Here is a 55,170-nt window from a genome sequence, read left to right on the forward strand (position 1 = left end):
GCTCGGACTGGAAGACCAACCCGGCCACCCAGATCAAGTGGGGCCTGGACTACATGAACTCCCGCTACGGCAGCCCCGTCGGCGCCTGGAACTTCTGGCAGTCCCACCACTGGTACTGAGCCGACCCGGTTCGCCACCACGCCGCCGCCGGCGGCCAACGCACCACAACGCCCGACCGGAGACCCGGCCGGGCGTCTTGGCGTCCGCGGCCCCGAAGGCGCCGGATGACAGGCCGGGGCCCGCGGCCCAGCCGGGCGGCTGGGCGGGCGGGCTGCCGGACGTTCTCCTGCCCCGGCCGACATACAGACGGGCGCGGGTCCGAAAGCGCCGGCCTAGCCGGGGAGACCTGGGAGACGGAAACCCCTGAACAGGTCGTCCACGCCCCGCAGGGCCAGCCCGGCCGGGGCGGCCCGGACCACGAGGTCGCGGACCGCCACCGCGGGCGCGGCCCGCAGAGCCCCCAGGCGGCCGACCCGGCGGGCGCGGACCCGTACGGCGTCGGTCCGGCCCCGCCGGGCGGCGGTGTAGGCGGCGAGGGCGGCCCCGACCGGGGAACCCGAGTGCTGTGGGCCGTCGCCGGCGGGGAGCACGTGGGCCAGGACCACGGCGTCCTCCACGGCCTGGCAGCCGCCCTGGCCGAGGTTGGGGGCCATGGCATGGGCGGCGTCGCCGACCCAGGCGATCCGGCCGTGGTGCAGGCGGGGGAGCGGGGCGGCGAGATCGTAGAGGTCGTTCTGCAGGACGTCGGCTGGGTCGAGCCGCTCGACCCGGTCCAGCAGGCGCGGAATCGGGTCGTGCCACGAGTCGAAGCGCCGACGGAGCTCGGCTCGGGCGTCCGGCGACCGCGTTCCCGCCGGGGCGACCGCGGTGGCGTAGAGGTACAGCCTGCCGTCGGAGAGCGGGGTCACGCCGAACCGCTCACCGCGCCCCCAGGTCTCGCTCATGTCCGCCACCCGCAGGTCCGGGACGTCCACCAGGGCCCGCCAGGCGGTCTCGCCGAGGTAGTGCAGACCGGGATGGCCGGGGAAGAACGCGCGGCGCAACGGGCTGTGGATGCCGTCGGCGGCGACGACCAGGTCAGCGGTCAGGTCCGGCCCGGCGGCCGTACGGACGGTGGGGCGGCCCGTCGCATCCTCCACGGCGGTCACCGCGGTGCCGTAGCGCAGGGCCCCGAGCGGCAGGGCCGCGGCGAGGGCAGAGGTCAACGCCGGACGCGGGACGGCCGTCGGCGGTACGCCGTAGCGGGCCGCCAGGTCCGCGGTGCTGGTCCGGACGAGCCACGCGCCCCCGGGGCGGCGCACGCCCATCGTGACGGGCACGGCGCTGCCCGCGGCATGCGCGGCGTCGACCCCGATTGCGTCGAGGGCGCGCAGCGCGTTGGGGGCGAGTCCGATGCCGGCGCCGGTGGTGGGCGGCTCGGGGGCGCGCTCGCACACGGTGACCTGCCATCCGCGCCGGTGCAGCGCGACGGCGGCCGTGAGCCCGCCGATCCCCGCCCCTACGACGACCGCATGACGCTTCGGCATGGAACACCCCTCCACTGAACCCCCGGCCGACCGATCAACCACGGCACCCGGCCGCGGACCTCCCGTGCCTGGCCGCGCCCCCACCGTACCCGCGGGCCGACGGGCAGCACCGGTCCATGAGGCTCATGCGGGGGTGTGGGTGCTCAGGGGGCTGCGCGCTGGCGGGAGTTGGGTGCGGGGTCGTCGGTGGGAGTTCCCGGCGTGCGTGCTTTGGCGAGACCCGGAGCAACCCCTCCCGGCGGACCTTCCAGCGGGCCATCCGCGTCCCCGTCCCGGGGGTACCCGCCCACCGCCGCCCGGTTCCCCACCGGCGTCCGGTTCCCCGCCGAAGGAGTGGGTAAAATGTCGGAAAAGTGCCGTAAATCCTACTCTCCTTCCCGCGTCAGGAGCGTACGCGATGGCCCCCTGGCTGATCTGGCTGATCGCCGCACTCCTGCTGGGGGCGGCGGAGATCTTCACCCTGACCGCCGCGCTCGGCCTGCTCGCCGGAGCCGCCCTGGTCACCGCCGCCGGCGCGGCGGCCGGGCTTCCCGTGCCGTGGCAGTTCCTGGTGTTCGCCCTCGTTTCGGCGGCCGGAGTGGTGTTCGTCCGCCCGATCGCCCTGCGACGCCTGACCCCGCCTCAAGAGCGCTTCGGCGTGGACGCCCTCGTCGGCGGCTCCGCCTACGTCACCTCCGAGGTGACGGGACTGGGCGGCAGGGTCCGGATCGGCGGTGAGGAGTGGACGGCTTGCGCGTACGACGAATCGATGGTGATCCCGCCCGGCACGACCGTCGACGTCATCGAGATCAAGGGCAGCACGGCGCTCGTCTACCCCCGGGAGTGAACCATGGAAGCATCGGCGTTCCTCATCGTCGGCCTGCTCCTCGCGGTCTTCGCGGTGTTCACCGTCATCCGCGCGGTCCGCATCGTCCCCCAGGCCCGCGCCCGCAACGTCGAACGGCTCGGCCGCTACCACCGCACACTCAAGCCGGGACTCAACGTCGTGATCCCGTACATCGACCGGGTCTACCCGGTGATCGACCTGCGCGAACAAGTCGTCTCCTTCAAGCCCCAACCCGTCATCACGGAGGACAACCTGGTCGTCGAGATCGACACCGTCCTGTACTTCCAGGTCACCGACCCGCGGGCGGCGGCCTACGAGATCGCCAACTTCCTCCAGGCCGTGGAACAGCTGACCGTCACCACACTGCGCAACGTCGTCGGATCCATGGACCTGGAGAAGACGCTGACCTCGCGGGACACCATCAACAACCAGCTCCGCGGTGTCCTCGACGAGGCGACCGGGAAATGGGGCCTGCGGGTCAACCGGGTGGAGATCAAGGCCATCGACCCCCCGCAGTCCATCAAGGACGCGATGGAGAAGCAGATGCGGGCCGAACGGGACAAGCGGGCGGCCGTCCTCGGAGCAGAGGGGCAGCGCCAGTCGCAGATCCTCACCGCGGAGGGAGACAAACAGTCCGCCGTCCTGCGCGCGGAGGGCAACCGCACCGCCGAGATCCTCAAGGCGGAGGGCCAATCGCGGGCGATCGACGAGGTGTTCCAGGCGGTCCACCGCAACGACCCGGACCCGAAACTGCTGGCCTACCAGTACCTCCAGATGCTGCCCCAGCTCGCCCAGAGCCCGGGCAACACGTTCTGGGTGATACCCGGAGAGGTCACCTCCGCCCTCCAGAACGTCACCCGCGCCTTCAGCGAAGTCCTTCCCCAGTCCGCGGCCACGCGGGAAGCCTCGTCGGACGATCTCGCCGTACAGGCCGCGAACGACGCGGCCAAAGCCGCGGAAGCCGCCGCGGAAGCCCTCGCGGACGCAGCGGAGGCCGACGCGTCCGCCGGCCCGCCGCCTCCCCACCTCCCGGCCGGCGCCCCCCACGACGGGCCCGACGCGCCCCCCTCCGCTCCGCGGTGAGGGCGCCCGGGGGAGCAGCCGGTCCGGCGTGCTGACGTCGTTCCGCCGCGCGGATGCGATCACCGGCCCGAAGCAGTGAGCTGGAAGCGGAGAACGGGATCAGGACCACTATCAGTACAGGGATCAGGACCGAGTCCGCGACCGCGACCGGGACCGGGACCGAGTGGAAGGTGGTGAGGGGCGTGGCGCGACCCGTCTGGGCCGGAAACGTGTCGTTCGGGCTGGTCAGCCTGCCTGTCGGCCTGTACACGGCGACCGACAGCCACACGATCCACTTCCATCAGCTCCAGCGCGGCACCTCCGACCGGATCCGGAACCGGCGCGTGAACGAACGCACCGGCGAGGAGGTCGAACTGGACGACATCGTCAAGGGCTACGACGCGGGCGGCGCATACGTCCTGGTCGAGCCGAAGGAACTCGACGAGATCGCCCCCGGCCGCTCGCAGACGCTGGACATCACCGGGTTCGTCGACCTGGACGACATCGAACCGATCTTCTTCGACCGCACCTACTACCTCGGCCCGCGCGGCAAAGGGTACGAGAAGGTGTACAGCCTCCTGGAACAGGCCCTCGCCAAGGCGGGCAAGGCCGGGATCGCCACGTTCGTGATGCGCCAGCACGAGTACCTCGTCGCGCTCAAGGCCGAAGACGGCCTCCTGACCCTCCACACCCTCCACTGGGCGGACGAGATCCGGGACCCGAGGAAAGAGATCGACAGCCTCCCGGGCAGGACGAAGGTCTCGGCCAAGGAGCTGCAGATGGCCGAGAGCCTCATCGAGGCCCTGTCGATGACCTGGGATCCCGGGCAGTTCCACGACACGTTCCAGGAGAAGGTCACGGCCCTGATCGAGGCCAAGCAGGCCGGCGAGACGGTGGAGAAGGCCGAACCGGCCCCGCAGCCGACGGGCGCCGTCGACCTCATGGAAGCGCTGCGCGCCAGCGTCGAACGCACCCGCAACCCCAAGGGCACGAGCGGTGCGAAGGCCACGGCCACCCGCCGCCCACGCGATGCCAACCGCCCACGCGATGCCAGCCGCTCGCGCGCTGCCGGCCCGGGCAGCAACCAGGGCAAGCAGCCGGCCGCCAAGAAGCGCGTCCGTTCCGCGCCCAAGAAGCAGGACCTCACCGCGCTGACCAAGGCCGACCTGTACAAGAAGGCCGCGGCAGCCGATATCCCGGGCCGCTCCCACATGAGCCGCGACGATCTGGTCGACGCCCTGGCCCAGGCTTCGTAACCCCTCGGTGGCCGCGGTGCCAGGCCGCGCGGCGTCGGCCGCCAGGACGGGGGCGGTCAACCGGCTCCCGGAACCCGGCCCGCGAGCGGAGTCCGGCGGCCCCGACGCAGCCGGGCCCCGGACCCCGCCACCGAGCCGGGGGCAGGGCCGGCAGGGCCGGGTCCGGCCGTGACCGCCGAGAAGGGGGAGGCCGAGGACGCGGTCGGGAACGAGCGGACCGCCGCCCCGCCCGCCCGGCCCTTCTCGTCCTCGCCGTCGGGCCCCGGAGGCTGGTGCCCGCGGTCCGGTCCGGCGGACAGGTACTCCCGGAAGACCTCGGCCGAGCGTGGGTTCTCGCTGCACTGCCACACGCCGTGCGGGCAGTAGTCGGTGATGCTGTGGTAGAGCGGCCGGTGCTCGGCGATCCACGCCAACATCCCCTGCATGTAGGCGGGGTTGTCGCCGTTGCGGAAGAGCCCCCATTCGGGGTACGAGATGCGCTTGCGGTGCGCCTTCGCGAAGTCGACCTGCTGCTGGAGCCCGTACGGCTGGGAGACCTGCTCCTCGAAGCTGTGGCCCGGCGGCTGGTCGTAGCTGTCCATGCCGATGATGTCCACCACGTCGTCGCCCGGGTAGCACTTCGTCCACGCGATCGCGTCACCGCCGCGATTGGGGGCGAAATCGAACCGGAACCGCTGCCCCCGTACGGAGCGCACGGCCGCCACGATACGCCGCCAGTACGTCTTCCAGCCGGCGGGGTCGGGACGGCACCGGTGCGTGTAGTTGAAGCCGTTCATCTCCCAGCCGAGCACGAGCACGGCATCCGGCACCCCGAGGCCGACCAGGCGTTCGGCGAGGCGCCGGAAGTGGTGGTCGTACTGCCCGCGGGCGCCGGAGCGGAGCAGCTCGGCGATCCGCGCGTCGGGGACCCCGGCCTCGTTCTGCTGCAGCATGGGCACGTTCAGGACGAACAGCCGGTCGGCTCTCTCCTTGCGCCACCGCGCCCAGCTGCGCAGAGAATCCGGCGCTCCTTCGATGTTCGCCCAGGTGTCGCCGGGCAGGTAGGTGTGCCCGGCGCGCAGCTCGGTCCCGCCGAGCCAGTCCGAGAGGCCGTCCATCCGCTCGACGCCCGGGGAGCCGTAGTGGAGGTACGCACCCACGGCGACCTCGGCCGCGGCGCCGTCGGCCGAGCCCCTGTGCCTCGGCGGGGCAAGGGCGCCTCCGGTGACGAGCAGGCCGGCAGCGGCCGTACTGGCGCAGGCGCCCACGAGCCAGCGGCCTCGACGGGACATGACGCCTCCAGCGGGTTCGGGAACCGATGTCTCAGGCAGCGAGACTAGGCATCCCGTGTGCTTTTCGGCTTGTCCGATCTGCGGGTACTGCGCCATGCGTGGCGGCCGGCCGCTTCCGCTTGACCCGGCCGGGTGAAGCGGCGTGGTCCATGCGCGTGCCGGTGGCCGACGGACCGGCGTGGCGACCTGCCCATCGAGGCCGAGGCCCCGGCCGGGGCCGACGCCGACGCAGAACCCGCCGTACCGGCGGCCTCGCGGAACCGTCCAGCCGTCCGACCCTCAGGCCGAGGCCATCCTGCTTCCGGCGGCGGCGCCTCCCGCTCCGGAGGCCGCCGCTTCGGCTGCGCGGCGGAGCTCCACGCGGCCGGCGGTGGACCATCCGGACGCCTCCCAGTAGGGGTGGGCGCTGATGCGGCAGGAGAGGACGATGAGTTCCCGCCGGAGCTCGGCCGCCCCGTGGCCGGGCCGGTCGGCGAGGTCGGCGAGGCGCCGGTAGGTGGCGGTCCACTGCTGTTGGAGCTGGATCAGGTCGTCGGGGAAGGGGAAGGACTTCATCCACCTATTCAATCAGGTGTTCGAATATATGGGCGAGTCCTTCCCGGGGTGGGGGTGGCGCGTTTCGTGCGTGCGGGAGTGTCGGGCTGCCGCCCGGGCGGGCCGGCTCGATCATGTCGTGCCATGGCACTCGCGAACTGCGCTGGACCGGACACGGGCCTCGCGCCGCCCCCTGGATCTACGGGACGGCCGCGGCGGCGCTGTCACCTGTGGCTCCTGCCGTGCCGCGGCGGCCTCGGGGCCGGCCTACATGTCGCGACGCTTCAGTTTGGCCCAGACCGTTTCCAGGGCCTGGATGTCCTCGTCGTCCAGCCGGTCGTCGAAGACCTCGCGCAGGGTGGCCCGCCGCGTGGCGTCGGCCTCGGCGAAGGTCTGCCGGCCCGCCGTGGTCAGGGCGACGCACACGGAGCGGGCGTCGGTGGGGGAGGGAACGCGCACGGCCAGGCCGCGGTCCTGAAGGGCGTCGACCACGCGGGAGACCTGGCTGCGGCTGAGCAGGGTCCTGGCCCCGAGATCGGAGGCGGGTACGGGTTCGCTCTGGCCCTGGAGCCACAGCATCACCTCGAACCAGGACAGGGGCAGTCCGTGCGTCCGGGACAAAGCCTGGTCGACCCGCGCGGCGAGGGTGGTGCCGGCCCAGATCAGCCCGTAGAAGGCGTGATCGCGGGGGGAGAGTTCGCCCATCGTGAGTTCGGTTCGCGCCATGCGGGCAGCCTACCCGTTTGCGTGTGCACGCACGTAACTATATTGTGTGTGCACACACGTAATGCACCGTCCCGTGTCCTGCCTTCCCCCGCGTCTGGAGACTCCCGTGAGCACGCACACCGCACCCAAGACCGTCCTGATCACCGGCACCTCGTCCGGAATCGGACTCGCCGCCGCCGTCGCGGCGGCCGGCGCCGGCTGGCAGGTGATCGCCACCTTGCGCAATCCCGCCAAGGCCGGGCCGCTGTTGGAGGCCGCCGCCGAGGCCGGGGTGGCCGAGCGCATCCAGGTCAAGCGCCTGGACGTCGTCGACCACGCCTCCGTCGCCACCTGCCTGGAGGAGGTGCTCGCCGAGTACGGGCACCTGGACGCGGTCGTCAACAACGCGGGCGCCGGCCGGGTCGGCACCATCGAGCAGAACGGGCTGGACGAGCTGCGCGACACGATGGAGGTGAACTTCTTCGGCGTCGTGGAGGTCACCCGCGCCGCCCTGCCCCACCTGCGGGCCTCGAAGGGCCGCGTCATCACCGTCACGAGTGTCGGCGGCATGGTCGGACAGCCCTTCAACGAGGGCTACTGCGCTGCCAAGTTCGCGGTCGAGGGCTTCATGGAGTCGCTGGCCCCGGTCGCCGCACGGGTGGGAGTCGGCGTGACCGTGGTGGAACCGGGCGCCGTGGCGAGCGAGTTCGTCGCCAGCGTGGGCGTGGACCTGCCCGCGATGCTGGCCGCCGCCGGGCCCTACGCCCCGGCCCTGCGGGCGTACATTGACCACGTGACCCAGACCTTCACCGAGGCCCAGACCCCGGCCGAGGCGGCCGCGCCGATCATCGAAGCCCTGACCGCCGAGCAGCCCGCCTTCCGGATGCAGACCTCCGACTGGGCCCGTACCTTCGTCGGGCTGAAGACGTCCGACCTGGACGGTTCCGCGGTCCAGAACCTCATGGGGGAGTGGGTCAGCTGACCCGCCGCCCCCGGCCGGCCGCCCTCCCGCCCGCGCGGCGCGACGGGGCTTCTTGCGGCCGGTGGATCACGTAGCGCAGGGAGGGGGCTTTGTTCGACAACGCGGCGGCCACAGGGGTGAAGGCCGGGGTGATCCGTGCCTCCCGTCCCGTTTTGGTGGTTGCACCCGTGGGTTGCGGGCAGGAGGAAGTCCTTGGCGGTGCCGTGTGACCGGCTGGCTTGTGGAGGTTGGAGTGGAGCAACGGGTAGAGGTGGCACCCGACGTCGACGGAGTCCGACTCATCACCTGCACGGGGGACTTCGACCACGACACCCTCGCGCCGCTGCGAGCCGCCGGCGCGGAGGCCGCATCCGATCCCACCGTCCGGTGGATCGCCCTGGACCTCACCGGACTCACCCTCGCCGACTCCTCCATGCTCTCCCAGCTGCTCTTCATGCTGCGCACGGGCCGGCTGGTGCTCGTGAACCGCGTTCCACCGGCGCTTGACTGGATGTTCGATGTCACCGGTGTCCGGGAGCTGTTCCCGGTCGTCGGTGCGGCCGACCTTCGGCGCGCCCTCTGAGGCTGTGACCCTTCCGGTCACAGCATTTGGCGGCGCGGCACGCAGCCCCAGGCAGCGGCGTGCAACAACGACGAAACGCCGTGGCCGCGTTCACACCCGGTCGAACAGGTCCGCGCCGTCGAGGATCGCGAGTTCGGTGCGGGTTGCCTGGCGCTTCCACTCGGGGGCGACCGTGGCGTACGTGGTGACGTCGTGCCAGCAGCCCTGGGTCCGGAACAGCTGGCGCAGCGTCGCCTCGGGGCGGAGGCCGGCGGCGTGCATCACCTGCGGCATGTGGTGGTGGTCGCTGCGGTGGCCGGCCCAGATGCGGTGCAGGCCGAGCCGTCCGAAGCCGTACGCCATCAACAGGCGGCCGGCCTCGTGCCCGTGGCCGCGTACGGGGGCACCGGGCAGCAGGACGAGACTGGTCAGCATCGCATTGCTGCCGTAGTCCTCGACAAGCAGCCCCATCGTGCCGATGAGGGCGTCGTCGTCCAAGGAGCACACGGCGAGGGTGTACTTGCGGCGCGGATGCGTGTGGGGCTGGGCCAGGCTCTGGGCGAATGCCGAGTGGGCCTGGTCCGCGTCCATGCGGTCGATGCCGAGGTAGCGGGTGAGGACCCGGTGGGTCAGGATGCGTTCGAACGCTTCGTGGTCGCCGGCGTGCAGTTCCCGCAACCGCAGGTGCTCGCCGCGGAGTTCGGGAACCCGGGTCACTGCGCGGCTCCGGCGGGGGCGGGCAGGGCGACCGGCGCGCACTGCGGTCCGGCGGGGGGCAGGACAGCCGGGGCCGGCTTGGGGGCGGGAGCGGGAGCCCGCCCGGGGACGAGCCGGTCGAGGTCGAGGTAATGGCGGCCGGAGGGGACGGGCTCGCCGAGCAGGATGCGGCGGGCCGTGTCGGTGACGAGGGCCGCCCCGAGCATGACGCCGCTGGCCAGCTGGGGCCAGCTGGAGAGGGTGCGGCCGATGCGGGGGAGGGCGTCGGTCATGGCCGGGCTCAGGCGGGATGCGTCGACGACGTCGAGCAGGAAGCGTACGGCTCCGTCCCGGTCGAGGTCCCGTACGTGGGCGGAGGTCACCCCTGCGGCACGGCCGTGGAAGAGCGGGCGGTCGGGTTCGAGGTCGAAACGCTCGATGTCGAGCAGACCGCGGTCATTGGTGTCCATGAGGACGGGGACGCCGCGGCGCCGCGCGTGTTCACGGGAGGCGACCTTGACCCATGGGGTGTCGCACTCCTCGATCAGCAGGTCCAGGCCGTGGTCCGCGTCGCCGAAGAACTCCTCAATGCTCTCCTCGGTGACGCCCTGCCGGTGGACTTCGATGTCGAGGTAGGGGTCGAGCTCGTACATGCGCCGGGCGCACAGCACGGTCTTCTCCAGGCCCAGCTCGTGCACGCCGGCCCGCAGCCGGTTGAGGTTGGAGAGGCTGAGGCGGTCGAAGTCCGCCAGCCGGAAGGATCCGCCGACTCCTTCCATGGCGCAGGTCAGCGCGGCACTGCTGCCCACCGAGAGGCCGATGACGCCCACCCGGCGCTCCAGCAGCTGCTGTTGCCCACTGCGGGTGATCTTGTCGCGGTTGCGGTCGGTGCGCACCAGCCGGAACTCGGGTGCGGGCAGTACGTGGACCAGGCGTCCCGACCACGGGTACCAGGCCCACCTGCCGTACGCCTCCGGACGGCCGCCCAGGGTTTCGGCGACCGCGCGGTCCAGGTCCCGCGGGCCGAGGGCGTCCTGGGGTGAGAGGCAGCACAGCAGCTCCGCCACCTGCTCCTCGATGCGGTCGTGGACCTCGCGCAGCCGGGCCGAGTCCCGCAGGTCGGCCAAGACCGCGGCGCCGTCGGGGCGTGCGGCGTCGATCAGAAGGGGGCGAAACGATTCGCTGGCTTCGCGGGGAGAGGGCAGCGCGCAGCGTTCCGGCTCGGGGCCGGACTTGTCGTCATGGATCACGGCCACGACGCTAGCAAGCGGACGATCTTGACCGGCCGGTCGTCACCCGTGGGGGCGCACTCGAATTGATCTTCTACTCAAGTGCGCCCCTGCACGCTCCCCACGCCCATCGCGCACCCTTCACGCCCCGGGGGCGCCGGTAAGGCCAAGCCTCAGGGCAGTCACGGAACGGAGGTCCGGGAGCGTCCCGTTACGAGCTGAGCGTCCGGAGGGCCGCCGCGTCGTACGGCTTCAGTTCGTCGAAGCGGTTGCCCAGGACCTTCGCCGCCCACTGCGGGTCCTGGAGCAGCGCCCGGCCGACGGCGACCATGTCGAACTCGTCGCGCTCCATGCGGTCCAGGAGGTTGTCGATGTCGCCGAGCGCCGCGCCCTCGCCGACGAAGGCGCGCAGGAAGTCGCCGTCCAGGCCGACCGAGCCCACGGTGATCGTCGGCAGGCCGGTCAGCTTCTTGGTCCAGCCCGCCAGGTTCAGGTCGGAACCGTCGAACTCCGGGAGCCAGTAGCGCCGGGTGGAGGCGTGGAAGACGTCGACGCCGGCCGCCGCCAGCGGGGCCAGGATCGCGCCCAGTTCCTCCGGGGTCTCGGCGAGCCGGGCGCCGTACGCCTCCTGCTTCCACTGCGAGTAGCGGAAGATCACCGGGAAGTCGGCCGGGACGCGCTCGCGGACCGCCTCCACGATCTCCGCGGCGAACGTGGTACGGGCCACCGCGTCGCCGCCGTACCCGTCGGTGCGGCGGTTGGTCCGCTCCCACAGGAACTGGTCGAGCAAGTAGCCGTGGGCGCCGTGCAGTTCCACCCCGTCGAAGCCGATCCGGGCAGCCTCCTCGGCGGCGTCGGCGAAGGCGCCGATGACGTCGTCGAGGTCGGAGCGGGTCATCGCCCTGCCGGTCCCCTCGGTTCCGTCGACACGGATGCCGGAGGGGCCGACCGCGGGCGCATCGGCGTACGGGGCCTCGCCCTGCTTGCGCACCATCCCTATGTGCCACAGCTGCGGCACGATCGTGCCGCCGGCCTCGTGCACGGCCGCGGCGACCTTCGCCCACCCCGCCAGCTGGTCCTCGCCGTGGAACCGCGGCACCCGGTCGCTCTGCCCGGCGGACTCGTGGCCGACGTAGGTGCCCTCGGTGACGATCAGGCCGACACCTGCGGCGGCGCGGCTGGCGTAGTACGCCTGCACGTCCTCACCGGGCACGCCGTCGGGGGAGAACATCCGCGTCATCGGGGCCATCGCGATGCGGTTGGGGACGGTCAGGCCGTTCAGCGTGATGGGCCGGGACAGGATCTCGGCCGCGCGGGAGGCGGTCGGCGGGGTGACGGTCATGCGGGTCCTCCGGGATGAGGCGGTGGCTCGTCGGGGACGACGAGAAGTGCATAGTACACAGCCTATGTATCATGCATATTGCCGTGGTCCCGGCCCCTGCCGGTGCCCGGGTCCGCGATACTGGAGCGCCGGGAGGAGCGGGAGGCGCAGTGCTGGAGAAACTGGAACGGGAGCTGATGCTGCTCTCGCGGCACCAGGTGCTGGCCCGCCGCGAGCGCGACCCCGAACGCCTGGAGCGTTCGGCCTATCTGCTGCTCAGCCGGATCGACACCCAAGGTCCCATGTCCATAGGCCAGTTGGCGGAAGCCTTCGGGCTCGACACCTCGACCGTGAACCGCCAGACGGCGGCGCTGCTGCGCTGCGGACTGGCCGAGCGCGTCGCGGACCCGGACGGCGGCATGGCCCGCAAGCTGCGCATCACCCCCGAAGGAGGGCTGCGGCTCGCCGGCGACCGCGAGGTCAACCGCTCCTGCCTGGCCCGAGTGGTCGCCGACTGGTCTCCCGAAGAGGTACGGGAGCTGGAGGACGTCCTGGTCCGGCTCAACCGCAGCGCCGAGGCCCTCGAAGGACGGTTCTGGCCGCGCACGGAGGAAGACGACGCCGGCGCCGCCTGCGATCCGCCGACCGAGGACGGACCTGCGAGGCCTGCCCCGTAGGACGCCGGACCCGGTGGCGGCCCGCGCGAGATCGCGTCGCGGACGTTTACGCGGGCGGACCGGTGGAAGAGTCGTGTCCGACGTACGGTCGACCGGCCGGCCGAGCACCTCCGGCGGGGACCGGCCCTCCTCGACGCCATGACCCGAACGGGAGCCCGCCGATGCGCCTCTACGCCCAGACCTCGGCACGCCGCAACCGGCAGGTGCTCGGTGACCTGATCGCCGTCGCCCTGGTGGCCGCCGCCGTGTGGTTCGCCCTCGCCGTCCGGGACGCGATCATGCTGCTGGCCGTGCCGGGGCGGAAGGTCGAGAGCTCCGGCGACGGCCTCGCCGCCGAACTCGACAAGGCCGGCGACGCGGCCTCGAAGGTTCCGCTCGTCGGCGACCTGCTCAAGAAGCCCCTCAAGTCGGCGGCCGACGCCGGCACCGGTTTCGCCGACGCCGGGCAGTCCCTCCAGGACACCGTCGGGCAGATCGCCGACCTGACCACCACGGCACTGATCGCCGTTCCGGTGGCCCTGGTCCTGCTGCTGTGGCTTCCGCCGCGGCTGCGCTGGATCCGGCGGAGCGCCACCGTACGCCACCTCCTCGACACGCCCGGCGGCGCCGACCTGCTCGCCCTGCGCGCCCTCACCGGACCGCTGGGCGACCTCGCTGCGCTCCCGGCGCCCCCGGGCGGTCTCGCCGACGCCTGGCGGCGCGGGGACCAGCAGGTCATTGCCGACCTCTCGGCGCTCACGCTGAAGAGGGCCGGCCTGCGGCCCTGACGGCGGGGGCGGGCGGGTGTGTGGCGCGTCGGGGCGCGGGTCAGATCACCATCGGGGCCTCCGACCACCGGCGGACGCGGTACGGGGCCCACCACAGGAGGTCTCCGAAGCGCAGGACGAGGGTCTCGGCCATCAGGTCCTCCAGGACCGGCTGCGGGATGGCGTCGACGTGGGCGCCGTCGGTGAGCGCCGCGATGGCCTCGTGGTACTCCGGCTCGTCGATGGTGAAGCGGCGCAGCTCTCCGTAGCGCCGGTCGCGCACCTGGATGAAGCCGGGGCCGTACCGGAAGACGCACTTGCAGATGTAGTAGGCATTGCGCCACTCCCGTGCCGCCGCGGCCGGGTCGGCGGTCCCGAGGACGGCGGTCGGCGGGTGGAGGTGGCCGTAGTGCCGCCAGGCGTCGGGGTCCGGGCCGGCGTGGAGCTGCCAGTCGACCGAGACGGCCAGGCTGGACAGGTCGCCCACGAAGCTCAGGGCCCGGACCGTCCAGGCCGCGTCGGCGGTGTCCGTCACGTCGACCGGGCGCGGAAGCGTGACGTGCCGGGCTCCGGCGGCGAAGAGCCGCCGGGCGGCCTCTCCGCCGGACAGGTCGATCTCGTAGCGGCCCAGGGACATGGCGGGCAGCGTGCCCACCTCGGGGTCGTAGTCCCGCGAGGCGGTCACGGTGAAGGGGGCGGAGGCGGAGTAGGGGGCGGTACCGGTGAGTACTGGAGTCATCGTCGTCGTCATCCCTCGGTGCTGGCGGTCGTCCGGCGTGCTGCGGTGCCGTGTTCCCCGGCGGGTCGGGCGGTGTCGCCGAGGCGGCCCGGCGGCGGTGGTGGCGCGCCGGTCAGGCGGTCGTCACGGCCAGCTCGGCGTCACGCGCCGAGGTGTGCCGCATGAAGTCGATCCGCAGGAACTCCTCGTTGAGCGCCGGCGGCGCGATCTGCACGAACTGCCCGCTGTCCTCGAAGACCACTCCGAGCGCCCGCCACCGGGTCAGGACCTCCCGCAGGGCGGCCTCGTCCACCTGGTGCGCGTCGTGCAGCTTGCGGGCGGCGGCCTTCACCGTGTGCGGCTGGTCGAGCAGCCGGAACAGGGCCAGTTCGAAGGGATCGGTGAGTTCCAGGTGCGTCCAGTCGAAGGCGCGGCGCTTGCTCACGAGGATGATCCGGTCCTCCAGGTCGCAGTGGGTGAGGCGGCTGCCCGAGTAGTTCCGCTTCCAGTGCGTGATGCCCGCGTCCAAGCGGCGGACGACCTCCTCGTCGATCCCTCGGGGCGGTACGTCGAAGACGTACGCCAGGTCGAACATCTCGGCGTCGGGGAGGTCGTAGGTCAGCCGGTACGGTTCGGCGGGGCGCAGTTCGGAGAACCCGAGCCCGGGGTTGTCGAAGTACGGGCTGAACCGCTCGATCGCGATGCGCGAGGAGGGCCCCACGGGCGGGTTGAGGTGCTCCAGCGCGGCGAGTTGGGCCACCACGTCCTCATAGTCCTCGGCATCCTCGCCGGGGAAGCCGTGCAGGTAGTTCCAGGCCACCGAGAGGCCGACGGTGGCGGCGTCGCGGAGCATCCGGACGTTCTGGCCGCCGGTGACGCCCTTGTCCATCAGCGTCAGGACCCGGCTGTTGAGGCTCTCGATGCCCGGCTGGACGAAGATCAGACCCGCGTCGGCGAGGGTCTGGAGCTGCTTCTGCCGCATGTTGGACTTGATCTCGATGTGCATGCGCAGGTCGAAGCCGCTGTCGATGATGCGGGGCAGCACCGTGTTCACGTACCCCATGTCCAGGATGTTGTCGACGACGTACATGTCCAGGACCCGGTGCCTGCGCGCCAGTTCGATGATCTCGTCGTAGAACACGTCCGGGCTCTTGCTGCGGAACTCCATGAACGAGCCGTTCAGTCCGCAGAAGGTGCAGTGGTGCTTCTCGCCCCACCAGCAGCCCCGCGCGCCCTCGACCACCAGCTTCGGCTCGACCCAGTTGCGCGCGTGGGAGGAGGCGAGCCGCTCGAAGTACCCGGCGTAGTCCGGCGCCAGGATGGAGGCGGGCGGCAGCGGCCGGGTGCTCATGGCGTTGACGACGGAGGCGCCGTCCGCGCCGCGCCAGCACAGCCCGGGCACCTGCGACAGCGGCGCGTCGGCGTCCAGCGCGGTCAGCAGCGCGGGGAACGACACCTCTCCCTCACCGCGCAGGACGTAGTCCACGAACGGGAAGTTGCGGTGGACGGCCTCGCCCTGCTTGCCGTCGCAGTTGGCGCCGCCCATGGCGGTCGCGATGTGCGGGGCGAGGCGCTTGACGTACTTGGCGGCGGCGAGGGCGGCCGTGTTCTGCTGGAACGTCGAGGTGAAACCGACCACGTCCGGGTTCAGTTCGACGATGCGCTCGGCGATGTACGCGACGAAGTCGGGCGCGGTGGTGTGCAGCGCCTTCGTCATCTCCATCCGGGCCCCGCGGACCCGGCTGCCCATTGCTTCGGTGAACTCGGAAACGCGCCAGTCGGGGTCGTCGTAAAGGGCGGAGGAGAACACCCAGTCGCCGCAGCCGAGAAAATAGGATCCGAGTGCGTAGTAGGAGTAGTCCTCCAAGGTGAATTCCGTGTTCTTGGTGATCCAGTCCACGTATTCGAGATTGGCGTGGAGAACGTCCGCCGTTCCGTTCGGAACACGCTCGTCGACACTGCGCTTGAGAATTCCGAGAGCCAGCGACGGGAGGTCGATCGGGGCCCAGGGCATGTTCACCAGGAGTACGCGCACGGCTGGCCTCTTCTCATGTGATCAGGCTGTGATCAGGGCACGGAGACAACGGTCATCGGTCACGGTTCACCGGGCTCAGATCACCGGTCGTCGGTCGTCGGTCGTCGGTCATGGGTCCGGGTGTGGTCGGGGCCGGTCGCGCACGGGTGCGGGGCCGGCCCCGTGGTGCTACTTGTCCTCGTCCTCCATCTCCTCCGCGGAGCGGAGGTAGACGACGACGCCGACGCCCGGCTTGCGGCTCTCCTCGTCGCCCTCGAGCGGGTCGCCGTGGATGATGTCCTTCTGCATGATGTTCACCTCCTCTCCGGGTGCGGGGACGGCTCGGCCCGTACGGGCGCCGGAGGCAGCCCGCGGCCGAGAAACCTGAGGGACCGCTGGATCACGGCCAGGTGGTCGGCCCCGTCATAGCCGTCGTGGCCCGAGTCCAGCCACATCAGCTCGTGGGCCACACCGCCCGCGCGCAGGACGGCCAGGTACGCCTCCACCTGCTCCGGCGGGCACTTGGCGTCCCGCCGCGCGGCGACGACCAGCAGCGGGGAGCGGATGGCGGCCGCGTACGAGGACGGGGAGGCGTGCGCGTAGGCCTCCGGTACCTCGTCCGGAGTGCCCCCGAACAGCTTCGTGTCCAGCTCCTGGAGGGCGGGCGTCGAGTGCCGGAAGGCCGTGGTGCAGTCGGCGAGCGGCTTGACGGCGACCCCGGCGTCCCACAGTTCCGGGCGGGTCCCCATGGCCAGCAGCGTCAGGTAGCCGCCCCACGACGTGCCGCACAGGCCCACCGCGCCCGCCCGGCCGATGCCGCGCTCCAGCAGCTCGGCCCGGGCCCGCACCAGGTCGGCGACCTGGGTGTGGCCGACGCCCTCGGAGTAGGCGGAGCGCCAGTGCGGCCCGTAGCCGGTCGATCCCCGGTAGTTCGTGCGGGCCACGGCGTAGCCCGAGCCGACGAGGGCCTGCACCATCGGGTCGTAGGCGTCGCGGTCGTGGTCGGCGGGGCCGCCGTGGACGAGGAAGACCAGCGGGTACGGTGCGGGACGGTCGGCGGGGGTGGTGACGAGGGTGTGCACCGGTCCGTCGGGCCCGGCCGTCCACAGGTCCCGGCGGCGCCCGAACCGGGGCAGGCGCCACTGGCTCTGCCCGGGCAGCGACGCGCCCGACAAGGTCAGTGCGCGCGGCACGTTCACCGCGTCGGTCCAGATGAAGTGGACGTCACCGTCGGCGGCCGGCGACGCGTCCAGGATGCTGCCTTCCGGGGTGGGCACCGGGGTCAGCGCACTGCGGTCGAGGTCGGCGGTGAACAGGCGGCTGCGGCCGTGCCGGTCCTGCCGGACCAGGACTCGCGGAGCCCCCGGACCGGGGTACCAGCGGGCCGTCGTCTCCGTGTCGAACGAGCACCAGGGCAGCAGTTCCACGCCGCGCCCGGGAGCCCACGTGCCGAGGTGGTAGCGGCCGGCCCGCTCCCGCATGACCAGCAGCAGGGCGCGGCCGGCCGCCGCAGCGGGCCGGGGTCCGGTCCCGGGCAGCGGGACGGGTATGGGTTCGGATGCGGGTGGGGAAGCGGGGGCGAAGCCGAGGGCCCAGGTGCGTTCGTCCGTGCCGGAGAGCACCGCGACGGTGGTGCCGTCCGGGCGCAGCACGGTCACGGCGCGGTCGGAGTGCGCCGGCCCCGAGACCGCCAGCAGCCGGCCGTCCGGCGCCAGGTCGCACAGGGTGCCGGAGGCCGTCGTGTGCAGGACGGTCGCGGCTGCGCCGCCGCGCCGTCCGATGTGGACGCTGAGCCCCTCCGGACTGCGGATGCCGACGGCGACCCTGCCCCCCGCCCCGAGGGCCAGCCCGGCGGGCCGGCCGTACGGCAACCCGGTCAGCCCGGGACGGTCGGGGCCGCCGTCGAAGGCCTGGGTGCGCCAGCCGCCGTTGCCGGCACGGTCCTCGTCGAACCACCAGACGGTCTCGTCCTCGTCGATCGCGCACAGCAGGGTGCCGTGCGGACGGTCCGTCACCTGCCGGGCCGTGCCGCTGGAGCGGTCCCAGGTGAAGATCTCGCACCGGCCTTCGGCGTCCCCGGTGTACACCATCCGGTCCGGATTCCGCGGACTGACCACCGGCAGCACCGGCCGGTAGACGCCGTAGGTGCGCGTGGCCGTCTTCGGCGGGGCGGGAGTCACGGCGCCTCCCCTGCCATGAGTCCGGCCCGGGCGGTCGCGTACAGCGCCAGGCCGGCGAAGGCGCCCGCGCAGCCCAGCGCCACCGTACGGCCCCCGTACGCAGCCACCAGGACCCCCGCCGTCACCGGCGCGAGCACGGCGACGCCCTGGCCGGCCGTGCCCAGTACCGTGCCCATCCGGGCCAGCAGGCGGTCCGGGGTCACCAGCATGGCCCGGGTCTGCAGGACGACGACCACGGACGGCACGATCAGCGACACCCCGCCCAGCAGCAGCCCGTAGCCCCAGGTCCGGGACGCGAACGCAAGCCCGGCCGCCGTGGGCACCATGGCCCACGAGGCGCCGGTCACGATCCGCGGCGCCGGAACCCGCTGGACCAGCCACGGCGCGGCGAGCGCGCCCAGCAGCCCGCCGACACCCGCCAGGGTGAGGATGAGGCCGATGGAGGAGGGGCTGGCGCCCCGGTCGTGCGAGGTGAACACCGCGTGGAAGTAGAGGGCGCCGAGCAGGGCGTTGATGCCGGCGGTCCACACCACGACGAAGCGCAGGAAGGGCTCGTCGCGCACGAAGCGCAGACCTTCGGCGAGGTCACGGGCGAAGGAGGGGGCCGGGCCTTCGCGTTCGGGCGTCAGGTCCGCGCGGATCGTCTTGCTCAACGCGGCCACCAGCAGGAAGGATGCCGCGTCCGCGAGGAGCGGGACCCATCGCGCCAGCTGGTACAGCACGCCGCCCAGTGTCGGTCCGACGATCTGTACGGCCTGGTCGCGCGCCTGCAGGTATCCGACGGCCCGGGCGTACCCCTCGGGCGGCACCAGCCGCCGGATCGTCCCGGAGGCCGCGGCCCCGTAGGTGGCGCTGGCCGCCTGCTCGACGACGGCCGCGACGAGGACGTGCGCGAGGACGACGTGGCCGAGGGCCACGGCCACGAACACCGATCCCATGGCGGCCGCCGCGACCAGGGCCGCCCCGTACATCATCGGCTTGCGCGGCCACCGGTCGGCGTACACGCCCGCGACCGGCGAGACCACCAGACCGCTGACCAGGGCCACCGACGCGACGAGTCCGGCGAGGCCGGCCGGATGTCCGGCGCCCAGCAGGATCAGCGGAAGGAAGAGGGAGGAGGCGCAGGTGCCGAGACCGTCGATGGCGCCCGCCGCCCAGAAGAAAGTGAAATCCCGGCTGCGGAACGGTGAAGTGGACGGAGAACGGGGTGGGGAGGGGGGTTGTGGCTCAACCTCGGGTAATAAAGGGCCGGAATGCTTTAATTTCTCGTCGGCCTCGCCCATCACATATCCCGCTCAGGAGGTATTGGTGACGCTGTCGCACCCACAATGCCCCCATGAATAGGTGGACTTACGGCGGTTGAGGGTTGCGATCGTATCGAACGCGGACACCTGTCACAACACCCGCGTTCGAATGGGAATTCTGGATCAAGGAATGCGGTTTTCGGAGGCTTCTTCTCTCACCTGCATCACTTCAATCCCTTCCGACACGTCCGGAGCGCAGCCGGGGACACCGGCGCCGGGCGCGCTCCCGCGGACCCCGCCCCGCCTCCCCGATGGCGGAGGCGGGGGGCGGGGGCGGGGAGGAGGCGGGCGGAGGCGGGGGAGCCTGCGGGGTTCAGCTGCTGGTCACCGGGGTGTCGGCCCGTGCGGGCCGCCGGCCTTCCCGGGGTGCCGGTGTCGCGCGGGGGCGGCCGAGGTTGCGGGCCAGGAGTTCCGTCGACTGCGCCACACCGATCGTGGAGTCGGCGCCGGGGTCCGGCAGTCTGCCGTCCTCGGCCTGCAGCGCGGTCAGGGTGTCCACGATGGCCCGGTGTGCGGCGAACAGGCAGGGCGTGCTGTAGATCGCGGCATCGACGCCGAGGGCGGTCAGTTCGGTGAGGGAGAAGCGGGGGGACTTGCCGCCGCCGATCTGGTTGAAGAGCAGCGGCTTGTCCCCGGCCGCCTCGCGTACGAGCGCCAGCTGGGCGGCGCTCCGTACGCCGTCCACCAGCACCATGTCGGCCGCCGTGGAGGCCAATTCGCGGGTGCGCCGCAGGATCTCCGCCTCGTCGGTGGCATCGGTGCGGGCGACGACGAACAGGTCCCGGCGGGCTTCGAGGACCCGGTCCAGCTTGGCGAGGTACTCCGGCAGGGGCAGGATCTGCTTGCCGTCCGCGTGCCCGCAGCGGCGCGGGCGCTGCTGGTCCTCCAGGATCACCCCCGAGGCTCCGGCGCCCTCCAGCCGGCGTACGACGTGGGCCGCCACCTCGGGGTCCCCGTAGCCGTCGTCGATGTCGACCAGCAGATGGTGCGCCGGGAACGCCGACCGCAGCCGCTCGGTGAAGGCGACCATGTCGGGCCAGGCGATGAAGCCGACGTCCGGCAGGCCGTGGAAGGAGGCTGCGAAACCGAAGCCCGAGACGAAGAAGGCGTCGTAGAGGCCGGAGGCCACGGACGCCGAGTACATGTCGTACACCCCGATGAGCGGGGTCGTACCCGGACCCGCCACGGATCCTCGTAGTGCGCTGCCGTAGGGCGCGTCCACCGTGCCACCTCACCCGCGGGACCCCCGTCGGGTCCGGTTGCGGCGATCCTGACGCAGCCGTCCGGAGCAGGAACGATCCCGCCGGACGCGGGCGCGCCCCGTTCACCCGGATGAGCCCGCGACGCGCCGCGTGGCGTGCGCCGCCACCCGCGACGAGTCGCCCCGGGCCGCCGGGCGGGCGGGCAGCCGGGCGGCGGGCCGGACTACCAGCCGAAGCGCCGGTCGACCTCCCTTGAGAACTCCTCGAAGGTCAGTACGTCGTCGCCGTCCGCGTTCGCGGCGTCGAACAGGGCCGAGGAGGCCTCCGCGTCCCGCACTCCCCAGAACGGCAGGTCGCCCCGCGCAGCGAGGGTCGGGCCCTTCGCCCGGAGGGCCGAGATCACCTCTGCCCTGGTCAGGGCGCCGTCCGCATTCAGATCGAGCGCGTCGAACAGGGTGCGGGCCTTGTCGCTCATCACGCGTTCCCTCTCCGCGGGGCCCGGCCGGCCCGCGCATCCTGTGGGCAAGAACGACGGGGGCTGCGCCCGGGTTCCCCCGCGGGCGGGGGAGCGGCCGGAATAACGGGGCGCCCCTGCCGTGCTGCTCCGGCCATGACCTCTCCACACCATGGACACGACGCGCCTGCCGAGCACGGCGCGCACAGCGGACACGAGATCACCGTCAGCCAGGGCACCGAACACGTCCGCGTCGTACGCGACGGACAGGTGCTCGCCGAGACCCGGCGGCCGGTGGTGCTGCGCGAGACCGGCTGCCCGGTGCGCTACTACATCCCTCGCGCGGACGTGCGCACCGACCTGCTGACCGCTTCACCGACCCGCACCGCCTGCCCCTTCAAGGGGGAGACGGTGTACTGGTCGGTGCCGGGCGCACCGGACCTGGCCTGGGGCTTCCCCGAGCCGAATGCGGTGGCGGCAGGAATAGCGGACCACTTCTGCTTCTACGACACGGAGGTCGTCTGACGGGGCGCGGCGCCCGGCCCGGTCCCACCGGACCGGGCCGGGCAGCCGGCCGGGCAGGACCGGGCCCGCGTCACTGGAGCGCCGAGCGTCACTTGAGCGCCGCGAAGGCCTTGGTGAAGGCCAACGGCTGCTGGAGGACCGAACTGCACGTGGGGTCCGCGTGGTCGACGGCGCCGGCCGCGCACTGCCGGTCCCGCGTCGCGGACCACATGGCGAGCCGCCCGATGCCCTTGGCCGCCGCGAACTCCACCAGCTGGCCGGCGTCCTCGACGGTGAACACCTCGCTCGCGACGTCGTTGACGCCGATCATCGGGGTCACGGCCACGGTCTTCCAGGCCGCCGCGTCGGACAGCCCGAGGACCCCCTTCACCTGAGCCTGCGTGGCCGTCGCGGCCTGGATGGCGTACTGGCCCATGTCACCGGAGTAGGCCGGGCCGTAGTCCATCGCCATGATGTTGACGCCGTCGATCCGTACGCCGTTCTTCCTGGCGTCGGCCAGCAGCGCCACGCCCGGCTGCGTCAGGCCTTCCGGCATGACGGGCAGCGTGAAGGCCACGTCCAGGCCCGGGTGGGACTTCTGCAGACTCGCGATGGCCTGTGCGCGCCGGGTGTTGGCGGCCGTGTCGGGCAGGGCCGCACCCTCGATGTCGAAGTCGACGCGGGTGAGCTCGTACTGGTCGACGACCTTTCCGTACGCCGCGGCCAGCTGCTCGGCGGTGGAGCAGTTGAGGGCCAGTTCGTGTCCGGCGGCCCCGCCGAACGAGACGCGGACGTCGCCGCCCTTGGCCCGCAACGCACCGATCTGGGCGGCGACCTTGTCGCTCGCCAGGTCGGTGACACCGCCCCACAGCGGCGCGCAGCTGCCGCCGGAGGTGATGAAGGCGAGGTGGAACTCCTTGACGCCGGTCCTGGCCGCGGTGTCGAGCAGGTCGTACGAGGGGTAGAGCGAGGTGTCGACGTAGGGCGCGAACCGTGCACCCGCCGCGGGCTTCCCGCCGCCGCCCGGTGTGGTGCCCCCGGTCGGCGTGGGGGCCGTGGAGGCCGAGGTGGTGGGCCGAACCGTGGGGGAGGCGCTCGCGGTGGGCGTGGCGGAGCCGCCCGTGGCCGTCGCGGTGGGTGTGGGGAGGCCGGTGGGGCGCCCGCTCGGCTGGGCCGTGGCGCCCTGGTCCACGGAGCACTTGAGCCCGTTGATACGGCATCCGGTCGGGTCGCCCGGGGCGTCCGCGCCACCGCTCGTCACGAAACCGACCATGACCGAGGCTCCCGCGGCGAGCTGCCGGTTCCAGTCCGCGGGCCGCACGGTGACGTGCCGGCCGTCGACGGTGTGGGTGCCGTTCCACAGCGATTCGATCTTCGTACCCGCGGGCAGGTCGAAGGAGAGCGTCCAGTCGGAGAGGTTCTGCCCGGTGTGGTTGGTCACCACGTACTGCCCGGTGTAACCGCCGTTCCAGGAGCTGGACTTGGTGTACGCGGCCCCGACCGAGGCGGCCTGGGCGGTGCCGGTGAACGCGAAGGCCGCGCCGCCGATCACCGCCGCCGCCGCGATCGCGCCCGTGACCTTCGCCGTACGGCTCGCCCTGCGCCGGTGACCGCCTGTGCTGCTCATTGCGTGCCTGCCTCTGTCTGTACGGGGAGTGGGGGTGCGGCAGCACGCTAGCCGCCCCGAAACGGACATCTGTTCGTTACGGGGCGGAACCTTCGAGTCTTAGGTTCCGCTTAAGGAAGGGGTAAGCGGGACCTCAGGAACGGGCCCCGGAGCCGCTTCCGCACCCCACCAACAGGCCCGCCGCCGCATGCAGCTGAACGGCCGTCGGGAGTTTGCACCGGCAGGATGCAAAGACCTAGATTCTCGCCGCATGACCATGTCACGCAGGACGATCATCAAGGGGATGGCCGCCGCGCCGTTCGTCACCGCGGCCGGCGCGGCTCTCGCCCCCGCAACGGCGCGCGCGGGCACCCTCGTTCCCGGCCAGTTCACCCTTGCGGAGCGGACCTCCAACGCATCGGGGCGGTTCGCGGACCACATCGCCGGCCTGGCGGGCGTCCTGCCCACGGTGGGGGTCTCCGAGGTGCTGGCCGCGGCCAACCGCCCTGCGACGAACCTGTCCTCGGCCCCGCCCGGCGTCGGCGGCTTCTCGCACGGCTTCACCTGGAACGGCGGGGACCAGGACGCCGCCGAGTGGATCCCGCAGGGGATCACCACCAGCGCCGACGCGCTCGGCGCCGGTCTGTGGCCCGCGGGCGGCAAGCGCGTGGTCCTGGTGTCCTGGTACTTCGAGACCGACCCGGACGAGAACGAGGTCCAGGACTTCGCGACCGACAAGGGCATCCGGCTGAGCTTCGTCGACTACAGCTCGGCCTCCGCGCCCGTCTACCGGCACGTCCTGCTCGTCGAGCCCGTCCGCGCGAGCGACGGCACCTTCACCTACCAGCCCGTCCTCAAACACGCGGGCGGAATCATGTGGTACGGCAACCGGCTGTACGTCGTCGACACCTACAAGGGCCTGCGAGTGTTCGACCTGGACCGGATGTTCGAGGTCAGTACGGGCCTCCCGGACGTCTGCGGGAAGCACACCGACGGCCGCTACCACGCCTACGACTACCGGTTCGTCGCCCCCCAGACCGCCGCCTACGACAACACCGGCACCCTGCTGCGCTTCTCGGCGATCGGCCTCGACCGCGCGTCGAGCCCGGACAGCCTCACCGTCACCGAGTACGCCACCAGCCTGGACGCCCCCGTGGTGGACTATTCCGGCTCCGGGTGGAACGGCAACGGCTCCACGGTCGCCACCCCCAAGATCGTGCGGTGGCCGCTGGACCACGTGACGCGCACCCTCGCCTCCACCACCGCGACCGAGGCCGTCACCGTGAAGCAGGGCAAGCTCCAGGGCGTGGTCTCCCGCCAGGGCAAGCACTACCTGTCACGCAGCGACGGACCGTCCTCCAACGGCTACCTGCGCACGGTCCGGTCCGGCGCCGACAAGCCCGCCACCGTCGTCCGCCTCGGCGTCGGCTGCGAGGACCTGAGCTTCCACAGCGGCACCGCCGCCGACTGGGCGTACCGCGAATCCGTGATCTGGAACCTGAGCGAATACGCGGGCAGTCGGGCCGTGTACGCCGTCTTCGCCGACGGCTCCTGACCGCCCCCGCCCCCGCAGTCGCCGCTCTCCCGGCCCCCGCCCCCCTCCCCGCATCCGGCGCCGCGACGCGGACCGGCCGCGTCCGTCTCGCAGACGGGCGCGGCCGGGCGGAACCGGGGGACCGGGGTCAGTGCTTGCCCCGGACCTTCTTCATCTGCTCCCCGGCCTTCGCCGTCATCTCCTCGGTCTTGCCGCTCGCCCGCTCGGCGCTGCCCTCCGCCTGCATGCGGTGGTCGTCCATGGCGCCGCCCGCGGACTCCTTGAGCTTGCCCTTCATCTGCTTAACCTTGGCCTTTGCCTTGCCCATGACGAGGTCGTTCCTTCCGTGGAGGGATGTGCATGCCCACCTTGCGTCCGGACCCGGTGCGGCGCAATCCGTGACAAACCGTCTCAGTGGGACCGGGTGGGCCCGTCCGGCGGCCCTGGCAGCCGTTCGATGGCGACCATCGCGGCGTCGTCCCCCAGGGTGTTGTCGGCCGCATGGGCGAGGAGGTCGGCGCACAGCCGCTCCAGCAGGGTGCGCGGCTCCGCCCCGGACCGGGCGGCCGCGCGTTCCTCCAGTGGGAAGAAGGCCCCGGACGCGTCGCGTGCCTCCAGTACGCCGTCCGTGTAGAGCAGCAGGACATCACCGACCGCGAAGCCGAACGACTCCGGCGCGAGGGCCGAATCCAGCAGACCGGCGAGGCCCAGGGGCGGAGCGGGATGGTCCACGACCAGGGGGACGGCCCGCCCGTCGCGCAGCAGCAGCGGCGGCGGATGGCCGCAGCTGACGAGGTGCAGTGCCGGCTCCCGGTCCGGGATCTCCAGGACGGCCGCGGTGATGAAGCTCTCGCCCCGGTCCTGCGGGTCGTCGAGGTCCGGGGCGACGGCTCCCTCCAGGTACGCGACCAGCCGGGGCAGATCGGACTCCTGATGGGCGGCGGCCCGGAAGGCGCCCAGGGCGAGGGCCGCGTCGCCGACCGCTTCCAGGCCCTTCCCGCGGACGTCTCCGATGATCAGACGGGTCGCCGTGGCCGTTCGGGCGGCTGCGTACAGGTCACCGCCGATCCGGGCCTCGGCCGCCGCGGCCAGGTACACGGAGGCGACGCGCAGCGGACCGATCCGTTCCCGCAGCGGGCGCAGCACCACCTGCTGGGCGGTCTCGGCGACCGACCGCAGCTGGATCACCTCCTTCTCGTGCACCTCGCGCAGATGGGCGAAAAGGGTCACGATCACCGAGATCATGATCAGCGCGGTGATCTGGAAGGTGTGGTTCAGGTCGGTCAGGCTGGTGCGCACGACGGACACCACCACCTGCGCGAGGACGGCGACCAAGCCCACGAACCCCGTCATCCGCGGGCCCGCGAACGAGGCCGTGACCGCGGGCGCGGCCACCAGGAACGGGCCGAGGTGCACCTCGGGCGGAGCCAGCACGTCCACCACGGTCACCACGGCGATCAGGACGAACGGGACCGCGAGCTGCGCGTGGCGCGCCTGCCGGGATCGAGGACGGTCGGTACGAGGCAGCCGGAGGTCCATCCCCCCTGCATACACCGCGCGGCGCCCCGAAGCGCCCAGGCCAGGCCGTCGGCCCCGGGGGAGCAGGACGGGACCCCCGGCCGGGCGGGGCGTCCGGCACCACCGGGGCGCCACGGCCTGGCGGGGCGTCCGGACCCGCCGGGGCGTCCGGACCCGCCGGGGCGGCCCGGCCCCGGCGCCTCGACCCGCCGCCATCCCATCCGGCACCCGCCCGAGTCCGGCCGCCCGAGTCCGGCCGCCCGAGCCGGGCTGCCAGCCCCCCGGCCGCCAGCCCCTGGCAGCCCGAGTCCGGCCGCCCGAGCCGGCCCGCCCGAGCCCGGCCGCCCGAGCCGGGCCGCCCGAGCCGGGCCGCCAGCCCCCCGGCCGCCAGCCCCCGGCCGCCCGAGCCGGCCCGCCCGAGCTGGCCCGCCAGCCCCCGGCCGCCCGAGCTGGGCCGCCCGAGCCGGGCCGCCAGCCCCGGGCCGCCCGAGCCCGGCCGCCCGAGCCGGGCCGCCAGCCCCCCGGCCGCCAGCCCCGGCCGCCAGCCCCCGGCCGCCCGAGCCCGGCCGCCCGAGCCCGGCCGCCCGAGCCGGGCCGCCCGAGCCCGGCCGCGCGAGCCGGCCCGGCAGCCCCCGGCCGCCAGGCCGCCCGAGCCGGGCCGCCAGCCCCCGGCCGCCAGCCCCGGGCCGCCCGAGCCCGGCCGCCCGGCCCCGGCCCCGGGGGGCGGGCCGGGCGGGCCGCCGGCCGGGCACCCCGTCGGCGCGGCCCGCTGGCGGGCCGTCGGCACCTGGTGTCCGCTGGAGGGGTGAACCCCCCTCCCCGCCACGCCTGGTGGGCCGGCCTGCCGCCGGCCGCGGGCGCGGCCGTCATGGCCGCGGGCATCCTCTCGGTCGGGCTGGAGCTGACCGGGCACGACGTCCTGTCCCTGGCCGCGCTGGCCGTCGCCGTCGTGCTGTGGTGCGTGCTCGCCGCGGACTTCACGGCCCGGCTGCTGGGCGACCGCGGACGCTTCCGCGCGGAGGCCGACACCCCGGCCGCCCTCACCGCCGTGGCCGCCACCACCGTGCTGGGTGCCCGGATCGACACGCTCGGGCTGCACACCCTCGCCGCCGTGCTGCTGGCAGTGGCGGCCGTCGTGTGGCCCGGCCTGCTGGCCGGCGTCGTGCGCCACTGGCGCAGCCGGATGCCGGGTGCGGTCTTCCTCGTCTGCGTGGCCACCCAGGGGCTCGCCGTCCTCGCGGCCTCCGTCGCCGCCACCGGCCCCCACGACTGGCTGGCGCGGGCCGCCCTGGCCGCCTTCTGCCTCGGCCTGCTGCTCTACGGGGTGGCGCTCGCCCACTTCGACTTCCGTGAAGTCGCGCGCGGCGCGGGCGACCACTGGGTAGCCGGCGGAGCCCTGTCCATCTCCGCCCTCGCCGGGGCCAAGCTGACGGCCTCGCCCGTCTGGACCGGCGGAGTGCACACGGCACTGCGTACCGTCACGCTGGCGGCCCTCGCCCTGTCCCTCGCCTGGTACGCCGTGCTGCTCACCGCCGAGCTGCGCCACCCCCGGTCGCACTACGACATCCGGCGCTGGGCCACCGTCTTCCCGCTCGGCATGACCGCGACCGCCTGCCTCTCAGCCGCCAAGCCGACCGGCGTGGACCTGCTGCGCCCGCTGGGCGAGGTGCTCCTCTGGATCGCGGTGGGCGCGTGGCTGCTGACCTGCGTCGCGTTCATCGGCTCGCGCCGTGCCGGCCGCCCGGGCTGAGCCCCGTACCGGCCCGGAAGCCCAGCACCGCCACCCACCCGAGCAGGACGACCGCAGCCAGCAGTGCCCACCGGGCGCCGGGCCCCCTCACCAGCAGGCCGCCGGCCAGCGCCCCGCACAGCAGGGCGCCGACCGAGACCAGCCGGCGTACGGAGGCCGCGCCCCAGCGGTCCGCGGCCAGCCCCGTCAGGGTGCGGGTGACGACCGTCGTGGTCAGGTCGGGGATGCCCAACCGGTGCACCACGGCATTCTGCAGCCCCATGCCGAGGGCCAGCAGGACGACGGCGGCCGTCTCGGCCGCCCGCCCCGCAGCCGCCGCCGTCGCCGTCGCGGCGGGCGCAGCCCACCAGCACGGCCTGCGCCGCGACCAGCGGTCCGAACATGCGGTGCGCCGGCCGATCGCGCCGCAGCCGGCCCGCCGCCGTCGCCCCCGCCAGGAACGCGCCCAGCGCGACCAGGGAGGCCGTGGCGGAGAGTTCACGGTCCCCGGCGAGCGCGAAGCCGAGGAAGGCCACGTTGCCGGTCATGTTGGCGACGAACACGTGGTCCGGCCCGAGGAAGCTCACGGCGTCGACCAGCCCGGCCACGAAGGTCAGCACCACCAGCAGCGGGGGCAGCACCCCGTGCGGAGCCCCGCCGCCCCGCGGCCCCGGCGGGAAGAGCAGCGCGGCCAGCGGCCGCAGGATGCCGCGCCCAGACGTCATCGGTGTCCCTCCCTGGCCTTTCCCGTGGCGGGCGGGTACCCGTCTGAGTAGGGTCCCGGCATGGCATACACATTTCAGGTGACCATCGACTCGGCCGACCCGCACCCGCTCGCCGACTGGTGGGCCGACGCCCTCGGCTGGGAGGTGGAGGCCAGCGACGAGGCGTTCATCCGCGGTCTGATCGCCGCGGGACACGCGACCGAGGAGGACACCACCACCCACCGCGGGACCCTCGTGTGGAAGGCGGGCAACGGGATCCGCCACCCGGAGGGCCTCGAACGCGCCCCGCGCATCCTCTTCCAGTACGTGCCCGAGGCCAAGACCGCGAAGAACCGCGTGCACCTGGACGTGCGCACCGGGTCCGACGACCCGAAGGCCGTCGTGGAGCGGCTCCTGGAGAAGGGCGCGACCTTCCTCCACGAAGGCCGCCAGGGCCCTTCCGTCTGGACCACCCTCGCCGACCCGCAGGGCAACGAGCTCTGCATCTCCCACTAGGCTGCGCCGCAACCCACAGCCCGCAACCCGCAACCCGCCACCGGGGACCCCGCCCGCGCCATGACCGCCGCCGCGCCGCGCGCACCGCGGTCCCCGGCCGCGTCCCGCGTTCCCGGGACGACAACCGGCCCGGCCGCCGCGACCAGGAAGAATTGGGTACCGGACGCTCCCTCCCGCAGATGAGAATGGACCGTCTCGAACCGGGAGGAACCCATGAGCCAGGAGCGCCTGACTCTGCATGACCTGATGCCTGCCCAGGCACTGGCCGCATCGATCGCCGCAGGGTACGTGAGCCGCAAGCCGCACCCCGAGCTGCCGCTGTCGATCTACACCTACACGCGGACGGCCCAGTACCAGGGCGTCTGGGACCAGGTCACCACGCGCTGCCGCGGACTGGTCGCCGACGACACCACCGGCGCCGTCGTCGCCCTGCCGCTGCCGAAGTTCTTCAACGTCGGCGAGCACGAGGCCGGCCTGCCGTACGCCCCCGCCCTCCCGGACGAGCCCTTCGAGGTCTACGAGAAGGTCGACGGCAGCCTCGCCGTGGTCTTCCATTACGCGGGCAGCTGGTGGGTCGCCTCCAAGGGCTCCTTCACCAGCTCCCAGGCCGCCTGGGCGCAGCGGCGGCTCGACGGCAAGGACACCTCGGCGCTGCGCCCGGGCACCACCTACCTCGCCGAGATCCTGTACCCGCAGAACCGCATCGTCGTGAACTACGGCGACCGCCGCGACCTCGTCCTCCTCGCCGCCTTCGGCCCCGACGGCGCCGAGGTACCGCTCGCCGAAGCGGCCGCGCACTGGGAGGCCGTCGGCTCCGTCGTCACCGTGTGGCCCGCCATGCCGCTCGACGAGCTGCTGGCACTGACGGAGTCCAGCACCCTGCCCGGCGGCGCCGCGGCCACCGGCACCGACGCCGAGGGCTTCGTGCTGCGCTTCGCCTCCGGCGTACGCGCCAAGGCCAAGATCGCCGAGTACGTACGGCTCCACCGGGTCCTGACCGGGGTCAACGAGCGGGACATCTGGCGCAGCCACGGCATCCAGCGGTTCGCCGGCGTCCCCGCCCAGCGCCTCGCACAGAGCCTCAACTGCACCCTCGCCGACATCGAGGCCTCGGGCGGCAAGCCGCTCGACGCACTGCTGGAGCAGGTGCCCGACGAGTTCGACGCCTGGGTGCGCGAGGTGATCGAGCGCCTGGAGCAGGAGGCCGCACGCCACGAGCGCGCCATCGACGAGGCCTACGCGAGCCTCGCCCACCTGGCCGCCGACCGCGGCGCGTTCGCCCGCGGGGTCAAGGGGCTGAAGGACCGCGGGGTGCGCGCCGCGATGTTCCAGCGCCTCGACGGCCGGCCGACCGAGCTCACCACCTGGCGCCACGTGCGGCCCGAGACGGCCGACGCGTACGCCACCGACGAGGAGGGCGCGCCGGCCGCACCCGCAGGCACCGCCGGTTCCGCGCCCGCGGCACCCGCGCCGGCTCCCGCGGTGACGGTCGCCGTACCGAAACCCGCGACGGCCGACGCGGTGGAGCCGGAGGAGGCTGCGCTGCCCGTCGTCCACGTGATGACGGGTCTGCCGGCCTCCGGCAAGACCACCGCCGCGCGCGCCCTCCAGGCGCAGTCCGGCGGCCGGATGCGCCGGGTCAACCTGGACGACCTGCGGGCCATGCTCGACCTGCCGGACCCCGAGCGCGGCCGCTCCTTCGCGCACGAGCAGACCGTGCTCGACATCCAGGACGCGGCGGTCCGTGCGGCCGTCGAGGGCGGCTTCGACGTGGTCGTGGACAACACGCACCTGACCAAGCACATCCCGAAGCGGCTCAAGGCCGCCGTCGGGGGCCTCGCCACCTTCGTCGTGCACGACTTCACCGACGTGCCGCTGGAGGAGTGCCTGCGCCGGGACGCAGCCCGGGAGCGGCAGGTCGGCGAGGAGATCATCCGCATCCTGGCCGACAAGCACCGCAATGCCCGCAAGGGCGGCTGGCGGCTGACCACGGCCTGGATGAACGGCGGCTCCGGCACGCCGGCCGTACCGGACGTGCAGCCGTACGTCCCCGACCCGGCCCTGCCCTCGGCCGTCCTGTGCGATATCGACGGCACCCTCGCGCTGACCGGCGACCGAGGCCCGTACGACTTCTCCCGCTGCGAGCTCGACCTGCTCAACGAACCGGTCCGCCACGCGCTGGACGCCTTCCGGCGAGCCGACGGTGACACCATCGTGCTGCTGTCCGGGCGCAGCGAGGAGCACCGTCCGCAGACCGAGTCCTGGCTGAGGCGGCACGGGGTGCCCTACGACGAGCTGTGGATGCGGGCGGCCGGCGACACGCGCCGCGACGACCTGGTCAAGGCGGAGCTGTTCGACGCGCACGTACGCCACCGGTACGCGGTACGGGTCTCGCTCGACGACCGGGACCGGGTCGTGGCCGTCTGGCGCCGGATGGGCCTGCCGACCTGGCAGGTCAACTACGGCGACTTCTGAGAGGGGTGCCGCCATGGCGCAGGACACGACCGGGGGGAGCGGCGCTCCGGCGCCTGCGGCCGACCCGCCCGTGCTGATCGTGGACGGGGCGAACGTCGTCGGGTCCGTCCCGGACGGCTGGTGGCGCGACCGCCGCGGCGCCGCCGAGCGGCTGCGCGACCGGCTGGCCGCCCGCGCGGAGGGCGAAGAGGTCGTCCTCGTCGTGGAGGGCGCGGCCCGGGGCGTCGAGTCCGTACCGGGCGTCAGGGTGGACGCCGCCCCCGGCAGCGGGGACGACCGGATCGTGGAACTGGCCGCCGCCCACGCGGACCGCGACTGCGTGGTGGTCACCGCCGACCGCGCCCTGCGCGAGCGGGTCCGGGTGTACGGCGCGCGGTGCGTGGGGCCGCGGGCCGTACGTCCTGCGGACTGACCGGTTCCGGACCGGACACGGCTGCGTCCGGCGCCCGAGGGGGCGCCGGACGTAACCGGACATGACCACCTGTGACCGGCTGCGACCGGCCGGCCGACCGGGTCGGGCCGTGGGCGGCGTCGCGGCCGGGAGGGATCAGCGGCAGAACTTCACCTGGGACTGGTTGCGGACGTAGCGCGCCGCGACCCAGCGCTCCTCGCCGTACTGGCGGCGCTTCGCGGCCGGGCCGTTCTCCCAGTCGGTACCGCCGTCACCGTTTTCCCAGTCGTTGCCGTTCTGGCCGTTCTGGCCGTTCTCCCCGTTCTGGTCGTTCTCGCCGTTCTCCCAGTCGTTGCCGTTGTCGTCGCGCCGCTCCTGGAGGCGGAACCAGATGCGGTTGCCGTCGACGGACTCGCCGTTCGACTTGCAGTCGATCTCGACGGTGCGGTTCGGCTGCACCTCGCCGACGGCCTGCGAGCGGGTGGTGGGCCTGCTGCGGACCTTCAGCGGGCCGCGCGAGACGACCTTGCCGATCACGGAGCGGTACTGGTGTCCGCCGGCCGCGCTCTCGTGCGCAGGCAGGGTGGACATCGGCCCTTCGTCCGCGACGGCGGCGCCCGTCCCGACCAGACCGAGCACCAGGCTTCCGGCGGCGAGAGCGAGGATGGTCCTGGTGGGCTTCAGCATGAGCCGGCTCCTCTACGAAGACATCCGCCCGGCCGCGGCACGCGGCGCGGGGCGGCAACCGGGAGGTTGCCACGGACGACTATGGCCAGGCAGGGGCGCGCGACCCGGGTGACTCACCGCCGTTTAGCCCGAAATGCCCAATGCGGGGCCCGTCTGGCCCCGCCCGGCGGGGCCTCCCTCCGGATGCGGACGCTGCGGGGCGGAGCCAGAGTGGGAGCCATGGGTATCGAAGATTTCGGCGGCGGCGCAGGGGCCCACGAGACCGGCGTCCTGGTCGTGACGACCAATGACGTCCCCGGCTACCGGGTCGAGCAGGTCATCGGGGAGGTCTTCGGGCTCACCGTGCGCTCCCGCCACCTGGGCAGCCAGATCGGCGCCGGCCTGAAGTCGATGATCGGCGGCGAACTGAAGGGCCTCACCAAGACCCTGGTGGAGACCCGCAACCAGGCGATGGACCGCCTCATCCAGCAGGCGAAGGCGCGGGGCGCGAACGCCGTGCTGATGATGCGCTTCGACGTGACGGACGCCGCGGACGTGGGCACCGAGGTGTGCGCCTACGGAACCGCCGTCATCCTGGCCCCCACCTCCGGTTAGCCGGCGCCCGGCCGCGGTGGACTCCCCCTACGGGCGCCGTCCGCGGACCTCGGCGCCCCCGTCTCAACCCCCTGCCGGTACGGCCTTCGCGTTCGACCCGTACCGGTGCCCGCGGACCTGACGTACGGTGGCCGGTACCGCAGACGGGGGGTTCCCATGGGCCGACGCGAGTCCGCAGCCGAGGTGTTCGACGCGCTGGGTGAGCGCTACGACGAGCTGTTCGGCCGGGTTCCGGGCCAACTGCGGGCGCTGGACTGGCTCTGCGCCCGGCTGCCGCGCGGCGCCCGCGTCCTCGACGTGGGCAGCGGTACCGGCCGGCCCGCCGCCGAGGCCCTGGCCCGGGCCGGGTACGAGGTCACCGGCATCGACGTCTCGGCGGCCATGGTGGAACTGGCCCGTGCCAGGGTGCCGCAGGCCCGCTTCGAGCAGGCCGACGTGCGCACCTGGACGCCTCCGACGGGCGGCTTCGACGCGGTGTGCTCCTTCTTCCCGCTCCTCGTGATGGACCAGCCGGAGGTCGCGGCCTCCCTGGACCGCCTGGCGTCGTGGGTGGCCCCGGGCGGGTACTTCGTGATGGCCACCGTCCCCGGCGACATCCGCGGCCTGGACATCGAGTGGATGGGCCACCCCGTCACCGTCAGCAGCCTCTCCCCGGAGGGCCACCTGGCCCGGCTCACCGGGGGCGGACTGGACGTGTTGCACCAGTACACCGAGGTGTACCACCCGCAGGACCCCTCGGCGGCAGGACCGGAGGAGCACTTCTTCTGCTACGCCCGGCGACCCGTCTGACCGCCCGTCAGGCGGGTCCGCGCGCCGGCCGGCGAAAGTTTTCCGGCAGCGGCGGCAACCTCGGGGCGGGTCGGGCGTCGTGCGGGGGTGAAGGGCGCAGTTCCGCGTCCTGGACCCGACCGTGGAGAACCACCGTGAAGAACCTGAAGCGCGTCCCCCAGCCCCTGCGCCGGGCGGCCGTCACCGCCGCCGCCGCGGGGGCGCTCGTCGCCCTGGCCGGGCCGGCGTCGGCCGCGGCCGGGGCACCGGCGGCTCCCGCAGCGAACGCTGCCCCCGCGTCCAGCGCCTCGCCCACTCCGGCGTCCAGCGCCACCCCGGGCAGGCCGGCCCCGGCGACGAGCACCCCGGCGCAGCCCGCCCCGGCGAGCAGCGCCTCGCCCCGGCCGTCCGTGTCCGCGCCGGGCGCGAGCGCCCAGCCCGCGGCCCAGCCCTCGATCCGGCCGTCCGCCGCACCCTCGGCCGCTTCCTCCGCCGCCCCCTCCCAGGCGCCCGGTGACGGTGAACTCGCGCAGACCGGTTCCTCCGCGACCACCACCGCCCTGGGAGCGGGAGCCGCCGGCCTGATCGTCCTCGGCGCCGGCGCCCTGTACACCGTGCGGCGCCGCGCCAACGGCTGAGGAACTCCGTGCTCCACCTCGTTCTGCCCGCCGGCCCCGCCGCGCCCGTCCTCGACCGGGCGCGCCGGGGCCTGTGGTCGTTGCTGCGCCACGACCGCTCCGCCCCGCACGCCCCGAGGCCGCCGCACGGCCGCCGCCCGTACCCGTACACCTACGCATACGCCCCGGATTTCGCGGCGGACCCCGCGCCGGGGCCCGCCGAACCGCCGGCGCCCACCGTCACGGAGCTCTACCACGCACACCGGCTGCGGATGGTCCGGCTCGCGGTGCTGCTCGTCGACGACCTGGCCACCGCCGAGGACGTGGTCCAGGACGCCTTCACCGCGCTCTACCGCCGCCACGGCGAGCACATCAGCGAGGTCGACAATGCCCTGGGCTACCTGCGCACGGCGGTCGTCAACACCTCCCGGTCGGTGCTGCGCCGCCGGCGCACCGTGCGGGCCTGGACCCCGCCCGCGCCCGCCGACCTGCCGTCCGCCGAGGACCACGTCGTCCTGGACGAGGCCCACCGCGAGGTCCTCGCGGCACTCGGCCGGCTGACGCCGCGCCGCCGCCAGGTGCTGGTGCTGCGCTACTGGGCCGACCTCAGCGAGGCGGAGATCGCCGCGACCCTCGGCATCAGCCGCGGAGCGGTCAAGTCGAACGCGAGCCGGGGCCTCGACGCGCTGGAACGGATCCTGGAGGGACGGATATGACGCGGGACGGCGAACGCCCCGTCGAGCAGCGGCTTCGGCAGGCCCTCGGCGCACGGGCGGACGGCATCGACATCGGCCGGCTGCGCCCGGCCGACCCGCCGGGGCGCCCGGCGGTGCCGCCGGAGCGGCTGCGGCTGCGGCGCGCTGCGCGGTGCTTCGCCCTGCCCCTCGCAGCTCTGGCGGCCGCGGCGGCCGCAGGCGCCGGATGGCTGCTGATCGCCCCGGAAACCCCGCAGGGCCCGCAGCCCCCGGCCACCCCGCCGCGGATCACGGCACCCACCCCGTCGGCGGGACCCGCGCACTCGCCCGTCCCGCAGCCGTCCCGCCCGCCGGAGTCCACCGCTCCGGGGCCGGCCGGGTCCGGCACTCCGGCGCCGTCGGTGACACCGCGCACCCCGGGGGCACCGGCCACGCACGGGACGCCGCCCTCGCGCACGCCCGGAGCCCGGCCCTCGGCCTCCCCGTCGTCCCCGTCCCCGTCCCCGACGCCCTCATCCTCGGCCGCAGCATCCCGGCCGGCGCCGCCGGGCGCGAGCAGCAGCCCCACGCCCTGATCTTCCGGCGGGCGGCCCTGTGCGCCGGGCTTGACCGGCCGGTCACCGCGCCAGTGCGGTGACCGGGAAGGTTCACCGGGTCGCGACGCCCGGCACGGCACCTCGCGGCGTTGTCGGACCGCGCAGGTGCGTCCAGTACGAGACGTGGTCCTCCGCCTTGCGAGGCACTGCACCGGACGCCGCGACCCGGCACACCTTCCCGGTCACCGCACTAGGCGGTCCGGGTGCTGCGCACCACCGCGACGAGGGGGGCCAGTTCCGGGTCGTCCGCGGCCTGGTCCAGTGCCTCGCGCAAGGCCGTGTCGTTCGTCGGACGGGCCTCGGCCAGCAAGGCCAGGCCGGCCTCGCTCACGTCCGTGTAGATGCCGCGCCGGTCCGTGTCGCAGAGGTAGCGGCTCAGCAGTCCGCGGTCCTCCAACCTGCTGACCAGGCGGGTGGTCGCGCTCTGGCTGAGCACCACCGAGTCGGCGACCTGGTGCATCCGCAGGTGCCCGCCCGGGCCGCTGTGCTGGCGGCTGAGCACGTCCAGCAGCGAGTACTCGCGGACGCTGAGACCGTGCCCTGCCTGGAGGGCCCGCTCGATGTGCGCCTCGATGCGTCCGTGCAGGAGGGAGAGGGCGCACCAGCCCTGCGAAAGGGCGGTGAGTGCGCTGTCGGTGGCCGTCATGGCTCCTCCTCGGAAACGGGCGGTACGAGCGGGTACGGACGGGTACGGGTGGTGCGCCGCGACCGGAGGCGCGCGCGGAAGCCGCCGCAGTCCCCAGGATAGGACACGGACGCAATAGCCCGCGCTTGCAAATATCCCGCGTCTGCAATTAATGTGGACGCACGTAAGCGGCGGCAGCAATCGTGTCCCGCACCCGGCGGCCCGTGCACGGCACTCCGGCCGCCCCCGTACCGCACCGCACCCTCCCCTGAAGGGCACCTCCCCCCATGCCTCTCGCACTGCTCGCCCTCGCCATCGGGGCCTTCGGGATCGGCACCACCGAATTCGTGATCATGGGCCTGCTCCCCGAGGTCGCCACCGACTACGGCGTCTCCATCCCCACCGCGGGCTTCCTGGTCACCGGCTACGCCCTCGGCGTCGTCCTCGGCGCCCCGCTGATGACCGTCCTCGGCACCCGCATCCCCCGCAAGCGCATGCTGATGCTGCTCATGGTCCTGTTCGTCGCCGGAAACGTCCTCTCCGCCCTCGCCCCGGCCTTCGGCGTCATGCTCGCCGGCCGCGTCGTGGCCTCCCTCGCCCACGGAGCCTTCTTCGGGATCGGCTCGGTCGTCGCCGCCGGACTGGTCGCCCCCGAGAAGAAGGCCGGCGCCATCGCCATGATGTTCACCGGCCTCACCGTGGCCAATGTGGTGGGCGTGCCCCTGGGCACCCTCGTGGGGCAGCAACTCGGCTGGCGCATCACCTTCCTGACCGTGGCCGCCCTCGGTGTCCTCGGCCTGCTCGGCATCGCCAGGCTGGTCCCCGACCTGCCCCGGCCCGACGGCGTCCGGATCCGCCACGAGCTGGCCGCCTTCCGCAACGTCCAGGTGCTGCTCGCGATGGCGATGACCGTTCTCGGCTTCGGCGGCGTCTTCGCCGCGATCACCTACATCACCCCGATGATGACCAACGTGGCGGGCTTCGCCGACACCTCCGTCACCTGGCTCCTGGTCCTCTTCGGCCTGGGCATGGTCGGCGGCAACCTCGTCGGCGGCCGGTTCGCCGACCGCGCTCTGATGCCGATGCTGTACGCCTCCCTCGGCGCCCTCGCCGTGACGCTGGCCCTCTTCACCCTCACCGCCCACAGCAAGGCCGGGGCCGCCGTCACCGTCGTCCTCATCGGCGCCCTCGGCTTCGCGACCGTCCCGCCGCTGCAGAAGCGGGTGCTCGACCAGGCCGCCGGTGCGCCCACGCTCGCCTCCGCCGTCAACATCGGCGCCTTCAACCTCGGCAACGCCCTCGCCGCCTGGCTCGGCGGCCTCGTGCTCGCCGCCGGCCTCGGCTGGACCGCGCCGAACTGGGTCGGCGCCGCCCTCGCCGCCTCCGCCCTCGTCCTCGCCCTCGTGTCCGGCGCGCTGGAGCGCCGCACCGCCGCCCGCGGCGCCACCGCCGGCCGGCTCGTCGCGGCGTCGGGCGGACAGGCTGCCACGGCCGTCGCCGCCCGCCACTGAACCGCCTCCCCCCGGTCACCTGACCGACCTCCCTCCCGTGCACCTCCCCGGGCACGCACCCCCTCCCAGGAGATCCCCATGTCCAGCGCCACCCGCACCGCCACCACCGCCCCGCTCACCACCGAGGACGCCGAGCTGCTCGTCAGCGCCGCCCGGTCCGCCGCCGAAGCGGCCGGGGTCCGCATCTCCGTCTCCGTCCTCGACGCCGGCGGCCACCTGCTCGCCTTCCGTCGGGACGACCGCGCCGTGCTGATCTCGGGAGAGACCAGCACCCGCAAGGCCTACACCGCCCTCCAGCTGGACGCGCCGACCGCCGACCTGGTGCAGGCCGTACAGCCCGGCGGCCCCTTCCACACCCTGCCGACCGCACTGGACCGGCCGCTGCTCTTCATCGCCGGCGGCCTCCCGGTCCACCGGGACGGCCGTCTGGTCGGCGCGCTCGGCGTCGGCGGCGGCGCACCCGACCAGGACCACGGCTTCGCCGCCGCGGCACTGGCCGCCCTGGCCGCCTGAGCCCGCCCCCGGCGCCGCCGGGTCGCGTTTCCGGGTCCCCCGTGCCAGGTTGGTAAGGGGGACAGGGGTGTACGCGATGGGAAACAAGAGGTTCTTCGTGAAAGGCCATGTCATGGCGACGGCAGCGACTGCCGCGCTGGTCAGCCTTGCCGTGCCCGGCTGTACGGCCGCCTCCGACGAGGCCCGGGCACCCGCCGCCCCGGCCTCCGGCACGAGCGCACCGGGCGCCTCGCCGACAGCGCCCGGCGACCCCACGCCCGTCCCGAGCCCCACCCACCCGCTGTCCACGGCCCCGCAGACGATCCCCGCCGTGCAGGAGCACGTACCGGCGCGCGGCCCCGGCTGGAAACCCGCGTCCGGTGCCCGCGTGGTCGTCGGACAGGCCGACAAGGCGGCCCTGTCCGACGAGGGCGCCCTGCTCGCGGGCGAACTCCGCCTCGGCTACACGGACACCGAGCCGGCCCGCCGCGGCGACGTCGAACTCTCGCTGGCCCCCAAGGCATCCGGGCCGCCCGAGTCCTACGGCCTCACCGTCAAGGACGGCCGGGTCCGGATCACCGGCCCCGACGAGGCCGGGGTGTTCTACGGGACCCGCACCCTCAAGCAGGCCGTCGCCTCCGCCGGTTCGGCCCCCGAGGGCACCGTGCGCGACGCCCCGGCCAAACCCCAGCGCGGACTCAACCTCGACATCGCGCGCAAGCACTTCACGGCCGACTGGATCGAGGACCGCATACGCGAGATGGGCGACCTGAAGCTGAACCAGCTGGGCCTGCACTTCTCCGACGACCAGGCCTTCCGGATCGAGTCCGACAGCCACCCCGAGATCGTCTCCACCCCGCACCTCACCAAGGCCGAGGTCCGCAAGATCACCGCGCTCGCCGCCTCCCGGCACATCACGGTCGTCCCGGAGATCGACTCGCCCGGCCACCTGGGCGCCGTCCTGCGCGCACACCCCGGCCTCCAGCTGCGCGACGCGCAGGGCAAGGCCGTCCGCGGCGCGGTGGACATATCCAACCCGGCATCGGCCAAACTCGTCGATGACCTGCTGCGCGAGTACCTGCCGCTGTTCCCGGGCGGGGCCTGGCACCTGGGTGCCGACGAGTACCAGGCGCTCGTGGTCCGCGACCCGCAGGCCTCCTTCCCGCAGCTCGCCGCGGCGGCCAGGCAGCGGTACGGGCCCACGGGGCGGGTCCAGGACCTGGCGACGGGCTGGCTGAACGACCGGGCGAACGTGGTGCGTCCGTCGGGCAAGGCCCTCAAGGCGTGGAACGACGGCTTCTTCACCGGCGGGGCCGTCGGCGCCGCGAAGGACATCGAGGCCGAGTACTGGACCGGCAAGGAGATCGGCGCCCGCCCGCCGCAGGGCTACCTCGCCGAGGGCCGCAAGGTCGTCAACCTCAACGACGAGTACCTCTACTACGTGCTCGGCCAGCCCAACCAGTTCACCTACCCCACCGGCAAGAGGATCTACGAGCAGTGGACCCCGCTGGTGCTCCGCGGCACGACCCCCGTGCCTGCCCGGTACGGCAACCAGATACTGGGCGCCCGCCTCGCCGTCTGGGCCGACCTGGCCGGTGCGCAGACCCAGGCACAGGTGGCCGACGGCATCCGGCTGCCGCTCGCCGCGCTCTCCCAGAAGGTGTGGGACGCCCGCGCCCCGCAGAAGCCCTGGACCGATTTCAAGGCCCTGGCCGACCGCCTCTGAGGCTCCCGCCGACCCCGGCGGCTACCAGCGCCGCACGGTACGGTCGCGGCGCTGCCAGCGGCGGTGGGCCCACTGGCCGAGCAGCGGCAGGGCCGTGACCGCGGTGAGGATCCAAGCGGTGGCGAAAGCCCAGATCAGAGGCTGCGAGACGGTCACGGAGGCCGCGATGAGCAGCGCGACCGTGACCGCACCGAGCAGGCAGGCCGCACCGAGCCGGTGGCGCCGGTGCGCGGACCCCAGCACCCGGTTGAGGGAGCGGTCCCCCTTGAGCTGGGCCTCGATCGCCGACAGGGCGCGCTGTTCGTGGTCGGAAAGGCCGGCTCCGTCCATGACGAGGTACCTCCGTCGGCTGCAACCGATGGGCGCACACAGCACCCTCTGGCCTGCGAATACCCGGCGTGCGGCGGCCCAACCCCAGGATGCCGTCACCGCCCGCCGGGTGCCGGTCACCAGATGGAGGCGACCCACTCCGGGTGGTCGATGAACGGGTTCCGGTTGTGCTGGTAGGAGTCGAAGATGACCTGGTTGCGCCGCTGCTCGAAGGCGTCCGGCGGGTCCTGCTGGCTCCACTGCTTCAACAGGCTGATCCGGCCCATCGCGGGAGCCGAACCGTTGTTGACCTTGTCGTTCATCTCCAGGTCGGCGAAGCCGTCACCCCCGTCGTAGCGCACCGCCATGTACAGCAGCATGCGCGCCACGTCGCCCTTGACCGCGTCGCGCGGTTCGAAGGAGTCCGCGTCCGTGAGGCTGCCGGGCGCCTCGCCCACCGGGCTGCCGCCCTTGTCGAAGTCCTTGTTGCCGCGGGTGCTGTTGACCGTGACGTCTTCGGGGCGCAGGTGGTGCAGGTCGGTACCCGGGCCGGTCGCGGTGCCGAAGTCGCCGTGGCTCTTGGCCCAGACGTGCTCGCGGTTCCAGTCGTTGGCCCCGCCGCCGTTGGTGGACTTGGACTGGGAGCGGCCCGAGTAGAGCAGGATGACGTTGTTCGGGTTGGCCGGGTCCTGGTCGGTGGCCTTCAGGGCGTTCCAGACGCCGTCGTAGGACACCTTGGACTGGTTCTTGATGATGTCGTGCAGGGCCGTTTTGAGCGCCGCGCCGGTCTTGCCCTCGGCGCCGGCGTAGTACGCGTCGAGGGTCCCGGCGGCGGCCTGCGGGGCTGCTGCGTCCTCCTGGCCGGCGCTGGCGGTCGCCGGTATCGCGAACAGGGCGGCCGCGGCGAGGCCGGCCGCCCAGGGGGTCAGACGGGAGATTTTCATGGCGTGGGGGTACCTCTCCACAAGCACCGTGCCCGCCAGGGGAATTGGCGGGATATCAGGTGGCAGAGCGAGGCTCACATTGTCATGTGCCCAACAGGTGAAAACCATGTGTCTGCGGCGGGGAACTGCGGTGTTGATCCCTGCCGCCGGTGCACAGGGCCGACGCGCGGGAGCGGGGCGCCCCGGCATTCCCCCGGGAAATGGCCGGAACCGGGGCGTAGGGGATGCGGACCTGGTGGGCGGCGCAGAGGCGCGCCGGAGCGGCGGGGCCGCGGCCGGGCGGCGCGGCGGGTCCCGACGGCCCTGTGCGGATGCCGGGCCGGCGCGTGTCCGGTCCCCCGACGGGCGGTGCCCCGCCGGAGTCCGGCGGGGCACCGCCCGTCAGGACGTCGGCCCGGGCCCCTGCGGGGCGGGGCCCTGCGGGGCCGGCCGGGCCGGTGTCAGCCGGCCGCCGCGATCGCGGGCGCCGGGTCGAACCTGTAGTCCGGGCCGAAGTTCTTCTTCACGGCCGCCTCCCAGGAGCCGTCCTCGACCATCTTCCTCAGCGCGGCGTTGATCTTGTCCTTGAGCTCCTTGTCGCCCTTCTTGAGGCCGATCCCGTAGTTCTCGTTGCTCAGGCTCTGGCCCGTCAGCTTGAACTTGCCCTCGTTGCCCTTCTGGGCGACGTATCCGGCCAGGATGGAGTTGTCCGTGGTCATCGCGTCGACCAGGTTGTCCTGCAGGGCGACGACGCACTCCGAGTAACCCGGCAGTTCGAGCACGCTCGCCTTGGGGGCCAGCTTGCTCTTGACGTTCTCCGCCGAGGTGGAGCCGGTGACCGAGCAGAGCCGCTTGGAGTTGAGGTCCTCCGCCTTGGTGATGCTGGTGTCGCCGGCGCGCACGAGCAGGTCCTGATGGGCGACGAAGTACGGGCCGGCGAAGTCGACCTTCTCCTTGCGCTTGTCGCTGATCGAGTAGCTGGCGGCGACGAACCGGACCTCGTTGTACTGGAGCAGCAGTTCCCGGTCCGAGCTGTCGACGCGCTTGAACTCGATCTGCTCCGCCTTGTAGCCGAGCTGCTTGGCGATGTACGTGGCCACGTCCACGTCGAAGCCGGAATAGGTGCCCCCGGGCTCGCGCAGGCCGAGGCCCGGCTGGTCGAACTTGATGCCGATGGCCAAGGTCCCCTTCTCCTCCTCGCCGCCGCACCCGGAGGTGGTCAGGGCGAGGGCGATCACTGCGGCGACCGCACCGGCCTGGGGAACCTTCATGCTGCACTCTTTCCTCGGGACCGCGGGGCGTGATGCGGGCACCTTCCAGCGGTGGCTGGGCGAGGGATCTCCGCACCGCGGGGAACCGCGAGACGTGGGGGGACGTCACTACACGTGTACGAGGAAGCTAGGAAGGCGACGGGCGCACCGTCACTACATCTGAGCAAAACTTGAGCATAACGATCCGGTTCCACCGGAAATATTGCGGTGCAATCGGGCGGAACCGGGATGAGTGGCAGCCGTGGTACGTGTCCGGCGGGCAGCCGGCGGGGCCGACGGGCTCCGTACGGCGGTCCGGCGACGGCCGCCCCGCCGACCGGCGGTTTCACGCCGTGGCCGCCCGGAAGCCGGGCCCGCCGGGCGGGGCGGGACCGGGCCGAAGGCCCCGCCACCAGCCGCCCAGTCCCGGCGCGGACCCCGCCCAGGCTCCTCGGGCGGCCGTGCGGCCACCGTGCGAGGTGGCCGGGAACGTACGGTCGCTCGGACCCTTCGGATGGGACCGTGGGAGCATGGCCACGCCATGTCCGGTGGGTGGAGGGGGAGTTCGGTGACGGGTGTACGCAAGGGTCTGACCAGGGTGGAGGTCGCGCTGCGGTGGGACCCCAGCAGCACGGGCACGCCCGCGAACGACCTGGACATCGTCGCCGCGGTGTTCGAGGCGGCGGACCCCTACGGGGAGCCGGTCTACCTCGTCCACTTCGGCAGCCGCTCGCCCGACGGCACCATCACGCTGAACCGCGACAGCCACACCGGCCAGGGCTTCGGCTTCGACGAGGTGATGACCCTCGAACTGGACCGGATGGCGGAGCGGCTGGGCCGGGTGGTGGTGGGCGTGGTGATCCAGGACGCCGACACCGGCGAGGGCGCCGTCAAGACGTTCGGCGACATCGCCGGGACCGGGGTGCGGATCCGCGACGGGCACACCGACCTGGCCCTCGGCGGCTTCGAGTCCGTCCCGGACGCCACCGCGGCCACGATCGCCGAGTTCACCCGCGACGGCTCCGGCGCCTGGTCGCTCGACGCGCGGCTGCGCGGCTCCGTCGCCGGTCCGGAGGAGTTCGCTCGCACGATGGGCGCCGCGCACCCGGGCCCGTGACGGCGGGCGCGGGTGCACGGGCAGGCGTGGCCCGGGCCCGGCCCGCCCGGGCGGCCGAGGCCCCGGGGCGGATGCCGGCCGCGGCCTGCCCGGGGCCGTCCTCAGGTCACGTGCAGGTGCCGCCGTCGGCCGGCACGGCGCCCTCGATCAGGAACGCGTCGACCGTCTTGGTGGCGCAGGAGTTGACCCCGTAGGTGCCGTGGCCCTCGCCCTGCACGGTGAGGTTGATGCCCACGCCCTTGCCGAGGGCGTCGGCCATCCGGCGGGCGCCCTCGACCGGTGTCGCGGGGTCGCCGGTATTGCCGATGACGAGGATCGGGGCGGCGCCCGGTGCGCTCACCTCGGGCTTGTCCCGCTCGCCCTTCACCGGCCAGTCCTGGCATCCGGCCGTCAGTTCCTCGGCCGTGACGTCGCCGAAGACGGGGGAGGCCTTGCGGAACTCGGGTATCAGCGCGGCGGCCTGCTCGGCGGTGATCCGGGCGCTGTCGTCGGCGCAGCTGATCGCGGCCTGCGCGCCGGTGGAGGTGTCGTAGCGTCCCTGCTCGTCGCGGCCGCCCATGAGGTCCGCGAGGTAGAGGAGGATCTCCCCGGTGCCCTGCAGCTGCACCTCGGCGATGCCCTGCACCAGGGGATCCCAGGACTCCTCGCTGTACAGCGCCGCGATGATGCCGCTCTCCGCCTGGTCGGCGGTCAGCTTGCGGCCTCCCTTGCCGGGGACGGGCTTCTTCTCCAGTTTGTCGAGCATCGCGTTGATCCGCTCGGTGCCGGCCGCGGCGTTCGGGCCGGTCGGGCAGTTCGCCGCGTACTTCTTCACGCAGTACTGCATGGCGTGTTCGAGGGCGGTCTGGAAGCCCTTGATCTGGCCGAGGTTCTGCTGGACGGAGTCCTGGGTCGGGTCGACGACGGCGTCGAAGACCGTGCGGCCCACGTTCGCCGGGAAGAGGTGGGCGTAGACCCCGCCCAGCTCCGTGCCGTAGGAGATGCCGAAGTAGTGGAGCTTCTGCTCCCCGAGGACGTGGCGCATGACGTCGAGGTCGCGGGCCGCGTTGGCGGTGCCGACGTGCGGCAGGATCTTGCCGGAGTTCTGCTTGCAGCCCTCGGTGAACCGCTTGCGGCTGCCCACGGAGTCCGCGGAGGCGCTCAGTTCGTCCATGGTCCGGTCGTCGACGCACCGGACACCCGCGCTGTCGCCGACGCCCCGGGGATCGAAACTCACCAGGTCGTAGACGGTGTTGAGCTTCTTGTAGTCCTCCGCGGCGGCCAGCGGAAGGGTCTTGACCCCGGAGCCGCCCGGGCCGCCGAAGTTGTAGACCAGCGAGCCGATCCGCTTGCCCGGGTCCGTGGCCTTCTTGCGGATGAGGGCGAGGTCGAGGGTCTCGCCGGCCGGCTGCGCGTAGTCGAGCGGCACCTTCAGGGAAGCGCACTCCCACCCGGCGCCCGGCGCTTCGCCGCCGCCCTGGGCGACGGAGGGCGCGGCGCAGCCCTTCCAGGAGGGCTGCTGGCCGGTGACGGCGGCCGGCAGCGCGGTGGGCGAGGGGCTCGGCGCCGCGGCGGATGCGGCGCCCTCGGCGCCGGTCTTCCTGCCACCGTCTTCGCAGGCGGTCAGGGCGGAGGCCGCCAGCAGGGCTGCGGCGGCGAGGACCGCGGACCTGGCCGGCCGGGTGAGGGGGGACATGCGTGGTGCTCCAGGGGGCCGTACGGAAGAGAGCGTGACGGGCCCGGCCACGGTGCAGCACCGGGCTCCGGCCCACCGGAACCGTACAGGGGTGCGAAGGAGGGATCGGCGTCGGTGTCCGTGCCGGTCGTCCGCTCAGACCGGGCGGCGGTCCCTCCGGTGCGAAGGGGCCGCCGCCCGGTCCGGGTGGCGCGCTGCCGCCGTCCCCACGAGGCAGCGCGGGCAGGTCGCCGTCCGGTCATCGGGGCGGCGGCCCGCCGGTTCAGGGGGCCGGGTCCGCCGGGGGCGCCAGCCCCAAAGCGGGCAGCAGGGCCGCATCGACGAAGCGGACCAGGTAGTCGGCGTCCGCGTACCGGCCCTCCAGTACGGGGCGGATCCGGAGCACGCCCATCAGCTGGGCCGGCAGGAACTCCACCGCCGGGTGGTCCGCGGCGAGTTCGCCCCGGGCCACCGCCCGCGCGACCATCGCGTCGAAGGCCGCCAGCTCCGGGTCGACCAGCGCCTCGCGCAGGGCGGCCTGCAGTTCCTCGTCGCTGAGCACGGCATGCCCCAGTGCCTGCGTGAGGCGGGTGTCACGGCCCGAGGTGCACGCCGCGATCCGCGCCGCCTCGTGCAGGTCACCCGCCAGGGTTCCGGTGTCCACCGCGGCGAGCGTGCCCCGCCGGTTCGCCCGCAGGGCGGCGGCGACCAGCAGCGGCTTGGTCTTCCACTGGCGGTAGAGCGTGGACTTGCCGCAGCTGGCCCGCGCGGCGATGCCCTCCATGGTCAGCGCCTCGTAGCCGTGCTCGCGCAGCTGGTCCAGGACCGCGTCGTAGAACTCCTGCTCGCGCTCCGGCGTGATCTTGGAGCGCCGCGCAGTGGCCGGCGTCACGGTCGACGTCATGGTGCGGCTCTCCTCAAGGGTTCCTCGACGGGCTGTGCGTAGAAAAGTGTACGGGAACGGAACCGTATCGGTACACCAGCGTATCGATACGCGAATGTATCGATACACTGGCGTGTCGCAGTGTGCGGGTGGAACCGCACCGGCCGCTGGGACGAGAGCCGAGTACGAGGAAAGCGAGACCGGGGGATGTCCCACACCACACCTGCCGGGCCGGCAGCCGGACGCAGAGCCGCGCGCCGCCGTCTCCTACGCGAGCTGCTGCTCGTCGCGGGGCTCTTCACCGTCTACAAGGCGGGCCGGATGCTCTCCACCGGCCGCACCGAGGAGGCCTTCCGCAACGCCGCACGCGTGTGGGACGCCGAACGCGCGCTGCACCTGCCCGGCGAGGGCGTCGTGCAGCGGCTGCTGCTCCACGCGGACGGCCTGGTGCACACCGCGAACACCTACTACGCGGCCGTCCACTTCCCCGCCACGGTGCTGTTCCTGGTCTGGCTCTACCTGCGGCGCCCGGACCACTACCTGTGGGTCCGCCGGGTCCTGGCCGTGCTCACCGGAGCCGCCCTCGCCCTGCACCTCGCCTTCCCCCTCGCACCCCCGCGGATGCTCGGCGAGACCCGCCTGATCGACACCGGACAGGTGTACGGCCCCACCGTGTACGGGGCGGCGCCGGCCACCGACACGATGGCCAACCAGTTCGCGGCGATGCCCTCGCTGCACTTCGGCTGGGCGCTGATGCTGGCGATCGGCATGATCGCGGCCACCCGCTCGCGCCGACGCGCCCTGTGGCTGCTGCACCCGCTGCTGACCCTGCTCGTGGTGGTCGGCACGGCCAACCACTACTGGGTCGACGCCCTCGTGGCGGCCGCCCTGCTCGGGGCGGCCCTGCTGCTCGTCCCGCGGCCGGGCCGCACCCGCGGCGGCGCCGACGCCCGCCCGCGCCCCGGTACGGACACCGGCCCCGGTACGGACACCGGCCCCGGTACGGACACCGGCCCCGGTACGGACACCAGTGAGCCTGCGCCGGACGTCAGCGCCGCGCCGGAGTGCTCCGGACCCGCGCCGCAGGGTGGACCCGCGCCGGACACGGAACCCGCCGTACCGGCCCTGCCGCAGCAGCGCGCCCTTCCCGCGGCCGTCGGAGCCGGACGGTGAACGCCACCACCCTCGCCGTCGGCCTGTGCCTCGCCTCCGCCGTGACCTACGCGGCCGCAGCCGTGGCCCAGGAGCGGCTCGCCCGCGCCGCCGTCGCCCGCAGCGCCAAGGACCTGCTCGGCAATGGCGCCTGGTGGTGGTCGGCCGGACTCAACGCCGCGGCCGCCCTGCTGCACGCCGCGGCCCTGCGCTACGGGCCGCTCACCCTGGTCCAGCCGCTCGGAGCCCTCACCCTGGTCGCCGCCGTGCCCCTGGGCGCCCGCGGAGCCGGGCGGCGGGTGGCGGCCACCGAATGGCGGGGCACCCTCGCCACCGTCGCGGGCCTCGGCCTGCTCCTGCTCCCGGCCTCCGGACCGGCCCCCGACGACACCCTCAGCCTCGCCGAGGCCTTCGCGGTCTCCGGGGCGACCGCCGCCGTGATCCTCGTACTGACCGCGGCCAAGGACCCGCGCTCCGGACTGCGGCACGCGACGGCCTCCGGACTGGCCTCGGCGGCCGCCTCGGCCCTGACCCAGACCGTCGCCGTGGCGGCGGGCCGCGGAGGAGCCCTGCTCAGCATGCGGGTGGCCGCCGTGGCGCTGCTCGTCGTCGTCTTCGCGGTCGGCGGGATGCTGCTGTCCCAGCGGGCCTACCGGGGCGGTCTCGGGGCCCCGCTGGCCGTGGTCAACCTGGCCAATCCGCTGGCCGCGGCCGCCATCGGGATGGTCCTGCTCGGCGAGCGCCTCCAGCACGGCGCCCTCGGGGTGCTCCTCGCGCTGGGCGGGGCCCTGGCGGCGACCCGCGGTGTGCTCCTGCTGACGCGGGTCCCCGCCGGCCCCGCCCCGGTGGCCGCCCCGGGTCCGCCCGTGCCGGTGGCCGCCCCGGGTCTGCCCGTGCCGGTGGCTGCCCCGGGTCCGCCCGTACCGGCGGCGGCCGCCCCGGCCTTGCAGGCCGCGTCGCCTGCCGGCCCGCCCGCGGCGGCCGTTCCCGGCCGGCAGGCAGGCCGGGTCGCCGCCTGAGAACTGTTTCCGGCCCGGCGGCGTCCTCCCGTGTGACCAACCGAACCACCGAAACGGAGTGACCGGCATGGGGATCGTCAGCTGGATCGTCCTGGGCCTGCTCGCCGGAGCGATAGCCAAGGTCCTGCTTCCGGGCCGCGACCCCGGCGGCCTGATCGGCACCACCCTCATCGGCGTCGCCGGAGCCTTCCTCGGCGGCTGGCTCTCCGCGAAGTTCCTGGACCGGCCGATCCAGACGGAGTTCTTCGACCTGGCCACCTGGGGCGCGGCCGTCGGCGGCTCCCTCGTCCTCCTGATCGGCTACCGCCTGCTCTTCGGCAACTCCCGGGACTGACAGCCGCCCCCGGCCCCGGCGCCCCGCCGATGACGCTGACCTCCCGGCTGCCCGGCCCGCCGCCCGCCGCCCGCCCGTGCCGGGTCACCTCGCCGCGGCCCGGTTCCGCGACCTGACCACCACGGGCCGCCACCGGCAGTACGGCTCCGCGGCCGGGGGCGGATGCCACGGCCGGACCGTGCCCGCCGCCCGGGGCGCCCGCACGGCGGACCGCCGCCGCTGACGACCCCGGCGCCGCCTACGATGACCGGCCATGGACACGAGTGAGGCCGGCAGACGGCTGATCGGCAGACGTTTCGAGCTGGTCGAACCCCTGGGCAGCGGTGGCATGGGCACGGTGTGGCGTGCCCGCGACATCGCCCTGGACCGCGACGTCGCCCTCAAGGAGGTGCGCCCGCCGGACCCGGCCACCGCCGCCGCTCAGCCCGGTCTCGCCGTCCAGCTGCGCGAACGGGCCGTCCGCGAGGCCCGCGCCCTCGCCCGCCTCGCCCACCCGCACGTGGTGACGATCCACCACATCGTGGACCCGGTCGCCGAGGGCGCCGGCGAGGACGCGGACACTCACCCGTGGATCGTCATGGAACTCGTCCGCGGGGGTTCGCTCCACGACCGCCTGGAGTCCGGACCGATGCCCGTGGCCCAGGTGCTGCGGCTCGGCCTGGAAGTGCTCGGCGCCCTGCGCGCCGCCCACGCCGAAGGGGTGCTGCACCGCGATGTGAAACCGGCCAACGTGCTGCTGCGCGGCGACGGCGGAGCCGTGCTCACCGACTTCGGCATCGCCGCCCTGCACGGCGCCACCGGGCTCACCGCCACCGGGGTGCTCATCGGGTCGCCCGAGTACATCGCGCCCGAGCGGGTGCGCGGGGAGGAAGGCCTGGCGGCCTCCGACCTGTGGTCGCTGGGCATGCTGCTGTACGTGGCCGCCGAGGGGGTCCACCCGCTGCGCCGTGCGACCAGCCTGGCCACCGTCGTCGCGGTGCTCGACGAGCCCATCCCGGCGCCGGTGCGTTCCGGTCCACTGGGACCCGTACTGGAACGGCTGCTCGTACGGGACCCGTCCGCGCGGCCCGACGCAGCCCGCTTGGAACAACTGCTCCGCAGCGCGAGCAGCGCCGAGGGCGGCGCCTCGGTCCCCCCGCCCGCCACGCCACCGCCGGCCCTCGGACGGTACGGGCCTGCGGCCGCCCCGGTGCATCCGGCCGCCTCCCACCCGGCCCCGCCGTACGCGGCGCCGAACCCCTACGCACCCACCGCGCCCCTCCCCCCGGCCTCCGGGCGGCGCGGACGGCGCCCGGAGGTGCTGGGAGCCGCGCTCGCCGCCGTGCTGGCCGCCGGCGCGGTCGGGCTCGTCCAGTGGCTGCCCGACGCAGGCGCCTTTGGCGGCAGCGCGAAGGGCGGCGCGACCGGCACCCCCGCCGCTTCGGCGTCCGCCCCCGGAACGGGCACGCCTGCCGCCGGCACGGCGCAGCCGAACCGGTCCGCGTCCGCCACCCCCGCATCCGGCGCGGCCGGCGGGTCCACGGCAGGCACGCCGCAGGACGGCCTGCTCACGCCCGCGGGCGTCCGCACCGCACTGGACGCGCTGAAGCGGAAGACCGGTACCACCGAGTTCGTGGACATGAAGGTCTACGGGGAGTACGTCATCGCCTCCGTCCCCACGGCCCCGGGAGCCAAGACGGTCGACTCCTGGCAGTACCGGGGCGGCGAGGCCACCCGCCGCGGTCCCGCCGGGACGGTCAGGCAAGGGGCCCCGCTCATCGACATGGCAAAGATCGACTGGGACGTCCTGCCCGGACTCCTCGAACAGGCCCGGCGGGACCTCGACGTGGCGAACCCCACCTCGCGCTACGTCATCGTCGAGCCCTGGATGATGGACCAGAGCCCCTCCATGCGCCCCTACCTCAGCGACGAGTACGGCCAGGGCGGCTACCTGCTCGCCGGAACCGACGGCAAGGTCCGCAAGGTCTACCGCTCCTGAGATCCTGGTCCGAGCCATCCGCGCAGACGTCTCACGGGGGAGTACCACCACCATGCCCAGCTGGCGCAGCACGCTCACCGGGGCCGGGATATCCGGCGCCCGGCTCCGGGACGACTACACGCACGCCGCGCGCCGCGTACTGCGCCGCGAACCCGCCCCGTACCTGACGCTCCGGCTGCTCGCCGCGCCGCCCCTCGTGCCCTGGCTGGCCGCCGGACTCGCCTTCATGAACCTCGTCGACGACGTCGCGGAGACCGGCACCGCACAGCAGCGCAGCGCCGGCCTCGCGGCCCTGGCCGAAGAGGCCGGGTCCGCACTGGAGTCCGGGGACAGCCCCGACCCCCTGCTCCGCGCCTACGCCCACGCCGTGCGCACCCGGGGCCTGCCCGTGCACTGGGTCTCCCGGTTCCTCGACGGCGCCGCCACCGCGGAGGCCGCCTTCGACGGATTCGCCGCCGAGGAGGACTTCCAGCAGTACCTCGACGCCTACGCATGGCCCGGGGTGGTGGTCTTCACGGGCCTGCAGTACGAGGGCGGGCCCGACGCCGAACAGGCCGCAGGCCTGCGGCGGTTCGTGGACGCCGCCCAGCGGGTGGACTTCCTCGCCGACCTCTGCGGGGACCTCGCCGAGGGGCGGCTGTGCATCCCGCGCGAACGCCTCGCCGAACACGGGGTGACCCGCGCCGACCTCGAACAGGCCCGCGACACCCCGGCCGTGCGGGCCCTGCTCGCCGCCGAGACGGCACGGGCCCGCGCGGCCCTCGAAGCCACCGACGGCATCCTCGACCTCGCCGTGCCCGGGCTGCGTCCGGTGCTCGCCGCGATGACCGAACTGATGGCGCAGCAGCTGGCCGCGGTCGAGCGGGCCGGAGCCGGGGCGTTGCGCCGGGACGTCGGATACGGGCTGGTGGCCCCCCTGCGCACCCTCGCCCGCGCCCGGTCGGGCCGGTCCCGGCCGGGCACCTCCGCTGCTAGTACGCCCCGTTGACGTTGTCGATCGAGCCGTAGCGGGCCGCGGCGTAGTTGCAGGCGGCGGTGATGTTGGCGACCGGGTCGTACGAGTCCTGCGAGGTACCGGGCACGTGATAGGCCCGGAACGTCGGGTCGATGACTTGGAGCAGCCCCTTGCTGGGAATGCCGTTCCGGGCATTGATGTCCCAGTTGTTGATCGCCATCGGATTGCCCGAGGACTCCCGCATCACATTGCGGTGAATTCCGTTGTAGCTGCCGGGAATCCCGTGCCGGGCCATCACGGCGAGGGACTCGCGGATCCACCCGTCGAGATTGTTCGGGTACGCGGTCTTGGCAGCGGCCGTGGTGGCCTGGACGGCTGCGCCCGCCTTCGCCTTGGTGCCGAGGGTCAGCTTCAGGCCCGGGCGGATCACCGACGGGTTGTCACCGACGGTGCTGCGGTTGGCCGCGTACAGCTGCTCCCAGCCGCCGCTCAGGGAATGCGCTGCCGCGATCTTCGAAAGCGTGTCCCCGGCCACCACGGAATAGGTGGTGGGGGCGGCGGCCTCCGCCGCGCCGGCGGTGGTCGCACCCATCAGGGGCAGGGCCAGGGCCGCGCTGCCCGTGCCGGCCAGAGCCAGCTTGCGGGTGAACGGGCGGTGCTTCGGCCGGCGGTGCTTTCCCTTTGCGGGCATGGCGCAATTCCTCACGTGGGGGGACGGAGAGGTCCCGGAGGTGGCCGGATTCGGCAGCTGACCGCCGGGAACGAGGGTGACCGTAGGCGAGTTCTCCCGGCCCGAACAAGGCCCGAATTCCATCGGGAGATCGACTTCTCGCTCTGCGCCCCGTACATGACCTTGAAAAGCGCATCCCGGCCGGGCCAACTTTCTTTCCGGGGAAAGGGAATCGTCCCTTTCCGGGGAATTGATGTTGATGCATTTCGCGTGACCCACATCACGGTTTACGGAGCCGCCGGAAAGGGTTGGGTCGATCAGGGCAAGTCAGCCGTCGGTGGGCTGGATGCGGGCGATACGGGCGTTGTTTGTGAATCGGTCATACGGGAGCCTTTCGGTGCATCTGCCGGCGCTGCCGACTGCGCCCACCCGGTCCGGACGGAACCCGGTCCAGCACACCGGGGTGGTCCTCGAGCGGTTCGAACCGGCCGGTCACCCGACCGCCCCTCCCGCGCCGCACCCGCCCCGCCCGCCGCGGCGCAGCCGCCGCCCGCACCCGGCCGGGGCCGCCCTCGGCGCCGCCCTGCGCGAGCCCGTCCCGCCGGAACCGGCCGGATCGCACGCCGCGGAGTGACGCAACTCCCGTACGGCCCGGAGCCCGTGTACGTTCGGACCACAGTCGACGAGAGTGGGGTAGGACGTGACGCATCGCGTACGCGGGGTCATCGCCCGGAGCAAGGGTGCACCGGTGGAGACGACGACGATCCTCGTGCCCGACCCGGGACCCGGCGAGGCGCTGGTGCGGGTCCAGGCCTGCGGGGTCTGCCACACCGACCTGCACTACCGCGAGGGCGGCATCAACGACGCGTTCCCCTTCCTGCTCGGCCACGAGGCGGCCGGGATCGTGGAGGCGGTCGGCGCGGACGTCACCTCCGTGGCGCCGGGCGACTTCGTCGTCCTCAACTGGCGTGCGGTCTGCGGTACGTGCCGGGCCTGCCGGCGCGGCCGCCCCTGGTACTGCTTCAACACGCACAACGCCACGCAGCCCATGACGCTTGAGGACGGCACTGCGCTCTCCCCGGCCCTGGGGATCGGCGCCTTCGCGGAGAAGACCCTGGTCGCGGCAGGGCAGTGCACCAAGGTGGACCCGGCGGCCTCGCCGGCCGCCGCGGGGCTGCTGGGCTGCGGGGTGATGGCGGGCCTCGGCGCCGCCCTGAACACCGGAAACGTCGGACGGGGCGACTCCGTGGCCGTCATCGGCTGCGGAGGCGTGGGCAACGCCGCCGTGGCGGGCGCCCGGCTGGCCGGGGCCTCGAAGATCATCGCCGTGGACCTGGACGACCGGAAGCTGGAGTGGGCGCGCGGTCTGGGCGCCACGCACACCGTCAACGGCCGCACCGAGGACGTGGTCAAGGCCGTCCAGGCCCTCACGGACGGCAACGGCGCGGACGTGGTCATCGAGGCCGTGGGCCGCCCCGAGACCTACCGCCAGGCCTTCTACGCCCGCGACCTCGCCGGGACCGTGGTCCTGGTCGGCGTGCCCACCCCGGAGATGCAGCTCGAACTGCCGCTCCTGGACGTCTTCGGCCGCGGCGGCGCCCTCAAGTCCTCCTGGTACGGGGACTGCCTGCCCGAGCGGGACTTCCCCCACCTCGTCGACCTCTACCTCCAGGGCCGTCTCGACCTGGACGCGTTCGTCTCCGAGACCATCCCCCTCGACGGGGTCGAAGCAGCGTTCGCCCGGATGGAACGGGGCGAGGTGCTGCGCTCCGTCGTCGAGTTCTGACGAACCGGCGCCGGCGCCGCGTGCGTGCAGCAGGGGGCGCCCCGGGGTGAACCCGGCGAACCGGGGGATGCGGGGATGCGGGGGATGCCGGGGCACCCCGGCCGTCGGCCGCAGCCCGGCTCCCGCACCCCCGGCGCCCCGACCCGGCCCCGGGTCTGTCGTCCCGCCCCCGGTCTGCTGCCCGCGCCGGGCCGCAGTTCGCAGGGGGGCGGCGCGGCGGGGCGGCTGCCCTTCGGGCGTGCGGCCGGGCCGCCCCGCCGCCCGGTGCACCGCGCCGCACTGCGTCGCCGGCCCCGCCCGGCCCCACCCCGCCCAGCCAGGCCCCCGGGCCAGCCTGGCCCAGCCTCCGGCCCGGCCCCTGGCCCGGACCCGCCCAGCCCGGCCCAGCCGGGCCCCGTCCGCCCGACCCGGCCCGGCCCAGCCGGCCCAGCCCAGCCCGGTCCCGGCCCCCGGCCCGGCCCCGCCCCCAGCCAGGCTCCGCCCCCCAGCCCGGCCCGGCCCGGCCCGGCCCGGCCCGGCCCCACCCCGCCCAGCCAGGCCGCCGGGCCAGCCTGGCCCAGCCTCCGGCCCGGCCCCTGGCCCGGACCCGCCCAGCCCGGCCCAGCCGG

53 protein-coding genes and 2 pseudogenes are annotated in these 55,170 nt (G+C 73.6%); 29 read left to right on the top strand and 26 right to left on the bottom strand.

The features are described from left to right. Nucleotides 1-119: pseudogene (locus ACLJTM_RS13745) on the top strand (lytic transglycosylase domain-containing protein); the annotation flags it as partial. Nucleotides 120-332: 213 nt separating this feature from the next. On the opposite strand, the gene ACLJTM_RS13750 reads toward ACLJTM_RS13745, so the two are convergent. After that, nucleotides 333-1,526, bottom strand: coding sequence for an FAD-dependent oxidoreductase (locus ACLJTM_RS13750; protein ID WP_411103811.1), 1,194 nt, complete (start codon nt 1,524-1,526; stop codon nt 333-335). Between the two features lie 397 nt (nt 1,527-1,923). Here ACLJTM_RS13750 and ACLJTM_RS13755 point away from each other — a divergent pair, with 397 nt between their 5' ends. The 3 genes from ACLJTM_RS13755 (at nt 1,924) to ACLJTM_RS13765 (ending at nt 4,670) form a co-directional block, all read left to right on the top strand. Then, the gene (locus tag ACLJTM_RS13755) at nt 1,924-2,352 is read left to right on the top strand and encodes an NfeD family protein (RefSeq protein WP_411103812.1); all 429 of its coding nucleotides are present in this window, start codon (nt 1,924-1,926) and stop codon (nt 2,350-2,352) included. A 3-nt stretch (nt 2,353-2,355) separates the two neighbouring features. Next, a complete protein-coding gene (locus ACLJTM_RS13760) occupies nt 2,356-3,435 on the top strand; it encodes an SPFH domain-containing protein (RefSeq protein WP_411103813.1) in 1,080 nt (359 codons plus the stop codon). A gap of 182 nt (nt 3,436-3,617) precedes the next feature. Then, the gene (locus ACLJTM_RS13765; RefSeq protein ID WP_411103814.1) at nt 3,618-4,670 is read left to right on the top strand and encodes a Ku protein; all 1,053 of its coding nucleotides are present in this window, start codon (nt 3,618-3,620) and stop codon (nt 4,668-4,670) included. A 56-nt stretch (nt 4,671-4,726) separates the two neighbouring features. Here ACLJTM_RS13765 and ACLJTM_RS13770 read toward each other — a convergent pair whose 3' ends face one another. The 3 genes from ACLJTM_RS13770 to ACLJTM_RS13780 all read right to left on the bottom strand — a co-directional run bounded on the left by ACLJTM_RS13770 (nt 4,727) and on the right by ACLJTM_RS13780 (nt 7,201). Continuing rightward, nucleotides 4,727-5,941 (bottom strand): glycoside hydrolase family 26 protein, encoded by a 1,215-nt coding sequence (locus tag ACLJTM_RS13770; RefSeq protein WP_411103815.1) that lies wholly within the window; start codon nt 5,939-5,941, stop codon nt 4,727-4,729. A gap of 279 nt (nt 5,942-6,220) precedes the next feature. Then, nucleotides 6,221-6,496 (bottom strand): hypothetical protein, encoded by a 276-nt coding sequence (locus tag ACLJTM_RS13775; protein ID WP_411103816.1) that lies wholly within the window; start codon nt 6,494-6,496, stop codon nt 6,221-6,223. Nucleotides 6,497-6,742: 246 nt separating this feature from the next. Beyond that, on the bottom strand, nt 6,743-7,201 hold the full coding sequence (locus tag ACLJTM_RS13780; RefSeq protein WP_411103817.1) for a MarR family winged helix-turn-helix transcriptional regulator: 459 nt from the start codon (nt 7,199-7,201) through the stop codon (nt 6,743-6,745). 106 nt (nt 7,202-7,307) lie between these two features. Between ACLJTM_RS13780 and ACLJTM_RS13785 the strand changes: the two genes are divergently transcribed. Together ACLJTM_RS13785 and ACLJTM_RS13790 are read left to right on the top strand one after the other, a co-directional pair. Further along, nucleotides 7,308-8,162: an SDR family NAD(P)-dependent oxidoreductase gene (locus tag ACLJTM_RS13785; RefSeq protein ID WP_411103818.1), complete on the top strand. Its 855-nt coding sequence runs from the start codon at nt 7,308-7,310 to the stop codon at nt 8,160-8,162. A 232-nt stretch (nt 8,163-8,394) separates the two neighbouring features. Then, a complete protein-coding gene (locus ACLJTM_RS13790; protein WP_411103819.1) occupies nt 8,395-8,724 on the top strand; it encodes an STAS domain-containing protein in 330 nt (109 codons plus the stop codon). Between the two features lie 90 nt (nt 8,725-8,814). Here the strand turns inward: ACLJTM_RS13790 and ACLJTM_RS13795 are convergent, their stop codons facing one another. The 3 genes from ACLJTM_RS13795 to ACLJTM_RS13805 form a co-directional block, all read right to left on the bottom strand. Further along, nucleotides 8,815-9,420 (bottom strand): GNAT family N-acetyltransferase, encoded by a 606-nt coding sequence (locus ACLJTM_RS13795; protein ID WP_411103820.1) that lies wholly within the window; start codon nt 9,418-9,420, stop codon nt 8,815-8,817. After that, nucleotides 9,417-10,649 (bottom strand): ThiF family adenylyltransferase, encoded by a 1,233-nt coding sequence (locus ACLJTM_RS13800; RefSeq protein WP_411103821.1) that lies wholly within the window; start codon nt 10,647-10,649, stop codon nt 9,417-9,419. Before ACLJTM_RS13800 ends, ACLJTM_RS13795 begins: the two co-directional genes overlap by 4 nt. A gap of 190 nt (nt 10,650-10,839) precedes the next feature. After that, nucleotides 10,840-11,970, bottom strand: coding sequence for an NADH:flavin oxidoreductase (locus ACLJTM_RS13805; protein ID WP_411103822.1), 1,131 nt, complete (start codon nt 11,968-11,970; stop codon nt 10,840-10,842). A 152-nt stretch (nt 11,971-12,122) separates the two neighbouring features. Here ACLJTM_RS13805 and ACLJTM_RS13810 point away from each other — a divergent pair, with 152 nt between their 5' ends. Further along, the gene (locus tag ACLJTM_RS13810) at nt 12,123-12,626 is read left to right on the top strand and encodes a MarR family winged helix-turn-helix transcriptional regulator (RefSeq protein ID WP_411104308.1); all 504 of its coding nucleotides are present in this window, start codon (nt 12,123-12,125) and stop codon (nt 12,624-12,626) included. A gap of 161 nt (nt 12,627-12,787) precedes the next feature. Continuing rightward, a complete protein-coding gene (locus ACLJTM_RS13815; protein WP_411103823.1) occupies nt 12,788-13,393 on the top strand; it encodes a hypothetical protein in 606 nt (201 codons plus the stop codon). Between the two features lie 40 nt (nt 13,394-13,433). Here ACLJTM_RS13815 and ACLJTM_RS13820 read toward each other — a convergent pair whose 3' ends face one another. The 6 genes from ACLJTM_RS13820 to ACLJTM_RS13845 all read right to left on the bottom strand — a co-directional run bounded on the left by ACLJTM_RS13820 (nt 13,434) and on the right by ACLJTM_RS13845 (nt 21,265). Further along, on the bottom strand, nt 13,434-14,111 hold the full coding sequence (locus ACLJTM_RS13820) for a DUF5825 family protein (RefSeq protein WP_411103824.1): 678 nt from the start codon (nt 14,109-14,111) through the stop codon (nt 13,434-13,436). A 112-nt stretch (nt 14,112-14,223) separates the two neighbouring features. Beyond that, the gene (locus ACLJTM_RS13825) at nt 14,224-16,125 is read right to left on the bottom strand and encodes a RiPP maturation radical SAM C-methyltransferase (RefSeq protein WP_411103825.1); all 1,902 of its coding nucleotides are present in this window, start codon (nt 16,123-16,125) and stop codon (nt 14,224-14,226) included. 293 nt (nt 16,126-16,418) lie between these two features. Continuing rightward, nucleotides 16,419-18,284: a prolyl oligopeptidase family serine peptidase gene (locus ACLJTM_RS13830; protein ID WP_411103826.1), complete on the bottom strand. Its 1,866-nt coding sequence runs from the start codon at nt 18,282-18,284 to the stop codon at nt 16,419-16,421. After that, on the bottom strand, nt 18,281-19,567 hold the full coding sequence (locus tag ACLJTM_RS13835; protein WP_411103827.1) for an MFS transporter: 1,287 nt from the start codon (nt 19,565-19,567) through the stop codon (nt 18,281-18,283). Before ACLJTM_RS13835 ends, ACLJTM_RS13830 begins: the two co-directional genes overlap by 4 nt. A gap of 334 nt (nt 19,568-19,901) precedes the next feature. Continuing rightward, nucleotides 19,902-20,810, bottom strand: coding sequence for an oxaloacetate decarboxylase (locus ACLJTM_RS13840; RefSeq protein ID WP_411103828.1), 909 nt, complete (start codon nt 20,808-20,810; stop codon nt 19,902-19,904). A 203-nt stretch (nt 20,811-21,013) separates the two neighbouring features. Then, on the bottom strand, nt 21,014-21,265 hold the full coding sequence (locus tag ACLJTM_RS13845; protein ID WP_411103829.1) for an EF-hand domain-containing protein: 252 nt from the start codon (nt 21,263-21,265) through the stop codon (nt 21,014-21,016). A gap of 135 nt (nt 21,266-21,400) precedes the next feature. On the opposite strand from ACLJTM_RS13845, the gene ACLJTM_RS13850 reads away from it, so the two are divergent. After that, entirely contained in the window at nt 21,401-21,769 is a 369-nt protein-coding gene (locus ACLJTM_RS13850) for a DUF427 domain-containing protein (protein ID WP_411103830.1), read from the top strand. 88 nt (nt 21,770-21,857) lie between these two features. Here the strand turns inward: ACLJTM_RS13850 and ACLJTM_RS13855 are convergent, their stop codons facing one another. Next, nucleotides 21,858-23,375: a cellulose binding domain-containing protein gene (locus tag ACLJTM_RS13855; RefSeq protein ID WP_411103831.1), complete on the bottom strand. Its 1,518-nt coding sequence runs from the start codon at nt 23,373-23,375 to the stop codon at nt 21,858-21,860. A gap of 250 nt (nt 23,376-23,625) precedes the next feature. On the opposite strand from ACLJTM_RS13855, the gene ACLJTM_RS13860 reads away from it, so the two are divergent. Beyond that, nucleotides 23,626-24,909: a hypothetical protein gene (locus ACLJTM_RS13860; protein WP_411103832.1), complete on the top strand. Its 1,284-nt coding sequence runs from the start codon at nt 23,626-23,628 to the stop codon at nt 24,907-24,909. Between the two features lie 127 nt (nt 24,910-25,036). On the opposite strand, the gene ACLJTM_RS13865 is transcribed toward ACLJTM_RS13860, so the two are convergent. Together ACLJTM_RS13865 and ACLJTM_RS13870 are read right to left on the bottom strand one after the other, a co-directional pair. Next, on the bottom strand, nt 25,037-25,216 hold the full coding sequence (locus ACLJTM_RS13865) for a CsbD family protein (protein WP_411103833.1): 180 nt from the start codon (nt 25,214-25,216) through the stop codon (nt 25,037-25,039). 83 nt (nt 25,217-25,299) lie between these two features. Continuing rightward, nucleotides 25,300-26,427 carry a PP2C family protein-serine/threonine phosphatase gene (locus ACLJTM_RS13870; RefSeq protein WP_411103834.1) on the bottom strand — a complete coding sequence of 376 codons (1,128 nt, stop codon included), beginning with the start codon at nt 26,425-26,427 and terminating at the stop codon, nt 25,300-25,302. A 784-nt stretch (nt 26,428-27,211) separates the two neighbouring features. Here ACLJTM_RS13870 and ACLJTM_RS13875 point away from each other — a divergent pair. After that, a complete protein-coding gene (locus ACLJTM_RS13875; RefSeq protein WP_411103835.1) occupies nt 27,212-28,156 on the top strand; it encodes a tellurite resistance/C4-dicarboxylate transporter family protein in 945 nt (314 codons plus the stop codon). Here ACLJTM_RS13875 and ACLJTM_RS13880 read toward each other — a convergent pair. Continuing rightward, a complete protein-coding gene (locus tag ACLJTM_RS13880) occupies nt 28,122-28,637 on the bottom strand; it encodes a DUF1275 family protein (RefSeq protein ID WP_411103836.1) in 516 nt (171 codons plus the stop codon). The two genes, ACLJTM_RS13875 and ACLJTM_RS13880, sit on opposite strands and share 35 nt — an antisense overlap. Beyond that, a pseudogene (locus ACLJTM_RS13885) lies at nt 28,558-28,860 on the bottom strand (YoaK family protein); the annotation flags it as partial. The gene ACLJTM_RS13880 and the pseudogene ACLJTM_RS13885, both read right to left, overlap by 80 nt. A 60-nt stretch (nt 28,861-28,920) precedes the next feature. Between ACLJTM_RS13885 and ACLJTM_RS13890 the strand changes: the two are divergent. From ACLJTM_RS13890 to ACLJTM_RS13900, 3 genes are all read left to right on the top strand, one after another. Further along, nucleotides 28,921-29,355 (top strand): VOC family protein, encoded by a 435-nt coding sequence (locus ACLJTM_RS13890; RefSeq protein WP_411103837.1) that lies wholly within the window; start codon nt 28,921-28,923, stop codon nt 29,353-29,355. Between the two features lie 213 nt (nt 29,356-29,568). Next, nucleotides 29,569-31,830 carry an AAA family ATPase gene (locus tag ACLJTM_RS13895; RefSeq protein ID WP_411103838.1) on the top strand — a complete coding sequence of 754 codons (2,262 nt, stop codon included), beginning with the start codon at nt 29,569-29,571 and terminating at the stop codon, nt 31,828-31,830. A gap of 13 nt (nt 31,831-31,843) precedes the next feature. Continuing rightward, complete coding sequence (locus ACLJTM_RS13900; RefSeq protein ID WP_411103839.1) at nt 31,844-32,242, top strand: NTP pyrophosphohydrolase; 399 nt, start codon at nt 31,844-31,846, stop codon at nt 32,240-32,242. 135 nt (nt 32,243-32,377) lie between these two features. Here ACLJTM_RS13900 and ACLJTM_RS13905 read toward each other — a convergent pair whose 3' ends face one another. Continuing rightward, entirely contained in the window at nt 32,378-32,908 is a 531-nt protein-coding gene (locus ACLJTM_RS13905; protein WP_411103840.1) for a hypothetical protein, read from the bottom strand. 219 nt (nt 32,909-33,127) lie between these two features. On the opposite strand from ACLJTM_RS13905, the gene ACLJTM_RS13910 reads away from it, so the two are divergent. The 5 genes from ACLJTM_RS13910 (at nt 33,128) to ACLJTM_RS13930 (ending at nt 36,219) form a co-directional block, all read left to right on the top strand. Continuing rightward, complete coding sequence (locus ACLJTM_RS13910; RefSeq protein WP_411103841.1) at nt 33,128-33,502, top strand: YbjQ family protein; 375 nt, start codon at nt 33,128-33,130, stop codon at nt 33,500-33,502. A gap of 156 nt (nt 33,503-33,658) precedes the next feature. After that, a complete protein-coding gene (locus ACLJTM_RS13915) occupies nt 33,659-34,291 on the top strand; it encodes a class I SAM-dependent methyltransferase (RefSeq protein WP_411103842.1) in 633 nt (210 codons plus the stop codon). 134 nt (nt 34,292-34,425) lie between these two features. Beyond that, nucleotides 34,426-34,908, top strand: coding sequence for an LAETG motif-containing sortase-dependent surface protein (locus ACLJTM_RS13920; protein WP_411103843.1), 483 nt, complete (start codon nt 34,426-34,428; stop codon nt 34,906-34,908). Nucleotides 34,909-34,916: 8 nt separating this feature from the next. Continuing rightward, on the top strand, nt 34,917-35,603 hold the full coding sequence (locus ACLJTM_RS13925) for an RNA polymerase sigma factor (RefSeq protein ID WP_411103844.1): 687 nt from the start codon (nt 34,917-34,919) through the stop codon (nt 35,601-35,603). Nucleotides 35,604-35,808: 205 nt separating this feature from the next. Beyond that, nucleotides 35,809-36,219, top strand: coding sequence for a hypothetical protein (locus ACLJTM_RS13930; RefSeq protein ID WP_411103845.1), 411 nt, complete (start codon nt 35,809-35,811; stop codon nt 36,217-36,219). 149 nt (nt 36,220-36,368) lie between these two features. On the opposite strand, the gene ACLJTM_RS13935 is transcribed toward ACLJTM_RS13930, so the two are convergent. Next, on the bottom strand, nt 36,369-36,824 hold the full coding sequence (locus ACLJTM_RS13935; RefSeq protein WP_411103846.1) for a MarR family winged helix-turn-helix transcriptional regulator: 456 nt from the start codon (nt 36,822-36,824) through the stop codon (nt 36,369-36,371). A 266-nt stretch (nt 36,825-37,090) separates the two neighbouring features. Here ACLJTM_RS13935 and ACLJTM_RS13940 point away from each other — a divergent pair, with 266 nt between their 5' ends. The 3 genes from ACLJTM_RS13940 to ACLJTM_RS13950 all read left to right on the top strand — a co-directional run bounded on the left by ACLJTM_RS13940 (nt 37,091) and on the right by ACLJTM_RS13950 (nt 40,532). Beyond that, the gene (locus ACLJTM_RS13940; RefSeq protein ID WP_411103847.1) at nt 37,091-38,314 is read left to right on the top strand and encodes an MFS transporter; all 1,224 of its coding nucleotides are present in this window, start codon (nt 37,091-37,093) and stop codon (nt 38,312-38,314) included. 78 nt (nt 38,315-38,392) lie between these two features. Then, entirely contained in the window at nt 38,393-38,827 is a 435-nt protein-coding gene (locus tag ACLJTM_RS13945; RefSeq protein WP_411103848.1) for a GlcG/HbpS family heme-binding protein, read from the top strand. A 76-nt stretch (nt 38,828-38,903) separates the two neighbouring features. After that, nucleotides 38,904-40,532, top strand: coding sequence for a family 20 glycosylhydrolase (locus ACLJTM_RS13950; RefSeq protein ID WP_411104309.1), 1,629 nt, complete (start codon nt 38,904-38,906; stop codon nt 40,530-40,532). Between the two features lie 21 nt (nt 40,533-40,553). Here the strand turns inward: ACLJTM_RS13950 and ACLJTM_RS13955 are convergent, their stop codons facing one another. The 3 genes from ACLJTM_RS13955 to ACLJTM_RS13965 form a co-directional block, all read right to left on the bottom strand. Next, nucleotides 40,554-40,862: a DUF3040 domain-containing protein gene (locus tag ACLJTM_RS13955; protein WP_411103849.1), complete on the bottom strand. Its 309-nt coding sequence runs from the start codon at nt 40,860-40,862 to the stop codon at nt 40,554-40,556. 116 nt (nt 40,863-40,978) lie between these two features. After that, nucleotides 40,979-41,785, bottom strand: coding sequence for an endonuclease I family protein (locus ACLJTM_RS13960; protein WP_411103850.1), 807 nt, complete (start codon nt 41,783-41,785; stop codon nt 40,979-40,981). A 440-nt stretch (nt 41,786-42,225) separates the two neighbouring features. Further along, nucleotides 42,226-43,035 carry a glutamate ABC transporter substrate-binding protein gene (locus ACLJTM_RS13965; RefSeq protein WP_411103851.1) on the bottom strand — a complete coding sequence of 270 codons (810 nt, stop codon included), beginning with the start codon at nt 43,033-43,035 and terminating at the stop codon, nt 42,226-42,228. 547 nt (nt 43,036-43,582) lie between these two features. Between ACLJTM_RS13965 and ACLJTM_RS13970 the strand changes: the two genes are divergently transcribed. Further along, nucleotides 43,583-44,131, top strand: a complete 549-nt coding sequence (locus ACLJTM_RS13970) for a TerD family protein (RefSeq protein ID WP_411103852.1) — start codon at nt 43,583-43,585, stop codon at nt 44,129-44,131. 106 nt (nt 44,132-44,237) lie between these two features. Here ACLJTM_RS13970 and ACLJTM_RS13975 read toward each other — a convergent pair whose 3' ends face one another. Beyond that, a complete protein-coding gene (locus ACLJTM_RS13975; RefSeq protein ID WP_411103853.1) occupies nt 44,238-45,806 on the bottom strand; it encodes an alpha/beta hydrolase in 1,569 nt (522 codons plus the stop codon). Nucleotides 45,807-46,068: 262 nt separating this feature from the next. Next, the gene (locus ACLJTM_RS13980) at nt 46,069-46,689 is read right to left on the bottom strand and encodes a TetR/AcrR family transcriptional regulator (protein WP_411103854.1); all 621 of its coding nucleotides are present in this window, start codon (nt 46,687-46,689) and stop codon (nt 46,069-46,071) included. Between the two features lie 186 nt (nt 46,690-46,875). Between ACLJTM_RS13980 and ACLJTM_RS13985 the strand changes: the two genes are divergently transcribed. The 5 genes from ACLJTM_RS13985 to ACLJTM_RS14005 all read left to right on the top strand — a co-directional run bounded on the left by ACLJTM_RS13985 (nt 46,876) and on the right by ACLJTM_RS14005 (nt 52,139). Then, nucleotides 46,876-47,841: a phosphatase PAP2 family protein gene (locus tag ACLJTM_RS13985; RefSeq protein ID WP_411103855.1), complete on the top strand. Its 966-nt coding sequence runs from the start codon at nt 46,876-46,878 to the stop codon at nt 47,839-47,841. Then, a complete protein-coding gene (locus ACLJTM_RS13990) occupies nt 47,838-48,839 on the top strand; it encodes a hypothetical protein (RefSeq protein ID WP_411103856.1) in 1,002 nt (333 codons plus the stop codon). The genes ACLJTM_RS13985 and ACLJTM_RS13990 overlap by 4 nt, the downstream gene beginning before the upstream one ends. Before the next feature lie 67 nt (nt 48,840-48,906). After that, nucleotides 48,907-49,173 (top strand): GlsB/YeaQ/YmgE family stress response membrane protein, encoded by a 267-nt coding sequence (locus tag ACLJTM_RS13995; protein ID WP_411103857.1) that lies wholly within the window; start codon nt 48,907-48,909, stop codon nt 49,171-49,173. 253 nt (nt 49,174-49,426) lie between these two features. Then, nucleotides 49,427-51,151, top strand: coding sequence for a protein kinase domain-containing protein (locus tag ACLJTM_RS14000; RefSeq protein WP_411103858.1), 1,725 nt, complete (start codon nt 49,427-49,429; stop codon nt 51,149-51,151). A 52-nt stretch (nt 51,152-51,203) separates the two neighbouring features. Continuing rightward, nucleotides 51,204-52,139: a squalene/phytoene synthase family protein gene (locus tag ACLJTM_RS14005; RefSeq protein ID WP_411103859.1), complete on the top strand. Its 936-nt coding sequence runs from the start codon at nt 51,204-51,206 to the stop codon at nt 52,137-52,139. On the opposite strand, the gene ACLJTM_RS14010 is transcribed toward ACLJTM_RS14005, so the two are convergent. Then, entirely contained in the window at nt 52,123-52,797 is a 675-nt protein-coding gene (locus ACLJTM_RS14010; protein ID WP_411103860.1) for a transglycosylase SLT domain-containing protein, read from the bottom strand. The genes ACLJTM_RS14005 and ACLJTM_RS14010 overlap by 17 nt on opposite strands. A 679-nt stretch (nt 52,798-53,476) precedes the next feature. Here ACLJTM_RS14010 and ACLJTM_RS14015 point away from each other — a divergent pair. Then, a complete protein-coding gene (locus ACLJTM_RS14015; protein ID WP_411103861.1) occupies nt 53,477-54,562 on the top strand; it encodes an S-(hydroxymethyl)mycothiol dehydrogenase in 1,086 nt (361 codons plus the stop codon). Nucleotides 54,563-55,170: the final 608 nt, after the last annotated feature.

Origin of the sequence: Streptomyces sp. cmx-4-9 (assembly GCF_046548835.1) — a bacterium.
Classification (GTDB): Bacteria; Actinomycetota; Actinomycetes; order Streptomycetales; family Streptomycetaceae; genus Streptomyces.

Coding starts and splice junctions, on each gene's coding strand:
- ACLJTM_RS13870 (WP_411103834.1), bottom strand. CDS start 26,427: ATGGACCTCCGGCTGCCTCGTACCGACCGTCCTCGATCCCGGCAGGCG.
- ACLJTM_RS13930 (WP_411103845.1), top strand. CDS start 35,809: ATGGCTGCTGATCGCCCCGGAAACCCCGCAGGGCCCGCAGCCCCCGGC.
- ACLJTM_RS14010 (WP_411103860.1), bottom strand. CDS start 52,797: ATGCCCGCAAAGGGAAAGCACCGCCGGCCGAAGCACCGCCCGTTCACC.
- ACLJTM_RS13860 (WP_411103832.1), top strand. CDS start 23,626: ATGACCATGTCACGCAGGACGATCATCAAGGGGATGGCCGCCGCGCCG.
- ACLJTM_RS13935 (WP_411103846.1), bottom strand. CDS start 36,824: ATGACGGCCACCGACAGCGCACTCACCGCCCTTTCGCAGGGCTGGTGC.
- ACLJTM_RS13965 (WP_411103851.1), bottom strand. CDS start 43,035: ATGAAGGTTCCCCAGGCCGGTGCGGTCGCCGCAGTGATCGCCCTCGCC.
- ACLJTM_RS13905 (WP_411103840.1), bottom strand. CDS start 32,908: ATGCTGAAGCCCACCAGGACCATCCTCGCTCTCGCCGCCGGAAGCCTG.
- ACLJTM_RS13890 (WP_411103837.1), top strand. CDS start 28,921: ATGGCATACACATTTCAGGTGACCATCGACTCGGCCGACCCGCACCCG.
- ACLJTM_RS13845 (WP_411103829.1), bottom strand. CDS start 21,265: ATGAGCGACAAGGCCCGCACCCTGTTCGACGCGCTCGATCTGAATGCG.
- ACLJTM_RS13850 (WP_411103830.1), top strand. CDS start 21,401: ATGACCTCTCCACACCATGGACACGACGCGCCTGCCGAGCACGGCGCG.
- ACLJTM_RS13895 (WP_411103838.1), top strand. CDS start 29,569: ATGAGCCAGGAGCGCCTGACTCTGCATGACCTGATGCCTGCCCAGGCA.
- ACLJTM_RS13855 (WP_411103831.1), bottom strand. CDS start 23,375: ATGAGCAGCACAGGCGGTCACCGGCGCAGGGCGAGCCGTACGGCGAAG.
- ACLJTM_RS13865 (WP_411103833.1), bottom strand. CDS start 25,216: ATGGGCAAGGCAAAGGCCAAGGTTAAGCAGATGAAGGGCAAGCTCAAG.
- ACLJTM_RS13815 (WP_411103823.1), top strand. CDS start 12,788: ATGCGCCTCTACGCCCAGACCTCGGCACGCCGCAACCGGCAGGTGCTC.
- ACLJTM_RS13980 (WP_411103854.1), bottom strand. CDS start 46,689: ATGACGTCGACCGTGACGCCGGCCACTGCGCGGCGCTCCAAGATCACG.
- ACLJTM_RS13900 (WP_411103839.1), top strand. CDS start 31,844: ATGGCGCAGGACACGACCGGGGGGAGCGGCGCTCCGGCGCCTGCGGCC.
- ACLJTM_RS13770 (WP_411103815.1), bottom strand. CDS start 5,941: ATGTCCCGTCGAGGCCGCTGGCTCGTGGGCGCCTGCGCCAGTACGGCC.
- ACLJTM_RS13910 (WP_411103841.1), top strand. CDS start 33,128: ATGGGTATCGAAGATTTCGGCGGCGGCGCAGGGGCCCACGAGACCGGC.
- ACLJTM_RS13755 (WP_411103812.1), top strand. CDS start 1,924: ATGGCCCCCTGGCTGATCTGGCTGATCGCCGCACTCCTGCTGGGGGCG.
- ACLJTM_RS13950 (WP_411104309.1), top strand. CDS start 38,904: ATGGGAAACAAGAGGTTCTTCGTGAAAGGCCATGTCATGGCGACGGCA.
- ACLJTM_RS13805 (WP_411103822.1), bottom strand. CDS start 11,970: ATGACCGTCACCCCGCCGACCGCCTCCCGCGCGGCCGAGATCCTGTCC.
- ACLJTM_RS13955 (WP_411103849.1), bottom strand. CDS start 40,862: ATGGACGGAGCCGGCCTTTCCGACCACGAACAGCGCGCCCTGTCGGCG.
- ACLJTM_RS13750 (WP_411103811.1), bottom strand. CDS start 1,526: ATGCCGAAGCGTCATGCGGTCGTCGTAGGGGCGGGGATCGGCGGGCTC.
- ACLJTM_RS13775 (WP_411103816.1), bottom strand. CDS start 6,496: ATGAAGTCCTTCCCCTTCCCCGACGACCTGATCCAGCTCCAACAGCAG.
- ACLJTM_RS13820 (WP_411103824.1), bottom strand. CDS start 14,111: ATGACTCCAGTACTCACCGGTACCGCCCCCTACTCCGCCTCCGCCCCC.
- ACLJTM_RS13975 (WP_411103853.1), bottom strand. CDS start 45,806: ATGTCCCCCCTCACCCGGCCGGCCAGGTCCGCGGTCCTCGCCGCCGCA.
- ACLJTM_RS13945 (WP_411103848.1), top strand. CDS start 38,393: ATGTCCAGCGCCACCCGCACCGCCACCACCGCCCCGCTCACCACCGAG.
- ACLJTM_RS13760 (WP_411103813.1), top strand. CDS start 2,356: ATGGAAGCATCGGCGTTCCTCATCGTCGGCCTGCTCCTCGCGGTCTTC.
- ACLJTM_RS13985 (WP_411103855.1), top strand. CDS start 46,876: ATGTCCCACACCACACCTGCCGGGCCGGCAGCCGGACGCAGAGCCGCG.
- ACLJTM_RS13780 (WP_411103817.1), bottom strand. CDS start 7,201: ATGGCGCGAACCGAACTCACGATGGGCGAACTCTCCCCCCGCGATCAC.
- ACLJTM_RS13995 (WP_411103857.1), top strand. CDS start 48,907: ATGGGGATCGTCAGCTGGATCGTCCTGGGCCTGCTCGCCGGAGCGATA.
- ACLJTM_RS13835 (WP_411103827.1), bottom strand. CDS start 19,567: ATGGGCGAGGCCGACGAGAAATTAAAGCATTCCGGCCCTTTATTACCC.
- ACLJTM_RS13940 (WP_411103847.1), top strand. CDS start 37,091: ATGCCTCTCGCACTGCTCGCCCTCGCCATCGGGGCCTTCGGGATCGGC.
- ACLJTM_RS13960 (WP_411103850.1), bottom strand. CDS start 41,785: ATGAAAATCTCCCGTCTGACCCCCTGGGCGGCCGGCCTCGCCGCGGCC.
- ACLJTM_RS14005 (WP_411103859.1), top strand. CDS start 51,204: ATGCCCAGCTGGCGCAGCACGCTCACCGGGGCCGGGATATCCGGCGCC.
- ACLJTM_RS13915 (WP_411103842.1), top strand. CDS start 33,659: ATGGGCCGACGCGAGTCCGCAGCCGAGGTGTTCGACGCGCTGGGTGAG.
- ACLJTM_RS14000 (WP_411103858.1), top strand. CDS start 49,427: ATGGACACGAGTGAGGCCGGCAGACGGCTGATCGGCAGACGTTTCGAG.